This is a genomic window from Arthrobacter sp. 05T45, assembly GCF_056395875.1.
Genome location: NZ_JBFTKI010000004.1, coordinates 1 through 57,671, shown reverse-complemented (window position 1 = coordinate 57,671; position 57,671 = coordinate 1). Strand labels below are relative to the sequence as shown.

The 57,671-nt window shown below is 61.5% G+C and carries 51 protein-coding genes and 1 pseudogene (1 of these 52 running past the window's edge); 22 read left to right on the top strand and 30 right to left on the bottom strand.

Features of this window, described 5'->3' with window-relative positions; all coding sequences use genetic code 11:
- The 8 genes from AC1DGD_RS06400 to AC1DGD_RS06365 all read right to left on the bottom strand — a co-directional run.
- Positions 1–223 carry the 5' portion of a transposase gene (locus AC1DGD_RS06400; protein ID WP_476856273.1) on the bottom strand. The gene continues 137 nt to the left of window position 1, outside the view, so the window shows 223 of its 360 coding nt (coding positions 1–223); it begins with the start codon at positions 221–223; its stop codon lies off the left edge, out of view.
- A gap of 249 nt (positions 224–472) precedes the next feature.
- Complete coding sequence (locus AC1DGD_RS06395) at positions 473–775, bottom strand: helix-turn-helix domain-containing protein (protein ID WP_476856272.1); 303 nt, start codon at positions 773–775, stop codon at positions 473–475.
- Between the two features lie 537 nt (positions 776–1,312).
- Positions 1,313–1,687: a carboxymuconolactone decarboxylase family protein gene (locus AC1DGD_RS06390; RefSeq protein WP_476856271.1), complete on the bottom strand. Its 375-nt coding sequence runs from the start codon at positions 1,685–1,687 to the stop codon at positions 1,313–1,315.
- A gap of 88 nt (positions 1,688–1,775) precedes the next feature.
- Entirely contained in the window at positions 1,776–2,795 is a 1,020-nt protein-coding gene (locus tag AC1DGD_RS06385; RefSeq protein WP_476856270.1) for an ABC transporter permease, read from the bottom strand.
- Positions 2,792–3,694: an ABC transporter permease gene (locus AC1DGD_RS06380; RefSeq protein WP_476856269.1), complete on the bottom strand. Its 903-nt coding sequence runs from the start codon at positions 3,692–3,694 to the stop codon at positions 2,792–2,794. The genes AC1DGD_RS06385 and AC1DGD_RS06380 overlap by 4 nt, the downstream gene beginning before the upstream one ends.
- A gap of 83 nt (positions 3,695–3,777) precedes the next feature.
- Positions 3,778–5,391, bottom strand: a complete 1,614-nt coding sequence (locus tag AC1DGD_RS06375; protein WP_476856268.1) for a sugar ABC transporter ATP-binding protein — start codon at positions 5,389–5,391, stop codon at positions 3,778–3,780.
- Between the two features lie 528 nt (positions 5,392–5,919).
- Positions 5,920–7,083, bottom strand: a complete 1,164-nt coding sequence (locus AC1DGD_RS06370; protein ID WP_476856267.1) for an iron-containing alcohol dehydrogenase — start codon at positions 7,081–7,083, stop codon at positions 5,920–5,922.
- A gap of 94 nt (positions 7,084–7,177) precedes the next feature.
- Entirely contained in the window at positions 7,178–8,713 is a 1,536-nt protein-coding gene (locus AC1DGD_RS06365) for an FAD-binding protein (RefSeq protein ID WP_476856266.1), read from the bottom strand.
- Positions 8,714–9,047: 334 nt separating this feature from the next.
- On the opposite strand from AC1DGD_RS06365, the gene AC1DGD_RS06360 reads away from it, so the two are divergent.
- Complete coding sequence (locus AC1DGD_RS06360; protein WP_476856265.1) at positions 9,048–10,049, top strand: aldo/keto reductase; 1,002 nt, start codon at positions 9,048–9,050, stop codon at positions 10,047–10,049.
- Positions 10,050–10,303: 254 nt separating this feature from the next.
- Positions 10,304–11,017, top strand: a complete 714-nt coding sequence (locus AC1DGD_RS06355; protein WP_476856264.1) for a GntR family transcriptional regulator — start codon at positions 10,304–10,306, stop codon at positions 11,015–11,017.
- 19 nt (positions 11,018–11,036) lie between these two features.
- Here the strand turns inward: AC1DGD_RS06355 and AC1DGD_RS06350 are convergent, their stop codons facing one another.
- The 8 genes from AC1DGD_RS06350 to AC1DGD_RS06315 are packed head-to-tail and all read right to left on the bottom strand — an operon-like array spanning position 11,037 to position 16,647.
- Complete coding sequence (locus tag AC1DGD_RS06350) at positions 11,037–11,981, bottom strand: zinc-binding dehydrogenase (protein ID WP_476856263.1); 945 nt, start codon at positions 11,979–11,981, stop codon at positions 11,037–11,039.
- Between the two features lie 51 nt (positions 11,982–12,032).
- The gene (locus tag AC1DGD_RS06345; RefSeq protein WP_476856262.1) at positions 12,033–12,254 is read right to left on the bottom strand and encodes a hypothetical protein; all 222 of its coding nucleotides are present in this window, start codon (positions 12,252–12,254) and stop codon (positions 12,033–12,035) included.
- Between the two features lie 19 nt (positions 12,255–12,273).
- Positions 12,274–12,588, bottom strand: coding sequence for a putative quinol monooxygenase (locus AC1DGD_RS06340; protein ID WP_476856261.1), 315 nt, complete (start codon positions 12,586–12,588; stop codon positions 12,274–12,276).
- Positions 12,585–13,421 carry an N-acyl homoserine lactonase family protein gene (locus AC1DGD_RS06335; protein WP_476856260.1) on the bottom strand — a complete coding sequence of 279 codons (837 nt, stop codon included), beginning with the start codon at positions 13,419–13,421 and terminating at the stop codon, positions 12,585–12,587. Before AC1DGD_RS06335 ends, AC1DGD_RS06340 begins: the two co-directional genes overlap by 4 nt.
- On the bottom strand, positions 13,408–13,845 hold the full coding sequence (locus tag AC1DGD_RS06330; RefSeq protein ID WP_476856259.1) for a carboxymuconolactone decarboxylase family protein: 438 nt from the start codon (positions 13,843–13,845) through the stop codon (positions 13,408–13,410). The genes AC1DGD_RS06335 and AC1DGD_RS06330 overlap by 14 nt, the downstream gene beginning before the upstream one ends.
- Positions 13,842–14,786 carry an NAD(P)-dependent oxidoreductase gene (locus AC1DGD_RS06325; RefSeq protein ID WP_476856258.1) on the bottom strand — a complete coding sequence of 315 codons (945 nt, stop codon included), beginning with the start codon at positions 14,784–14,786 and terminating at the stop codon, positions 13,842–13,844. The genes AC1DGD_RS06330 and AC1DGD_RS06325 overlap by 4 nt, the downstream gene beginning before the upstream one ends.
- Positions 14,780–15,532, bottom strand: coding sequence for an SDR family oxidoreductase (locus tag AC1DGD_RS06320; RefSeq protein WP_476856257.1), 753 nt, complete (start codon positions 15,530–15,532; stop codon positions 14,780–14,782). Before AC1DGD_RS06320 ends, AC1DGD_RS06325 begins: the two co-directional genes overlap by 7 nt.
- Positions 15,529–16,647, bottom strand: a complete 1,119-nt coding sequence (locus tag AC1DGD_RS06315) for an alcohol dehydrogenase catalytic domain-containing protein (RefSeq protein WP_476856256.1) — start codon at positions 16,645–16,647, stop codon at positions 15,529–15,531. Before AC1DGD_RS06315 ends, AC1DGD_RS06320 begins: the two co-directional genes overlap by 4 nt.
- Positions 16,648–16,798: 151 nt before the next feature.
- On the opposite strand from AC1DGD_RS06315, the gene AC1DGD_RS06310 reads away from it, so the two are divergent.
- The 6 genes from AC1DGD_RS06310 (at position 16,799) to AC1DGD_RS06285 (ending at position 23,314) form a co-directional block, all read left to right on the top strand.
- Positions 16,799–17,476 carry a GntR family transcriptional regulator gene (locus AC1DGD_RS06310; protein ID WP_476856255.1) on the top strand — a complete coding sequence of 226 codons (678 nt, stop codon included), beginning with the start codon at positions 16,799–16,801 and terminating at the stop codon, positions 17,474–17,476.
- Positions 17,477–17,677: 201 nt separating this feature from the next.
- A complete protein-coding gene (locus AC1DGD_RS06305; RefSeq protein ID WP_476856254.1) occupies positions 17,678–19,006 on the top strand; it encodes an MFS transporter in 1,329 nt (442 codons plus the stop codon).
- 62 nt (positions 19,007–19,068) lie between these two features.
- Positions 19,069–19,485: a hypothetical protein gene (locus AC1DGD_RS06300; RefSeq protein WP_476856253.1), complete on the top strand. Its 417-nt coding sequence runs from the start codon at positions 19,069–19,071 to the stop codon at positions 19,483–19,485.
- Complete coding sequence (locus AC1DGD_RS06295) at positions 19,472–20,389, top strand: alpha/beta fold hydrolase (protein ID WP_476856252.1); 918 nt, start codon at positions 19,472–19,474, stop codon at positions 20,387–20,389. Before AC1DGD_RS06300 ends, AC1DGD_RS06295 begins: the two co-directional genes overlap by 14 nt.
- Positions 20,382–21,875 (top strand): NAD-dependent succinate-semialdehyde dehydrogenase, encoded by a 1,494-nt coding sequence (locus tag AC1DGD_RS06290; RefSeq protein ID WP_476856251.1) that lies wholly within the window; start codon positions 20,382–20,384, stop codon positions 21,873–21,875. The genes AC1DGD_RS06295 and AC1DGD_RS06290 overlap by 8 nt, the downstream gene beginning before the upstream one ends.
- 161 nt (positions 21,876–22,036) lie before the next feature.
- The gene (locus AC1DGD_RS06285) at positions 22,037–23,314 is read left to right on the top strand and encodes an MFS transporter (RefSeq protein ID WP_476856250.1); all 1,278 of its coding nucleotides are present in this window, start codon (positions 22,037–22,039) and stop codon (positions 23,312–23,314) included.
- Positions 23,315–23,629: 315 nt separating this feature from the next.
- On the opposite strand, the gene AC1DGD_RS06280 is transcribed toward AC1DGD_RS06285, so the two are convergent.
- The 6 genes from AC1DGD_RS06280 to AC1DGD_RS06255 all read right to left on the bottom strand — a co-directional run bounded on the left by AC1DGD_RS06280 (position 23,630) and on the right by AC1DGD_RS06255 (position 29,551).
- Positions 23,630–24,034: a hypothetical protein gene (locus AC1DGD_RS06280; RefSeq protein ID WP_476856249.1), complete on the bottom strand. Its 405-nt coding sequence runs from the start codon at positions 24,032–24,034 to the stop codon at positions 23,630–23,632.
- Between the two features lie 581 nt (positions 24,035–24,615).
- Positions 24,616–26,076 (bottom strand): NAD-dependent succinate-semialdehyde dehydrogenase, encoded by a 1,461-nt coding sequence (locus AC1DGD_RS06275; protein ID WP_476856248.1) that lies wholly within the window; start codon positions 26,074–26,076, stop codon positions 24,616–24,618.
- A 42-nt stretch (positions 26,077–26,118) separates the two neighbouring features.
- A complete protein-coding gene (locus tag AC1DGD_RS06270) occupies positions 26,119–26,697 on the bottom strand; it encodes a thiamine pyrophosphate-dependent enzyme (RefSeq protein WP_476856247.1) in 579 nt (192 codons plus the stop codon).
- Entirely contained in the window at positions 26,694–27,245 is a 552-nt protein-coding gene (locus tag AC1DGD_RS06265; RefSeq protein ID WP_476856246.1) for a thiamine pyrophosphate-binding protein, read from the bottom strand. The genes AC1DGD_RS06270 and AC1DGD_RS06265 overlap by 4 nt, the downstream gene beginning before the upstream one ends.
- Positions 27,246–27,251: 6 nt before the next feature.
- Positions 27,252–28,469: a pyridoxal phosphate-dependent aminotransferase gene (locus AC1DGD_RS06260; protein WP_476856245.1), complete on the bottom strand. Its 1,218-nt coding sequence runs from the start codon at positions 28,467–28,469 to the stop codon at positions 27,252–27,254.
- Positions 28,470–28,585: 116 nt separating this feature from the next.
- The gene (locus tag AC1DGD_RS06255; protein ID WP_476856244.1) at positions 28,586–29,551 is read right to left on the bottom strand and encodes a D-2-hydroxyacid dehydrogenase; all 966 of its coding nucleotides are present in this window, start codon (positions 29,549–29,551) and stop codon (positions 28,586–28,588) included.
- Between the two features lie 260 nt (positions 29,552–29,811).
- Here AC1DGD_RS06255 and AC1DGD_RS06250 point away from each other — a divergent pair, with 260 nt between their 5' ends.
- From AC1DGD_RS06250 to AC1DGD_RS06230, 5 genes are all read left to right on the top strand, one after another.
- On the top strand, positions 29,812–30,465 hold the full coding sequence (locus tag AC1DGD_RS06250) for a GntR family transcriptional regulator (RefSeq protein ID WP_476856243.1): 654 nt from the start codon (positions 29,812–29,814) through the stop codon (positions 30,463–30,465).
- 378 nt (positions 30,466–30,843) lie between these two features.
- Complete coding sequence (locus AC1DGD_RS06245) at positions 30,844–31,572, top strand: amino acid ABC transporter ATP-binding protein (RefSeq protein ID WP_476856242.1); 729 nt, start codon at positions 30,844–30,846, stop codon at positions 31,570–31,572.
- A 26-nt stretch (positions 31,573–31,598) separates the two neighbouring features.
- Positions 31,599–32,438 (top strand): glutamate ABC transporter substrate-binding protein, encoded by an 840-nt coding sequence (locus tag AC1DGD_RS06240; RefSeq protein WP_476856393.1) that lies wholly within the window; start codon positions 31,599–31,601, stop codon positions 32,436–32,438.
- 35 nt (positions 32,439–32,473) lie between these two features.
- Positions 32,474–33,154 (top strand): amino acid ABC transporter permease, encoded by a 681-nt coding sequence (locus AC1DGD_RS06235; RefSeq protein ID WP_476856241.1) that lies wholly within the window; start codon positions 32,474–32,476, stop codon positions 33,152–33,154.
- A 119-nt stretch (positions 33,155–33,273) separates the two neighbouring features.
- A complete protein-coding gene (locus AC1DGD_RS06230; RefSeq protein WP_476856240.1) occupies positions 33,274–34,026 on the top strand; it encodes an amino acid ABC transporter permease in 753 nt (250 codons plus the stop codon).
- A gap of 72 nt (positions 34,027–34,098) precedes the next feature.
- Here the strand turns inward: AC1DGD_RS06230 and AC1DGD_RS06225 are convergent, their stop codons facing one another.
- On the bottom strand, positions 34,099–34,470 hold the full coding sequence (locus AC1DGD_RS06225) for an ArsR/SmtB family transcription factor (protein ID WP_476856239.1): 372 nt from the start codon (positions 34,468–34,470) through the stop codon (positions 34,099–34,101).
- Between the two features lie 113 nt (positions 34,471–34,583).
- Between AC1DGD_RS06225 and AC1DGD_RS06220 the strand changes: the two genes are divergently transcribed.
- Both AC1DGD_RS06220 and AC1DGD_RS06215 read left to right on the top strand, forming a co-directional pair.
- Entirely contained in the window at positions 34,584–35,255 is a 672-nt protein-coding gene (locus AC1DGD_RS06220) for an NAD(P)H-binding protein (RefSeq protein ID WP_476856238.1), read from the top strand.
- Positions 35,256–35,261: 6 nt separating this feature from the next.
- On the top strand, positions 35,262–35,498 hold the full coding sequence (locus AC1DGD_RS06215; protein ID WP_476856392.1) for a TetR/AcrR family transcriptional regulator: 237 nt from the start codon (positions 35,262–35,264) through the stop codon (positions 35,496–35,498).
- Between the two features lie 1,090 nt (positions 35,499–36,588).
- Here the strand turns inward: AC1DGD_RS06215 and AC1DGD_RS06210 are convergent.
- Complete coding sequence (locus AC1DGD_RS06210; RefSeq protein ID WP_476856391.1) at positions 36,589–37,332, bottom strand: TauD/TfdA family dioxygenase; 744 nt, start codon at positions 37,330–37,332, stop codon at positions 36,589–36,591.
- A 43-nt stretch (positions 37,333–37,375) separates the two neighbouring features.
- A complete protein-coding gene (locus AC1DGD_RS06205; protein ID WP_476856237.1) occupies positions 37,376–38,536 on the bottom strand; it encodes a TauD/TfdA family dioxygenase in 1,161 nt (386 codons plus the stop codon).
- Between the two features lie 861 nt (positions 38,537–39,397).
- Here AC1DGD_RS06205 and AC1DGD_RS06200 point away from each other — a divergent pair.
- Positions 39,398–39,835, top strand: coding sequence for a hypothetical protein (locus AC1DGD_RS06200; protein WP_476856236.1), 438 nt, complete (start codon positions 39,398–39,400; stop codon positions 39,833–39,835).
- Positions 39,836–40,105: 270 nt separating this feature from the next.
- Here AC1DGD_RS06200 and AC1DGD_RS06195 read toward each other — a convergent pair whose 3' ends face one another.
- Complete coding sequence (locus AC1DGD_RS06195) at positions 40,106–43,171, bottom strand: SIR2 family protein (RefSeq protein ID WP_476856235.1); 3,066 nt, start codon at positions 43,169–43,171, stop codon at positions 40,106–40,108.
- A 180-nt stretch (positions 43,172–43,351) separates the two neighbouring features.
- Between AC1DGD_RS06195 and AC1DGD_RS06190 the strand changes: the two are divergent.
- From AC1DGD_RS06190 to AC1DGD_RS06165, 6 genes and pseudogenes are all read left to right on the top strand, one after another.
- Positions 43,352–43,950: pseudogene (locus AC1DGD_RS06190) on the top strand (LLM class flavin-dependent oxidoreductase); the annotation flags it as partial.
- Between the two features lie 198 nt (positions 43,951–44,148).
- Entirely contained in the window at positions 44,149–44,715 is a 567-nt protein-coding gene (locus AC1DGD_RS06185; protein ID WP_476856234.1) for a recombinase family protein, read from the top strand.
- A 518-nt stretch (positions 44,716–45,233) separates the two neighbouring features.
- Positions 45,234–46,508, top strand: a complete 1,275-nt coding sequence (locus tag AC1DGD_RS06180) for an ROK family protein (RefSeq protein WP_476856233.1) — start codon at positions 45,234–45,236, stop codon at positions 46,506–46,508.
- Between the two features lie 83 nt (positions 46,509–46,591).
- The gene (locus AC1DGD_RS06175) at positions 46,592–48,460 is read left to right on the top strand and encodes a glycoside hydrolase family 3 protein (RefSeq protein ID WP_476850994.1); all 1,869 of its coding nucleotides are present in this window, start codon (positions 46,592–46,594) and stop codon (positions 48,458–48,460) included.
- Between the two features lie 447 nt (positions 48,461–48,907).
- Positions 48,908–49,051 carry a hypothetical protein gene (locus tag AC1DGD_RS06170; protein WP_476850993.1) on the top strand — a complete coding sequence of 48 codons (144 nt, stop codon included), beginning with the start codon at positions 48,908–48,910 and terminating at the stop codon, positions 49,049–49,051.
- Positions 49,052–50,001: 950 nt separating this feature from the next.
- Entirely contained in the window at positions 50,002–51,552 is a 1,551-nt protein-coding gene (locus AC1DGD_RS06165; RefSeq protein ID WP_476850992.1) for an MFS transporter, read from the top strand.
- 246 nt (positions 51,553–51,798) lie between these two features.
- Here AC1DGD_RS06165 and AC1DGD_RS06160 read toward each other — a convergent pair whose 3' ends face one another.
- From AC1DGD_RS06160 to AC1DGD_RS06145, 4 genes are all read right to left on the bottom strand, one after another.
- Complete coding sequence (locus AC1DGD_RS06160) at positions 51,799–53,061, bottom strand: ROK family protein (RefSeq protein ID WP_476850991.1); 1,263 nt, start codon at positions 53,059–53,061, stop codon at positions 51,799–51,801.
- A gap of 439 nt (positions 53,062–53,500) precedes the next feature.
- On the bottom strand, positions 53,501–55,030 hold the full coding sequence (locus AC1DGD_RS06155) for a family 43 glycosylhydrolase (RefSeq protein ID WP_476850990.1): 1,530 nt from the start codon (positions 55,028–55,030) through the stop codon (positions 53,501–53,503).
- A 346-nt stretch (positions 55,031–55,376) separates the two neighbouring features.
- Positions 55,377–56,801: a carboxylesterase/lipase family protein gene (locus AC1DGD_RS06150; protein ID WP_476851105.1), complete on the bottom strand. Its 1,425-nt coding sequence runs from the start codon at positions 56,799–56,801 to the stop codon at positions 55,377–55,379.
- Positions 56,802–56,828: 27 nt separating this feature from the next.
- Positions 56,829–57,671 (bottom strand): sugar phosphate isomerase/epimerase family protein (locus AC1DGD_RS06145; protein WP_476856232.1); only part of this gene is annotated, 843 nt, incomplete at its 5' end.

Below are 57,671 nucleotides of genomic sequence, written 5' to 3'. Positions count from 1 at the left end.
GGTGGAAGAATTCTTCCTTGAGGTGGACGGAGAAGATCTCCATCACGGCATGGTCGTAGCAGTTGCCCTTACGTGACATCGATTGGACCGCGCCGGCACCCTCCAGGAGAGTGCGCCACGAGGCGTGATGGTACTGGAAACCCTGGTCCGAATGCACGAGCGGTTTCTGCCGGTCCTGAAGCGTCGTCAAAGCCTGGCGCAGCGAAGCGTTGGTGAGCTCCAAGGTTCGGAGACGAGCCGATGGCGTGGGAGATGATCTGCCGGGCGAAGAGGTCCATGACCGGTGAGAGGTTGAGCTTCCGGTCACCGACGCCGAACTCGGTCACGTCAGTAACCCACTTCTCATTCGGGGCATGGGTGTCGAACTCCCGGTTCAGCAGGTTCGGGGCAATCGTGCCCTGCCCGCCTTGATAGAAAACGTAGCGCTTCTTCCGCCGGACTTTGCATACCAGCCCCAGCGAACGCATCAGCTTCAACACGGTCTTCTTCGCGATCGTCCACCTTGCCTGAGCAGTTCCGACTCTGGCTGCGCCGGGGCCTCGGGATCTATTTTTGGGCGGCCTTTCGGTTTCGGGCGCAGGCCGTCTTCGCCCTCATTCCGATACTGGCGTGCCCACGTCTTGATCAGCTCCGGGTAGGACAGCTGGAACTCCTTGCCAGGGCAACCTTGGTCTCTCCCGCCAGATACCGCAGCCCAACAGCGAGCTTGAACCCAAACGAAAACAGCCGCTTGGTTGGCTTGGTCACTAGCGTCGTACCTCCGCGAACTCTCCACCGGCCATATAACCCGCAGCCCGTGCGCCCACCCCTAGCCTTGCTGCCACGGATTTGGCGCCCCAACAGGGTCTCGAACAACGCTACCCCGGCCTTGCGCGGTTCCTCCGATAACGAACTGCAGCCATACATTAACTCCTCCCCGAGAGCCAGAACTGAATTCTCAGTCCAACTTTCGGGGATCAGTTCAGATCCTGTCCGGGGCTTCCTTTGTGTGAGTGGGATGGCCCCAGTCCTTGCCCGAAGCAACTCCGCTCAGGCGCGCTTACTATAAAGAGGGCCCCATCCGGAGGGCCACAGAGCAGTGGCCAGGTCCCAGACCAGCCCCCAATAAGACCGCACAAGCCCGCCCCTAAAGCAGTCGACCCCTCGTGGCCGCCATCCGCCGCCAAGGCACCTCCGCCAGCCCGGGTTGACCAGGGGACCACGGACTAAGGACATCCGTTTTCCCCGACCCGAACGCCCAAAAGAGCCGCCGTCGCACCTTGCAGGGTACGACGGCGGCTCTTCGGGGTCTGTCGGAATGCCGGCCCGGGCGTCATGCGCCTTGGTCGGGAGCGGCTCCGGCGGCTGCCTCGGTATCCAGCACCTTCTGGACCACGCGCATGGCGGCGAGCCCGGCTGGCGCCCCACAGTAGGCGGTTGCGTGGAGGATCGACTCCACGACTTCGCCACGAGTCAGACCGTTGCGGAGCCCGCCGCGCACATGGACGGCGAGTTCATGGTGCTGGTTGAGGGCTACGAGCATACCGATGTTAAGCAGGCTGCGGCTGCGCCTGTCCAGGCCCGGCCGGTTCCATACTGCTCCCCACACCGTTTCTGTGATGTGCGCCTGGAGCGCCTCGCTTTCCGTGCCCGCCGTGCGTTCGAGGGATTCGGTGACATATGAATCGCCCAGAACCTCCCGTCGCACGGTGATTCCTGCTTGCCACTGTGGGCTCTGCTGTGACGTTTGGGTAGCTGTCGGGTTCGTGTTCACGGTTTTTCCTTTGGTGGGCGCGTTAGATTTGCTGGCGGATGTGTGGATTGCGTGCATAGAAACCGACTAGCGGGACGATGAGCAGGCCAAGCACGAACTGCTGGGCATTGTTGTTCAGCCCGTATCCCACCAGTAGCGAGGTCAGCGCGATGAGCACCAAGACACCCACGACAGTGCTGCCATAACCCCCGCGTCCGCCCAAGAGAGAAGTTCCACCGACTGCCACGGCGGCAACAGTGAGGAACAGATACGGGTCACCCACCCTCACAAATGCCCCGCCCGTGAAGCCCAGCAGGAGAACGCCTGTGACTGCGGAGAACAGTCCACTCATGGCGTAAACCGTTACCCAGCGGCGCGGTTCGGAGATCAGCATCAGCCGTGCTGCCGTCCGGTTTCCACCAAGTGCATAGGTGCTGCGGCCGAACCACGTGTATCGCATCACCAAGACGAGGGCGGCCGCCAGGAGAATCCAGATGACCACGATGGGAGGTACGGGCATCCCGAGAGTCTCACCGTTGAGGGAGGAGATGTTGGCAAGCCATTCAGGAACGACGCCGCTGGTGCCGCCCGCGTTGGACGCACCTGCGCTGGTCAAGACTTGCGTCGCACCCACGGTGGCGAATCCGACACCCAAAGTAACGATGAGTGCCTGGTTCTGAAGGTGCAGGCTGAGGAGACCGTTGAGTATGCCGACTCCAAGGCCAAGAAGGAGAACGATGAGGATGGCCAGGCCGGCCGGCACACCGGCGCTGATCATGTAAAGAGTTCCGATATTGGCGGAACCGATGAGATATGGAATCGACAGGTCCAGGCCGCCAAGCAGTGCACAAAGTGTCTGGCCTACCGATGCCAGACCCAGGAATGCGCCCAGCAGGAGCATTGACCGGAGGTTTGGTCCGGACAGGAACCCCTCGACGGTGGCGGCTCCCACGATCAAGAGGCCGGCCAGCATCACCAGACCGAGGATGATGTTCTTCTGGGCCGAGACCCGTCCTGGCATCGTGCTCTTGCGTTCTGTCGGTGAGCTCTCGACGGTTGTCATGCCTTTGCCTCCTGGCGTTTGCGCCACACTGCGGGGATTATCACGCTGATCAACAGCGCGAGCACCAAGATGAGCCCATACGACAACTGCACGACAAACGAGGCGAGTGTTCCGAGCGAGAAGGTCGTCAGGGTAAAGGAAATCAGGGTGACGGCGATAGCTCCCGGGATGGCTCCCAGGACGCCGCCACGGCCGCCGGCGAGGCTGATGCCGCCCAGGACCAGTGCAGTGATGGCGGCAAGGGTGTAGGTTCCGCCTTGCGTTGGGTTTCCCGAGGCGATCTGCCCGGTGTAGGCCAATCCGCCCGCGCCGATGAGCAGCCCGGAAACACCGTGGGCGACGATCCTGACCGCCACCACGGGAACACCACTGACAAAGGCCGTGCGCTGGTTGGATCCGACCAGCCGAATGCTGGTGAACAGCGGGGAGCGCGAGAACGCCCACCAGCCTGCGATGGCCACCAACAGCAATACGGTCATGGGGGCAAGGATCGAACGTCCCGCGCCCCATTCGGCCAGCCAGCGGGGAGCCTGCCCCTCGGGCTGCGTGAGAATGACCAGATTGATGCCGGACAACGCCAGGAAAGCACTAAGTGTCACGATGACCGGCTCAATCCTGGCTACGGTGATCACTACTGCTTGCAGGACCTGGATGAGTACGCCGATGCCGAGCGCCCATGCGATCACCAGCGCAGGGCTGCCGATCTGGTTGTCGAAAAAGACCCGGACAAGAGTGACATTAACGAAGATCATCAAGGGTCCGGCGGAGAGGTCCACTCCGCTGCCTACGAGGGCGGTCACGGTCAGGCCCATGACGACCAGAACGAGTGGTCCCGCGGACACCAGCAGCCCGCCGATGCCACTGGCAGTAAAGAGGTAGGGCGCGCGAATAGAGCACACGACCAGGAGGACGATAAGTAGGCCCCACGCTGCAAACGCGTACGATGTACGGTTCGTGAGCCGGCCGAATGGGCTTTGAGGCTTCATGACTGTTCCACCATTGCTTTCTCGACGTCAAAATCGGACTCCAGATGACCGAACATGCCAGCAAGGATCCGGTCGGACGTTATCTGCTGACCAACCACCCAACCGAGCAACGCGCCGTCGCGGAACACTGCAACCCTGTCGCATAGACCGATGAGTTCGTCAATTTCGGTGGACAGGTAGATGACGCCGGCTCCGCTGCCCGCTAGTGCGTCCAGCTGGACGTACAGTTCCCGCTTCGTCCTGACATCCACCCCACGAGCAGGGTCGTTCAGGGCGACAACGCGCGGTTGCTGTGCCAACTCGCGCCCGATCAGCACCTTCTGTTGGTTTCCGCCGCTGAGCGAAGTGATGGGGTTCGAGGGTGCTCCGGCCCGCAACTTCAGTGTGTTGGACATGTCTTTGAACTTGGCACTTATCGCTGATCGGTCGATGACCCCGCCGCGTCTGTGTCTGCGGTACAGCGGCATGCCGAAGTTTTCCGCGATGCTTAGGTTGGGGAAGATTCCCTCTTTCCGTCGGTCTCCGGAGATGTAGGAAACCTTGGCGTCCACGGCCCCGGCCAGGGAATTGATGGGGAGGAATTCCCCTTCCGGCCCCAGTGCAGCCACTGTTCCTGCGGGGGTTGGCCGGACGCCCGTCAGTGCCTGAAGGAATTCCGCCTGACCTTGGCCATCCAAACCGGCGAAGCCGACGATCTCGCCACTGCGCAGTTCGAAATCGGACGGCCGAGCGCCCGGAACTGCAACCAGGCCCTGGGCGCGGAGCACGATCTTTTCCTGCGGATGCTTGGAAAGTCGCTGATGATGCTGTGTGCCGGCGGCCAGGCCGCCCTTCGCGGCGACGCCGGTCATCAGCTCGATCAGGCGGCTTTCGGTGATTTCATCGCCGCTGAGCACGCCGACGTCGACTCCGTCCCGCAGCACGGTGGCCCGGTCAGCGAAAGTCGTCAATTCGGCAATGCGGTGCGTGACGATGATGACGCACACGCCGTCAGAGCGCAGCCTTTCCATTTCGGAGTACAGCCTGGCGGCTCCGGGGAGGTCCAGTGCCGCCGTTGATTCATCGAAGATGATGACTTTGGGCGAGCGGATGAGGGCTCGCGCAATGGTGACCCACTGCCGGTCGGCAAGGGAAAGGCTTTCCACCATGGCGGTGGGATCCATGGGATGCCCAATCAAGGATTCGAGCAGTTCGGCGGAGCGCCGGTTCTGCTCCTTTCGGGACACTCTCGAGCGCCACAGCCCTTGTGTTCCTATGAACACGTTGTCAGCGATGCTGGCACCTTCTGCGACCAGCACTTCCTGAAAGACTGTGGCTATTCCGTTGCCCAGCGCCTCTGACGGACTTGTAACCGTGCGGCCGTTGACGCCAACTGTTCCCGCGTCGGGGATGACGATGCCGGACATGACCTTGGCGAGGGTACTTTTGCCGCTGCCGTTCTCGCCCACGATGGCGTGGATCTCGCCTGCCGTGGCGGAAAAATTGACCTCCCGAAGCGCCTTGGTTTCACCGAAGGACTTGGCCACTTTACTGATGGATACCCTGGATTCGCCGTCTCCGGCTTCCGAAGGTGGGTTACGAAGCGGGGACTGTGGCTCAGCGGTGTTCATGTCAGCGCCCCCACTGTTGGCGCGCTTGAACTGCATGACCGCCGGCAGACCGGCATTGCGGCCTGTTCGGCGTGGGCCATTGCAGGATAGTGCCGACGTTCTGGTCCTCTTTGACCATTACTCACTCCTCCGAGATTTACCTTTTTGCGCGGCGACACGCACTGTCCGGGCCGTTGCGTAGGCTTCATCCGGAACACACACGGACTCTTCCTGATTGTCGCAATGACTTTTTGTCATACAATAATGCGTTCGTATGATGAGTATAAGATCCGTCCGGCATGGGGCGCAATAGTCCGATGTGATTCACAGCACGTGACTTCGGATGCGTGGGTAGGCATGCCCTGACCCGACCCCGTCAGGATCCTGCCCCCGCGGGGGCACGAGAACAGAAAGCGCTCGTCCCGGAAACGACCGGGACGAGCGCTCCTGAATCCTGGATTCAAGACAGTGACCCGCTGGCGGTGGGCCCGACATGTCGCCTCCCGCGCTGGTCGAAAAGAACCCGCCGAGGCGTCCTTATGCTGCCTGCTAGTAGGCCTCCTTCAGGATGGATCGCACGTCTTCGGCAGAAACCGGGCGGGGCGCCTGCCGGAGTACGGCTTCCGCCTCACCCATGGTGGCCTCCACAACGTTTTCCAGAACCTCCGGCGATAGGTCAAAATCTCTGATCCCTGTTGACACTCCCAGCTTCGCGAACAACAGCTCCATTTCATCGGCGGCCGGGAGCTTGGTGCTGCTGCCCCTCGCGCTGGCGAGGACTCGCGCCATTACTGCTTGTTGTTTTTCCGTTGCTGGTTCGAAGAACCGCATGACATGGGGCAAGGTGATGCAGGATGTCACACCGTGCGGGACTCCGGCAGCTCCGAGCTGGTGTCCGATGGCATGCGAGAGCCCAACGGGGACGTTGTGCACCCCGATGAGCGACATCCACGCGGCCTGGTGGCAACGTAGGGCTGCTTCGAAATCCTGGGGGTCCTGAGCGGTACGGGGGAGGTCCCTTGCGAGAATTTCCAATGCTGCGGTGCACAACGCTGTTGTATACGGGTGTGCATTGGTCGCGTACGCAATCTCCACGGAGTGATCGATGGCCCGGACCCCGGTGGTAGTCCAAAGCTGCCTTGGGGTCAGCGCGGACAGCGCGGGGTCAAGCACGATGGTGGTGGGCGTCAGTTCGAGGTAGCGCGCAAGCTCCTTGCGACGCGTCGACTTGTCCACGAAGGCGGCGACCCCGTTCCATTCCGCCGCTGACAGAGTCGTCGGAACAGCGATGATGGGCAACGGAGTTCCCGAGAGGGGCGGCAACCCATGTGAAATGCTGTAGCGGAGCAGTTCGTCCGGCTGTTCGATTCCTTCGCTGATGCCGAGGGCGGTCAGCTTTGCGGCATCAATCGCGGATCCACCGCCGATGCCGATGACGACGTCGGCTCCGCTGGACCGTGCCGTCCTGATCAGCTCCGCGATGCCGTCGGTCGGGTTGTGCGCCTCCACCCTGGAGTGGACTGCCACGGCCTTGGGACCGAGATCATCAAGCAACCTGCGGAACGGCTCGCTGGCGCCGATGGTTCTTCCAGTGATGACCAAGGCGTTGTGAAGCCCCCGGCCCTCCATCTCAGCCGGGATTTGGAACAGCGTCCCGGCACCTTCGATAACGCGCTCAATGCGCGGCATCTCGAAGATCCTCATTGTGCTCATGATTGTCCTCCACGGGAAGCGGCGCGTCCCTTGAACAGGTGCTCAAGGAACGCGCCGTCGGCTATTTTCTTCGGAACAATGTGGCGGACTTCCGCTAGCCGCGAGACGCGGCAGCTTCCGCCGCCTTTGAAGCAGCCTCCGAAGGCGGCAGGAGCGCGGAATCCTTGTCTGCTGCTTCCGCGGCCCGGGTCGCGGCCGGAGCCGACGCGTTTCCGGCCTCGGCGGCGTTCAGGTCCTTCACGACATTGGCACCGGCCACGCGGCCGAACGTCATCGACCGCAGCGATGACGTAGCCGGCGGGTACTCGTGGTAGAACAGCCCGGTAATTTCACCGGCGGCATATAGCCCTGGAATCTTGACTCCACCGCTCGAGACCACTCGCGCCTCAGTGTCGACCTTCAGGCCGCCGTAAGTGAAGGTGATCCTTGCCTCCAGCGGGTAGCCGTAGAACGGACCGGATTCGATGCGGTTAGCCCAGTTGGACTTCGGGGGGGTGATGCCCGCAGTACCCAAACCGTCGAGGATTTCAGGCTGGAACGGACCACCAGGCGTTGCCGCGTTGAACTCCTGGACCGTGGATTCCAGGGCGTCCGGATCGAGGCCGAGCTTGCCTGCCAGTTCGGCGAGCGTTGCACCTTCCTCCGGCTCCAGGTCGGTTGTTTCGTAGACCCAGCCTGGACGCATCCGGTCCATGACCGGCTTGTCGGTGATGAAGTAGGCCTTCTGGCGCTGGTTCTTCCACACTTCGTAGGCAAGGAGCTCGAAGTGCGCGAAGAGGTAGTCCTCGCCCTCGTCGAAGAAGCGCTGACCGTCCTGGTTGACGCAGATGCCGTAGTTATGCCCCCAGATCACAGCGTCCGGACGCTGTGTGCGGGAGTCCACCACCTCGGAGTGGAACATGTCGAACTGGCCGGAAGTGTCGGCGCCGATTTCCATGGCCATGCGGATGCCAGCACCCTTGTTCCGGACCAGCCCGGGAACGATGGGCTTGATATCGACTGCGTCGTTGCCCAAATACTGCGTCAGCATTTCCGGGTTGCCCTCGAAGCCGCCACTGGCGACCACCACCGCATTGGAACTCAGCGTGCGGAGCAGGCCGTCCTTACCGCGGACGACAACCCCGTTGACGCGTCCCGCATCGGAGAGGCTCAGCTTGACGGCTTCCGTCTCGTACAGGATCTCGGCGCCATCAAACTTCTCGTAATGGCTCAAGAGATTGTTGACGATCTGCAGACCGCCGCCGACGGGCCACTTGATGCTCTTGTCGGTCTCGTACTCGAGAGCGACGTCCTTCTCCCAGTGCTGGTAGATCTCGATGCCGTGGTCCTCGAGGTACTTCATAGTTCCCGGCGCCTCGCGTTCCAGGGCCAGGCAGTAGTCGAGGTCGGCCAGGCCCTTGGACGTTTCCATGACCTTGTCTTTCCATGCCGCATCGAGGCGATTGTCTTCGTAAACACGCAGCCAGGCCATCGTCCAGCGCGATCCACCGGATCGTTCGCCTTCGGCGCCGACTTCCACAATGGCAACGCGGCCCGACCTGCCATGTTCGGCCGCATTCTCGCAGTAGCTCAATGCTGCGGACGCGCCTGCGAAGCCGCTGCCAATGACTATCAGATCGTACTCGGACATATCCGTCTCCATCCCATCATCGTTGATGTTTGTCGTACAGTAATACTGCCACGCAATATTATCCGAGCGGAAGCGGTGGCGTGTCAACCGTCACACTCTTACGTCAGTCCTCAGGAACATGAACCCCTCAAATCCTTGAAACACGGGCGATCGTGGATTAATCTAAAACTTGAATCGATTTCAGATTAACCGTAATACGCTGGCGGGATCGGTGGCGTGCTGCCGGCGGCGGGAGGGCAGTCCCGCGGACCAGAGAGTAGTCCGTCAACACGAGAGGCTTGAATTGGATTCCCGCAGGCTTGGCAATTCCGATGTCCGCATTACCTCGCTCGGTTTGGGCACTGTCCCACTGGCCGGATTCAGAACCAAGGCCAGCTACCGGGACTTTGAGGCTGTGATCGACGCTTCGTTCCGCGGGGGCGTTCGCCACTTCGACTGCGCGCCCATGTACGGCTTCGGAAAGGCCGAGTACTACCTCGGGCACGCCCTCAGGGAACTGGAGATCCGTGATGACGTAGTGGTCAGCACGAAGGTTGGCCGGGTGCTGAAGCCTGCCAAGCGCACGCGGCCCAAGGAAACGGCGTACGGCATCGAGTGGGTGGACCCACTTCCTTTCCTCGATGAGCACGACTGCACCTACGACGGCATCATGCGGTCGTTCGAAGACAGCCAGCAGCGTCTTGCCGTCGACTACATTGATGTCCTGCTCGTGCACGACGTCGGCAGGGCCTGGCACGGGAACGATGCGGGCATTTATCACGAACAACTGCGCGACAGCGGCTACAAGGCGTTAGAGGAGCTTCGCAGCAGCGGCGCAGTGTCCGCCGTCGGCCTTGGCGTCAACGAAACTGAGTCGGTTGTCCAGGTCGCCCGCGAATTCGACATCGACTGCGCGTTGATCGCCGGGCGCTACACGCTGCTGAACCACGAACCCTTGCATGCGGCCTTCGCAGAGCTTCAGCACCGCAATGTTTCGGTGATCGCAGGTGGAGTCTTCAACTCCGGCATTCTCGCAACCGGAACAAAGAACGGTGAGATGACATACGACTATCAGTCGGTCCCCAGCGACGTCGTCACAACGGTGTCCGCCATCGAAAATGTCTGCGCCAGACACAGCGTGAAGTTGGCCTCCGCTGCCATTGAATTTGTGAGGCTGCATCCGGCCGTGACATCGGTAGTTCTCGGCGCCCAAAACGTAGCCCAGGCCGAGCAGAACATCCGCGCCGCCGCCAGCGAAGCACCGCAGGAGTTCTGGGCCGAGCTCAAGCAGGAAGGACTGGTGCCGGAAAGCGCCCCCACCGATCCCCGCACGGACGCCGACGGCTCTGCCCTCTAGCCCATCTGGACACCCTGCCGTTCGCCCCACCCACACTAAGACAAGGAATCACGAGTGGTGGCGGAGCCGGGCCCGAAGGCATCGGGATCGTCGAGTTCCCACGCATCGCCGGCCGAACCCTTCGGGCAGAACGCGTTTGCCGTGTGGCTGGAACCAGTCCACTGCCGTCCGGAGAATGTCAGACCATCGGTCATTCTGGCGAAACTACAAACGCGGACGGTAGAGTGAGAGTCGACGCACAACGGGAGGCAGCGATGGAAGCACCTAGTGACCTGTGGATACAACGCGAGGACACATCGATACGCAAACGGGCAGAAAATGCCATGCGGGATGCCATTCTCTACGGGTCGCTCCAGCCCGGTCAGAAACTTTCAGAACGGGAGCTTTGCGCCAGGCTGGGTGTCAGCCGAACCCTGCTGAGGGAAGCGCTGCAGCAGTTGCAAGCGGAGGGGCTGATTACGAACATCATTCACAAGGGCCCTTCTGTTGCTGTTATCAGTGAAGAGGACGCCCGCGAGATCTACGATGCCCGGCAGTTGATCGAAGGCCATCTTGCCTACGGCTTCACGGTGAGGGCCACCGAAGATGACATCGACCGGCTTGCCCTGGCTGTTGACGCTCTTCGTGCGCCAGGCATAGAAGCAAGCCCTTCCGACATGCTGCAGGCCAAGAACGGATTCTACAAAGTGCTCTTCGCCGGCTCCGGGAACCAGGTGCTGGCCCAGATGCTGCAGACGCTCAACAATCGGGTGATGATGCTTCGCAGGCAGACACTCTCAACACCTGGCCGTCTTGAGCAGACGCTGGCGGAGCTTGACGGTATCGTTGAGGCGATCCGGCGCAGGGATGCCGCGGCTGCGAGTTCTCTTTGCCGCGCCCATGTCGAACGGGCGGCCAGCATTGCCCTCGCCAGCTTTGCGGCCGAGACGCTCGACGCAGCTGCGAAGAAGGCCACACGCTCCGCCTGACATTAGTAAGCGGCACCACTCACTGGTCGACGGTGAGGATCAGCTTTCCACCGACGGCCCTGTTGTCCAATCGTTCAAGCGCGTGGGCCATATCCGTCCACGGCAGGACATCGACGACGTGCGGGTTGAGTTCCCCGCGGGCCGTCATGCCAAGAAGTACTGCCAGGTCCCGGCCGAACGGAACCGGGTCGAAGAACAGTTCAAAGCCCAGCATCTTCACGAGGGCACCGTTGTAGACGTCCCTGGCGTTGAAGGTGGTTGGCGCATCAGACGTGTTCCCGAACGTGACCAGGCTGCCGCGCGGATCCAGCATGGACAGCGCACGGCCCAGTATTTCGCCGCCCACCGACTCGATGATCACGTCGAATCGCTGGCGAAGTTGCTCGACGTCGGTCACGACATGGTGGGCGCCCAGCGAGCTGATTCGTTCGACATCGCCGACCCCGCTGACGAGTGCGGTCACCTTGGCCCCGGCGTGGACCGCAAGTTGGACCGTGAACTGACCGACGCCTCCGGCGGCACCGGTGATCAGTACGCGGTCACCGATGCCTGCCCCGCCCAGCCGCAGGGTGCGTAATGCAGTCAGCCCGGCGGTTGGCAGGGCTGCGGCCTGAGTGAAAGTCATGCCGTCGGGAATGGGCGCGATCCAGTCTCGCTGGACGGCGACCAACTCGGCCCAGGCACCCTGCTCCACAATCCCGGCGACCCGGGAGCCGGCCTTCAATTGATCGCCGATGTCCTCCAGAAGAACTCCGGCAAAGTCCCACCCGGGGGTGATACCGGCCTCGGCGGTGCGAAGGGCCCGCATCTCACCGCGGTTCAGCGAGATGGCACGAACTTCGACCAGCACTTCACTGTGATTTGCAATCGGCGCCGCGACGTCGAGAACATCGATCCGGCCCGGCGCTGCCGGGCTGACGATCAGCGCACGCATGATCGATTGCGAATGTCGCGTGCTGTTCATGGGAACCTCCTGTGGACAGGTGGGAAACGGCAAAAGAAGGCCGGGTCATCCTCACGATGGTGTGAGGATGACCCCTTCGCGGTAGTCAAACGCCTTGCGCTGGTATCCGCGCTCCGAAACGATCCAGACCACACCGTTGTCCTCGGTGAGGGCATCAATGGCGGCCGGGTAGGGTTCGCCTGCAGGCTCTTGGACCGACACCTGCTGCCCCAGGCGCAATCCGGCCCAGTTCTGGCTCATTCCTTCTTCGGCGAACAACGAATCTGCTTTCATGTGCGCGCCGCTTTCCGGTCTAGGGGGCTTCCTGGGGAACGTTTGTTGTCACGTGTGTTGTGACCGTTCGTGATTCAAGTTCAGGAATGATGTGGACTGCGCCGATGGTGAGGAAGTGCTGGGTTTGGCGGTGCAGGTCGAAGTCCTCGGCGGTGTGGTAGCTCTCGAGAATGACGATCTGCTTGTCGTCCTCGACTCCGCGGAAGAACTCGTATGAGATATTGCCGGGCTCGTTGCGGGTTTCGGCCGCCATCTTCCCCAAATGTTTGAGGACGGTCTCTGTGGTTTCGGGCTTGGTCCGGTACCGGGCCACAACGTTGAAGGTGCTGGTCATGGTGTCTCCTTGTGGGTTGTTTGGGGCCCGCCAATGGCTATTCCGGCCCCGGCGGGAAGTTGTTCACACGCACGGAATCGCGTGAGGACGGCCGGATCGTGGCCTGGAACGACGGTGAGCCCGCGTTCGCGGATTTCGTCCCGGATGATGGCGAATGCCTCATACATCGCGGGCAGGTCGCTGATGGCAGTAAAGGGCATGTCGCGTTCGAGCTCTTCATAGAAGTGCACGGCGTCGGATGCCAACAGCACCTCGCCCTCCGACGTGTGGACATATACGATGGCCTGCCCGGGCGTATGCCCGCCCACCTCAACCAGCCTCAGCCCCGGCGCCGGGGCAGTTTCGCCCGAGAACAGTCTGAGGCGCCCTTCGGCTTCAGCCAGGCGCAGCTGGTCGATTTCGTCCTCTTCTGAGTAGAAGGAGAACTGTACGTGCCCGGCGGTGGGCGAGGTCCAGAACCGGTATTCGGCCTCGGCCATGTGGATCCGCGCGTTGGGGAACAGTCCGAGGTTTCCGATGTGGTCGTAGTGGCCATGCGTGACGATGACGTCATCGATGGCGGCCGGGTCGACTCCGAGCCGGGTTAGGGCTTGGGCGGGGTGCAGCAGCAGGGTCCGGCCACGCTTGCGCCCGGCCTCCTCACCGAATCCCGTATCCACAACAACCGTTCCTTCAGGGCCTTGGAGGATCCAGAAGTAGTAGTCCACCGTGGCTGGTCCGTCCTCTTCCCCGTACAGCCGGTAATTGAGGTAGACGTCGCTGCGTTCGGTGGCCCGGGTGCCGACGCGGACTGCGACGACCCGGTAGCCGCCGTCGTCTTTAGGAGGCGCCATTGCCGCCCTCGTGGGCGGCCACCGTGGGTTCGATGCCGTCAGCTCCAACTACTTCACGCCAGGCATCGAAGCCGGCTTGGAAGGCCACGACGCCTGCTTCAGGGAGCGAGATTTCGATTGCTTCAAGGATCTCCGTAGGGGTGACCCCTAGGTCGAGGGCGACGCGGATGTGGCTCTGGATGTGGCCCTTGGATGCGCGCATTACGGTCAGGCTCACGATGAATATGAGTTCCTTTGTCTTCCGGTCCAGTGTGCGCTGGTCAAGGTAGGCGGCCGAAACGACGTGGTTTGCGGCCTGCAGCACGGGGAAATCGTGCTTGGCCATGACCTTGTGGTAGTCGAGGACATAGCCGCGCTTGCGCGCCATGTCGTCGATGTAGTCCTGGGCTTCGGTGGTCTGCTCGTTCAGGGAATTGATGGTCATGATGAGGGGTCCTTTCGGTCGGTGGCAGGTGAGCCGGCGCGCAGGGGAGTGCCGTTGAGCTTTTCGTAGTACCGGACAAATTCGGTGTGGTCAGGTTGGGTGCTGTCCAGCAGTTCCCGGGCCTTCTCCGCGGTTTCCTGTGCGGTGAGAACGATCGGTGCTTCAGCGGATTGCTGGGAAATGAGGTTCCGGGCGATCTTGAGGTCCTTGAGCATCAGATCCATGGCGAAGCCCGAGTCAAACGTGCCGGTCAGGATATGGCGGGGGTACTTGACCTCGGAGGCCTGGCTTCGGCCAGTGGAGCCGTTGATGACCTCGAGCATCTTCTCCGGGGCAATGCCTGCCGTCGCGGCGACACTCAGGATCTCGGCCGCAGCGGCCAGGTTGGTGGCGGAGAGCAGGTTGTTCAGGGCTTTTGCCGCGTGCCCGGTCCCGGGAGGGCCCACGTGCGTGATGGCCTCGCCAAGGTGGTGCAGGTGCCGTTTGGCGCGTTCAACGGCGGTGCTGTCGCCTCCCACCATGATGGCCAGCTTGCCGGTCTCGGCTTTGGCAACGCCGCCGGAAACTGGCGCGTCGACGTAGTCAATGCCAAGTGCGGCTGCCTCGGCCGCGAGGGAAGCGGTGCTTTCCGGCTCGGAGGAACTCATGTCGATGACGAGCGAACCTGCCGGCAGCCGCTTCAGGAGCCCCGGATTCGTGCGCAGCACGGATTCGATGATCCTGCTGTTGGGAAGCATTAGGATCACGGTCTGGACGTGGGTGGGAATGTTCTCCAGATCGGGCAGGGCCGTACCCTGCGTGGCCGCGGCCACTTCGGCGGCGGCCTCAGGGTTCGTGTCGTAGACGAACAGCTCCCGCCCGGCTGCATAGTTGATGGCCATCGGCCGGCCCATGTTGCCGAGCCCAATGAAAAGGGACGCGTGCGGTTTGGTGACTACCATGCTGATGTTCCTCCATCGATCGTCAGGACAGATCCGGTGGTAAAGCTTGATTCCTTGGCTGCGAGCCAGACGATGGCTTCGGCAATCTCCTCAGGCCGGCCCATGCGGTGCATGGGGGCGCGACCGTTGAGCTCATCCAGGAGGCCCTGCGGGTCAGTCGACTGGTTGATCATCTTGTCGAAGTAAGGCGAGTTCACTGTGCCGGGGGCAACAGCATTGACCCGGATGCCTTGGTCGACATGGTCCAAGGCCATGGCACGAGTCAGCGCCGATACACCGCCCTTCGAAGCAACATAGGCGGCGCGGTCTCGAATACCGACGGCGGCAGTGTAAGAGGATGTGTTCACGATCCTGCCGTCACCGGATTTGGCCAGCTCTGGGATGGCGTACTTGGAGCAGAGGTAAACACCCTTGAGGTTGACGGACATGAGACGATCCCAGTTGTCCTCGTCGATCTGCAGCACATTACCGGGGAAGCCGAAGCCGGCGTTGTTGCAGAGGACGTCAATGCCTCCGAACGCCTGGACGACGGCACTCACCATGGAGCGAACGCTTGCCGAGTCACTGACATCGACGGTCACGGCCAAAGCCTTGCTGCCTGCCTCGCCGGCTACCTCGGCTGCTGCGGCTTCGTTCTTGTCCGCGACGGCGACATTCGCTCCCAGCTCGGCGAACCGGAGTGCCGCCGCCCTGCCGATGCCGCTGCCGGCTCCAGTGACAATGACGGTCTGGTTGGTGAAGTTCACGAAGGCCTTCCCTTGAGGTCGATGATTTGGCGGATGACCTTGCCTTTACGAAGTTCATCCATGGCGTGATTGATGTCGTCCAACGCAATGGTGCCGGAAATGAGCTTTTCCACCGGCAGAACGCCGTCGAGGTACATCTGGGCATACCGTGCGATGTCCTCGGACGGAATGCCGGAGCCCATGTAGGAACCGATGAGCTGCCTTGCCTCGACAACGAGGCTCAGCGGAGAAATCTCCAGCCGCGCCTCGGGGCGCGGGAGGCCGACCGTCACGGTCCGTCCGCCGGGCTTGGTCAGGTTAATGGCTCCCGAGAGAGCGGCGGGGTTGCCCACACACTCAATGACGGCGTCGAACTTCAACCCGGCGGCCACGGCCTCGTCCGGCGTATAAGCGGCGGTAGCGCCAATTTCCAGGGACGTCGCCAGTTTGGCCGGAAGCATGTCAATCGCCGTGATCTCGCTGGCGCCAACGGCCTTGGCCACCAGCGCGGCGGCCAGGCCGACGCCCCCCATGCCGACGATGGCAACAGACTCGCCCGGCCGGACTTTCGCCGCATTAATGACGGCGCCGCCGCCGGTCAGGACAGCGCAGCCCAAAAGGGCTCCGACGTCGGCCGGTACGCCTTCGGGCAGCGGCACCACAGAATGCTTGTCCACGACCGCGTACTCAGCGAACGCCGACACCCCACCGTGGTGGTCGACAGGCTGCCCGTTGATCCGGAGGCGGCGATCTCCGTGCAGCAGTGTTCCGTCGGCGTTGGCCCGAGTACCTTCGAGGCACAGAGCCCAGGCGTTGGACGTGCAAGCGCTGCATTCGCCACAGCGCGGCATGAAGGTCATGGTGACGCGCTGCCCGAGACGCAGGTCCCCGCAGTCCTCTCCTAGCTCCTCGATGATGCCGGAGCCTTCATGGCCGAGAACCATGGGAACGGCGCACTCGCGGACACCGCTGACGCGCGAAAGGTCCGAATGACACACGCCTGCCGCTTCCATCCGCACGAGCAGCTCGCCTGGACCAGGGGGATCGAGGGTCAGCTCGGCCACGTTGATGGGGGAGGTTTCCTGCCAGGGCGTCGGTGCCCCGATCTTCTCCAGAACTGCTCCTCTGAACTTCATCGTCCTTCTCCCGTCTCCGCCTTGTTGGGCGGAATGAATCTTGTGAGCGGTGCTAAGCGTCAATTCAGTAATACAGTAATACTGACGGAAGTGTCCAGTCCCACAGTCGTCAACTTCACGTATGATGGTGAAACCTTCAAGAAGGAGTGCTATGACTATCGATGCCATCCGAAGGACCGCCGCGCCGCTCCGCCAGCAGGTGGTCAGCGCACTTCGCCGCGCTATCGTCACCCAGGAATTCACGCCCGGGGAACGGCTCGTGGAAACCATGCTCTGCGAAAAGTACTCGGTCAGCAGGACCGTGGTGCGCGAAGCCCTCCGCCAGTTGGAATCCGAGGGGCTTGTGAGCATGGTCCCGAACCGGGGACCTGAGGTTGCCACGCTGAGCGTCCATGATGCTGAGAGTCTCTATGAGGTGCGGCGCGCCCTCGAATCCCTGGCAGGCAGCCTGTTTGCAGAGCGGGCTACTGCCGCGCAATGCACTGAACTGGTCGCCCGGCTTGGTGAGATCAAGGCCGCAGTCGCCTCGGGTGACCCGGAAAAGCGGCTTGCGGCCAAGGACAGATACTATGACGTCCTCTTCGATGGAACCGGAAACGCAGAAATTGCCCGGATGCTCCGCAGCGTCAATGCCCGCACGCAGATGCTCCGGGCCCTTTCCCTTGCGGTACCGGGGCGGGAGGGAAGCACTATTGCGGAAATCACCCGCATTACTGCAGCTGCGGCCGTGAACCGGGATCCGGACGAAGCCCGCATTGCCTGCGAGGAGCACGTACGCAACGCAGCAGAAGCCGCCCTGGGGGAGATGCGCAAGCTTCGTAACGCCTAGGCCGGCAACTCACGGCCCTCAGCACAATAGCCCCGTCCCGCCATCTGGCGGGGCGGGGCTATTGCTTTGCACGCCGCCTTGGTGGCCGGCAGTTGACGTGGGGCAGATCACGCCCTAAGCTCATAACACCGTAATACGGTCTTATGATTATTTCGCCGGCCAAGCCGGCCCCCTCCGTTCACTGTTGAAAGGTCTAGCGATATGGGCGCATCATCGGCCGCGACACTGGCGTCGCCGCCTTCACCGGCGAAAGTCGCCATGGCGAGCTTCATCGGCACCACCATCGAGTGGTACGACTACTACATCTTCGGTGCAGCCACCGTCCTGGTGCTGAACAGCCAGTTCTTCCCCACCCTTGATCCATTTGCCGGGACTCTTGCCGCCTTCGCCACCTTTGCCGTGGCTTTTATTGCCCGCCCCTTCGGCGGCGCGTTCTTCGGCCACTTCGGCGACCGGATCGGCCGCAAAAAGATGCTCGTCTGGTCGGTCCTGTGCATGGGCCTCGGGACGCTTGTCGTCGGGTTGCTGCCCAACTACGCCACGATCGGCATCTGGGCCCCCATCCTGCTTGTGGTCTGTCGCTTCCTTCAGGGTTTCGCGGTCGGCGGCGAATGGGGCGGCGCCGTCCTCATGTCTCTGGAGCACGCCCCGGCCAACAAGCGGGCGTTCTACTCCAGCTTCCCGCAGGCCGGCGTGCCCGCAGGCACCGTTCTGTCCAGCGGCACCTTCGCCCTGGTCGCACTGATGCCGCAGGAAGCACTTCTGTCGTGGGGCTGGCGCATCCCGTTTATCGCCTCCGTCGCGCTGGTCATCGTCGGCCTGTGGATCCGCCTCAAAGTCACGGAATCACCGGAGTTCCTGGAAATTCAGGAGAAGGATGAAACTCCCAAGGTTCCGGCCCTGGAGGTGTTCAAGCACCACAAGCGCGCCCTGATGCACGGCATTCTGTGCGGGTTCGCCCCGAACTTCACCTTCTACATCGCGACAGTGTTCCTGATCAGCTACGGCCCCAAGCAACTCGGCATTCCCTCGGGCACGATCTTTGTCGCTCTGATGATCGCAGCCACGCTGCAGGTCTTCACCCTGCCGTTCTTCGCCACTTTCGCGGACAAGTACAGCACCAAGAAGGTGCTGCTGGCCGGCTGCGTCCTGGTGGCTGTTGGAGCGTTCCCGGTCTTCGCCCTCTTCAGCACGGGCACCTTCTGGGGCATCCTCGCCGCCCTGGTCATCGCCCTTCCGATCCTCCATGGCGTCTCCTACAGCGTCATCTCCGGATTTACGGCCGAGCTCTTCCCCACCGAGGTGCGCTACACCGGCGCATCACTGGCGTATCAGCTGGGCGGCATCGTGACTTCCGCTCCCGTGCCGATTATCGCCACCTTGCTCATTCAGCAGTACCACACCAGCGACGCGGTCGTCTGGTATATGGTGATCGCCGCCACGCTTGGGTTCATCGCCATTGCAACGGCACCGCAGCGCCGCCGGAAAGCGGACAACGCCCACGTGCGCATTGACGAATTAACGATCTGAGCGCTCTCCCCGGGACCCCGCCGTCCCTATGAGTCCGCCGTCCAAACGCAGAAAGTTTGTTCATGACTTCATCACATCCACACCACCCCGGCCCGGCCATCTCCACATCGTGGTTCACCCAGTTGGGCAACGCGGGGCAAGATGATCGCGAACTTCAGGTCATCGGCAAGTACAGCGATTTCTGGATTGACGCCGTCTCGCCCGGCAACTGGAGGGCGGTGTTGAACTTCCGCGCAGGCACCTTGGGTGCCGTCCCCGCGGAGGAACTGCCCAAGGAGCACATTCTCATCTCGGCCACGCAGGCCGGATGGGGGCAGGTGTTCGACCCGCAGCCGACACCCCAGCTGCACGACTTGCTCGCCCTCGCCAAAAACAGCCCCGACGTCACGATGGGCGGTTCGGACGTCGAGCTTGTCCGTAACCTCAGGGTCCTCGCGCGACTCGTGGACCTCGGAAAGGCCCTTCATGCCCAGCACTGAGACCCCGGAGGCCGTCATTGAGAATGTCGTTGGCCGCTACGTGCACCTTCGCTCATCCGGCCGCGACCACCGCATCTATTTCGAGGAAGCCGGCACCGGTCCGGTCCTGCTGTGCCTGCACACTGCGGGAGCGGACTCCCGGCAATACCGTCATCTGCTCAATGATCCGGAGATCACCAGCCGATTCCGGGTTGTCGCGTTCGACCTCCCCTGGCACGGCAGGTCCCTGCCGCCTGAAGGCTGGTGGGAAGAAGAATATCTGCTGACCACCGATGCCTACGTAGCGATCGTCCGTGACTTCGCCGCGGCACTGGACCTCAACCGGCCCACCGTCATCGGCTGTTCCATGGCCGGTTCGCTGGTGCTGGAGCTGGCCCGCCGGCACGCCGACGAAATCGGCGGAGTCATCGGCTTGTCCGGAGCACTCAAAGTCAACGGACGGTTCCAGGACTGGTCCCTGCGGCCCGACGTCAACGCCCAGCAATCCGTACCGACCTGGACATCGAGCCTGATGGCCCCCCAAAGCCCCGAGTCATCCCGCCGGGAAGTGTGGTGGATTTACAGCCAGGGCGGCCCCGGCATCTACAGGGGAGACACCTACTTCTATTCCCAGGACCTTGACCTGCGGGGGAGGGGGCATGAGATCGACACCACGGTTTGTCCTGTCTACCTGCTCACCGGTGAATACGACCACGCCTGCACCCCTGCCGACACGGCGGACGCGATCGCCGAAATCCCGGGGGCCAAAGGTGGCCCCATGCAGGCCATCGGGCACTTCCCGATGGCCGAAAACTATCCCCTCTTCAAGACCTACTTGCTGCCCATTCTCGACGAGCTCCACCCGATGGAAACCAACGGCCGGGAAGTCGACTCACCTGCCCTGGAAGGAACCCGAAATGCCTGAAACGGCTACTGTCACACCCGAACTCGAGAGACTTGTGCTCTCGACCATTCCCACCGGCCTGTTCATCAATGGTCAGTGGCGGGATGCCAGCGGCGGCGGAACGTTCGCCGTCGAAGATCCCGCGACGGGCAAGACACTGCTGGAGATCGCGGACGCTACCAGCGCCGATGCGGTGGCCGCGTTGGACGCCGCCGATGCCGTTCAGGCATCGTGGGCACGGACGGCCCCGCGGGAACGCGCAGAGATCCTGCGCCGCGCTTTCGAGTTGGTGACCGAGCGGGCCGAAGACTTCGCGCTGCTCATGACGTTGGAGATGGGCAAGCCCTTGGCCGAGGCCCGAGGCGAGGTCACCTACGGGGCGGAGTTCCTGCGCTGGTTCTCCGAAGAGACAGTCCGCGATTACGGCCGCTACCTCACCTCTCCGGAGGGGAAGAGCCGGATCCTGGTCCAGCGCAAGCCAGTAGGTCCGTGCCTGTTGATCACTCCGTGGAACTTCCCGTTGGCGATGGCCACCCGCAAGGTCGCCCCCGCCGTCGCGGCCGGTTGCACAATGGTGCTCAAGCCCGCCAAGCTCACTCCCTTAACGTCGCTGTTGTTCGCCCAGGTCATGCAGGAAGCGGGGCTGCCGGCCGGTGTGTTGAACGTCGTCGCCTCCTCGAACGCATCGGCGATTTCCGGCCCGTTGATGAAAGACTCGCGGTTGCGGAAGGTCTCCTTCACGGGATCGACTCCGGTGGGCAGGCGCCTGCTGGCGGACGCGTCCGAGAACGTCCTGCGTACCTCGATGGAGTTGGGCGGCAATGCCCCGTTCATCGTGTTTGACGACGCTGACCTGGACAAGGCAGTGCAGGGCGCGATGGCGGCGAAGATGCGCAACATGGGGGAGGCCTGCACCGCGGCCAACCGGTTCCTGGTCCATGAGTCCGTCGCCGAGGAGTTCACAGCGAAGTTCGCCGCCGCAATGGGCGCGCTGACCTTGGGCCGCGGCACGGACCCTGGCTCCGCCGTCGGCCCCGTGATCGATGGTCGTGCCCGCAAGGACATTCACGCACTGGTCACCGAAGCCGTGGCGCAAGGCGCAACGGTCACCACCGGCGGCGCTCCGGTCGACGGCGCGGGCTACTTCTATGCCCCCACCGTGCTCGCGAACGTACCCAACGACGCGTCGATTCTGGGCAGCGAGATCTTTGGTCCGGTTGCCCCGGTGACCAGCTTCTCCACCGAAGAGGAAGCAATCCGCCTCGCCAATGCCACCGAGTACGGGTTGGCGTCGTATCTCTTTACCCGCGATCACGCCCGGATGCTCCGGGTTGCCGAGCAGATTGAATTCGGCATGGTCGGATTCAACGCCGGTGTCATCTCCAACGCCGCAGCCCCCTTTGGCGGAGTCAAGCAGTCCGGCCTCGGCAGAGAAGGCGGCGCCGAAGGACTCGCCGAGTACACCACCACGCAGTACATCGGCATTCCCGACCCGTACGCGGACTAAACCGATGGGCCGCGCATTGCCGGGCGCGGCCCATCGCTCCACCACTTGGCCTCCGCTCCTTGCCCGCAACGGGGGCGGGGGCCATTCCACGCCCGAAACTGACGTCAACAGAGAGGTTCGTCTTGATCCACAGCGCAACAACCCTCCCAAGCAGCACAGAATTGTCGCCGGCGACGCGCCGGAAGACCGCCCTCGCGGTGGGAATCGGCAATTTCATGGAGTGGTTCGACTTCGCCGTTTATGGATTCTTCGCCAGCACCATCGGCAAGCTCTTCTTCCCGGAAAGCACCCCGACACTGGCCCTGCTGAGCGCGTTCGCGGTCTTTGCAGTGGGCTTCATCATGCGCCCACTGGGCGCATTCATTCTGGGTCCCATCGGCGACAAGCACGGCCGGAAGGCGGCACTGGTCTGGTCCGTGCTGCTCATGGGCGGCGCCACCACGGTGATGGGACTCCTGCCGACGTACGCCGTCGCCGGCCTCCTCGCGCCGATCCTGCTTGTCCTCCTGCGCTGTGTGCAGGGCATCGCAGCGGGCGGGGAGTGGAGCGGCTCCGCGGCCTACCTGGTGGAAAGCGCCCCCAACAACAAGCGGGGCCTGTACGCCAGTCTCATCTCCGGAACCGCCGCACTTGCATTCATCGTTGGCAGCTTCGTTGCCCTGGGACTCAGCTCTGCTTTGTCCCCGGAGGACCTGTCGGGCTGGGGCTGGCGGCTGCCGTTCCTCCTCGCCGCGCCGATGTCCCTCGCCGGCCTCTACATCCGCATGAAGCTCGGGGACACGCCTGTTTTTGAAAGCCTGAAGTCGGAAGAGCGGGTGGCGGCCTCGCCCCTGACCAAGGCCGGCACCAAGGGACTCAAACCAATCCTGATTACCTTTGCTTTCTCCAGCGTCTCGGGCCTGGGCATCTACTACCTTGCGACCTATATGAACAACCACCTCACCACCTCGCTTGGCCTGGATCGCGGCGCGGCCCTGGCGCTCAGCGGCGCAGGCCTGTTCGTGTACCTGCTGATGTGTCCCCTGGCCGGAATCCTGTCCGACCGCCACGGCCGGCGCAGCCTGAACCTTCTCGGCACCGCGGGCTTCGTGGTGCTGTCCATCCCGGCGTTCCTGCTCATCGGAACCGGGAACGGCTTTGCCATCGTGGCTGGCCTGATCCTCTTCGGAGCCTGCCAGGCACTGTGCAGCGTCACGAACGTTGTTCTGTTGGTGGAGTTGTTCCCGGCTTCCACGCGGTCCAGTGGCAGTGCCCTCGGCTACAACCTGGGGCTGGCCCTCATCGCCGGTCCGGGGCCGTTGATCGCAGCCGCCCTCGCCAATGCCACAGGAACCTCGACGGCGGCGGCATGGTACATGGCGGTTGTTGCCCTGATCGCCGCGCCGATCCTGTTCAAGTGGCTCCCCGAGACGTTCAAACGGGACATCCACGCAGGCTAGCCTGACCGACCCTATACAGGGGCACCTGCAAGGCGCCGTCGAATGCGGCCTGACCAGGTGCTCCTGTTCTTGGTTTCAAATGAGCGGCCACTGATTCGATCTGCTCGCGACGCTTTGCGCGAGCGGGCCAGCAGGAACGGGGCTCTCGGTTGATTGATACGTGCCCTGCCTAGCTGCAAGTATCGAACCTTCCTTCGTTGGTCGGACGGCTCTTTCATTCTCCAGTCACGCTGGAAAAGGAGTCAAGCGTTTGAACCAGGCAGTCATTTCTTGCGCGAAGGCTTCTATTTCCTTTGAAGCATAATGGGCCGGGTCTCAAGCGGCGAAGAAGTGGACGACGAGCGGTTTTCCTTGATGGACGACAAAGGCGTGCTTCAGGTCGTAGGCTGCCGGCTCAATGACTACTGCATTGCCGCGGCCAGCTGCAGCCATGGCCTGGGCGATTTTGGGGTCGGCAGTCGTCGTTGCCAAGGAGAGTTCGAGGCCTGCCCGATCGGCCGTGAGTCGAACCTGGCTTTCGACCGCCCTGCCGTAACCCGGTAGCAAGACCGGATATTGCACGACGTCGGTCAACTCTGCACGTCCGTTGATCACATCAAACTGCGGAGCCCCGGAGTGCTGGACCTGGATCAATGTTGAGCTCAGGGTATGTGAGGCCAAGTAGGGCGGTGGCTCGGACGTGTTGATTGCCAGATCCGCGCCCTTCCTGAGTTCCTTCATAGACGTCCCGGCCCTTTGCGGGGGCTATCGTGCTGTTGCTCATACAGGTTTGGCTGGATCCATTGGTTTTGCTGACCCGGAAACCGGAGTCTCGTTCGCGAATCATACGCAGGGTCCATTATTGGCGGCACCCCGAAACCCAGGAACTGCTCGACTTCAGTGGCGAGCAAGGGATCGGCTCGGACATCGAGATCATGCCTGCCGGGCAAATCAACGAAGCCTTCGAACGAGCGCTGGTCTTCGACATGTGGGAGTGGAAACGGTTCTCGAGGACAGATACGACTCAGCCGCAATTTGGGTGTCGGTGACCCAGACCGCTCGGTTGTCCTGCGTCATTGCGTCGATGACCGCCCGGTCGGGCTCTCCAATGTTTGCAGCGACGGTTACGTGCTGGCCGGCGGACGAGCCGGACCAGTTTTGGCTGATGGTCACCTGGGTGATGGGTGGTGCTGCTTTCATCTCAGCTCATCGTGGGGCGTCCTGGCTGGTGCGGCTCCAACACAATGCAGAGGGCTCCTGGCGCAACCACGGTGCGCCGGGAGCCCTCTGGCTGTGGACCCTTCCGGACCGGTATCTGGCTCTTAGAGTTGGATGCCGGTGTATTTGGTTTCCTGATAGGCGTCGAGGCCCTCGGTGCCGCCTTCGCGGTGGAGTCCGGATTGGTTGGTGCCGCCGAAGGGGGCAGAGGGGTTGGAGACCAGTCCGCGGTTGATGCCGGTCATGCCGGCGTCGATGGCGTCTGCGGTGCGCAGGGCCCTGGACAGGTTCTCGGTAAAGACGTAGGAGGCCAGCCCGTAGGGGGTGTTGTTGGCATCGGCGATGGCTTCGTCTTCGGTGTCGAAGGTGTAGATCGCTGCGACGGGGCCGAAGATTTCCTCGGTCCGGATGTCCGCGTCTGCCGGGATATTGATGAGAACGGTGGGTTCGTAGAAGTAGCCCGGCCCGCCGGTGGCGCGGCCGCCGGTGAGGCAGGTGGCGCCCTTGTTGACGGCGTCCGTGACGAGCTGGTGGACAGTAGTCCGCTGCTTGTCATCGATGAGGGGGCCGAGTCCGGTGGCGGGGTCGTGGCCGTGACCGGTGGTGGTGGCGGCCATGCGTTCGGTGAAGCGCTGGATGAACTGTTCGGCGACGCCGGACTGTACGTAGATGCGGTTGGCGGCGACGCAGGACTGGCCGCCGTTGCGCAGCTTCGCGGTCATCGCCCCTTCCACCGCAACGTCCAGGTCGGCGTCATTAAACACGATGAGGGGAGCGTTGCCGCCCAGTTCCATGGAGGTGTTCATGACGTTCTCCGCCGCCTGGGACAGCAGGATCTTCCCGACCTGGGTGGAGCCGGTGAAGGAAACTTTGCGCACGCGCGGGTCCGCCATGATTCCCGCGACCACGTCGCGGGAATTGCCGGTGACGACGACGTTCACGACGCCGGCAGGGACTCCTGCCGCCTCGAGGACCTGCGCGAGGAGCAGGGATGTCAACGGGGTCTGCACGGCGGGTTTGAGGATGGTGGTGCACCCTGCGGCCAGGGCGGGGGCGATCTTCCGGGCACCCATCGCGAGCGGGAAGTTCCACGGTGTGATCAGCAGAGACGGTCCGACCGGTCGTTTGGAGACGGCGATCCGGTAGTTACCGCCGGGCTCGACGCCGTACTGGCCCTCGGTGTGAAGCCGGCCGGCGGATTCGGCGAACCAGCGGAAGAACCCGGCGCCGTAGTCCACCTCGGCCTGAGCTTCGGTCCAGGGTTTGCCCATCTCGTCGACGATGAGTCGGGCGAATTCGTCCCGCCGGTCAATGATTCCCTGGTAGGTGCGGGCCAGGATGTCGGCCCGGTCCCGGGCCGGGGTCGCTGCCCAGGCGTCCTGGGCGGCGCAGGCGGCGTCGAGGGCAGCCAGGCCGTCCTCGACCGAGGCGTCTGCCACGGCCGCGAACGCCTCGCCCGTGGCGGGGTTAATAACGGGAACTGTGCGGCCAGTGCTGGCCGGCACCCACTCTCCGCCGATGAGAAGCCGGTCCTCATGCTGGAGGACGGGAGTTTCAATGCTCAATGGACTTCCTTTGCAGTCAGGGTGTGCACGCTACCGGCACGCCTAAGCGGTGGCGCGTGGGGTGAGCCAGCGGCGGAAGCGGTCGCCGTGGGTGACCGGGTCAATGAGCAGCAGGGGGGTGCCGGGTTCGTTGCCGGGTTCGGTGCGGGCGTGGATGAACCAGGGCCCGTCCGCGGCCATGCTCTGCTTCAGGGCCAGGGTGAGCTCCTCGGGGGTTTCGGCGCGGAGGACTTTCAGGTCCACAGATTCCGCGAACCGGCCCAGATCGATGCTGACGGCCTGGGTGGGGATGGAGGCCGTGGAGGCGTAGACGCCGTTATCCAGAAGCACGATGACGAGGTTTTCCGCGGCGAGATAGCCTGCGGTGATCGCAGCTCCCGGGTTCATCAACAGGGACCCGTCACCTTCGATGACCACGGCGCGGGTGACGGGGGTGTTCTTGATGGCCTGGGCGATGCCGGTCCCGACGGAGATGGCCAGGCCCATGGCGTCCAGGAGGTAGAGGTGGTTCTCGCGGTCCTCGACGGAGGCCAGTTCGCGGCTGGTCGCGGCGCAGGTGGCCACCACGGGCAGGTCAGCGGTGGTGTCGACGATGGCCCGGAGTGCTTCGATGCGTTTCATGCTTTTGCCTTTGCGTCTTTGGGGTCGAAGAACTCCATGAGTACGACGACGGGTCGGAAGGTCATGCGGGCGTGGTTGCCGGCCTCACGCACGGTGGCGCCCCAGTCCTCGGCGCTGTTGCGGCGGTCCACCCGGAAGACCGGGATGTTGGTGGAGGCCAGCAGGGCCGGGACGGGTTCGGAAATGCTGTGGATCATGGAGTTGTACTCGCCCAGCCCGCCGCGGGTGTTCGCCACGATCAGCAGCGGCAGGTGATAGGACACGGCGAAGGTGGTCAGCGCGGTCAGGGCGTTGCCGAAACCGTTGTCCTGCATCAGGATCACACCGAACTTGCCCGCGAACGGGTACGCGCCCACGACGCCAACCGCTTCCTCTTCCCGGGACACCGGATAAACCAGCGGCAGCTCCCCGCGGGTCTGCGCGTCAAGGACACCATTGATGATCGGGGCAATGCTGGCGCTGGGCACATACGCGACACCGTCAGGGGCAAGCCCGACAATCGCGCCCACCACCTCAGCATGCCGGTCCTGCGTAATAGTCGTAGTCATGAGTGGTCAGGCTCCCTTAGGGGTTGTGGTGGTCAGAGCCTGGACGATACGTCGCAGGCCCTCGGTGAGGTCCTCGATGTGGCAGGCGTAGGAGATGCGGATGGAGTGGGTTCCGCCGTGGGGGTCGAACGCGGTGCCAGGGACGACGGCGACGTTGTGTTCGTCGAGCAGGCGCAGGGCCAGTTGTTCGGCCGGTTCGGCGACGTCGGGGGAGTAGGAGAGGTAGAAGTAGAACGCCCCGTCGGGCCGGCTGACCTGAACGCCGGGGATATTCTCCAGAAGGGCCAGGCCGGCCGCCCGGCGTTCTTCGAACTCGCCGCGCATCATCTCGGCGTTGGGTCCCGCATGGTTCAGTGCCGCGGCAGCTCCGGGCTGGAGGAAGGTCGGTGGGCAGACGGTGGTGTATTGGCGTACGCGCAGCGCCGGTGTGATGAGTTCGCGGGGGCCCGCCAGCCAACCCAGACGCCAGCCGTCCATGGCGAAGGCTTTGGCAAAGCCGCCGATCACGAGTGTCCGCTCGCGCAGGGATCCCACTGCGGCTGGGGATTCGTGCTGGACATCGCCGTAGACCAGGTCGGCGTAGATTTCATCGGACATCAGGAGTGCGTCCGTCGGCTCTAGGGCCGCGGCCAGCTCTTCGATTTCATGCCGGGTGGCTACGCCGCCGGTGGGATTGTTCGGTGTGCAGAGGATGACCATCCGGGTGGCGGGGGAAATCGCGGCAGAGATGGCGTTGATGTCCAGCCGGAAGTCGTTTGCCGCGTCCAGACGGACGGGGACCGGCGTCGCCCCGGCCAAGCGGATGCATGATTCGTAGTGCGCCCAGGCGGGGACAGGGACGATCACTTCATCGCCGGGGCCGCAGAAAGCCATGAGCGCGAGGAACACGGCTTCGTTGGCTCCGATCGTGACGATCACTTCCGAGCCGGGGTCGTAGGTGGTTCCGCGTCGGTCGGTTAGGTAGTCACAGATTGCTTGGCGAAGATCGAGGGTGCCTGCGTTCGGCCCGTAGTGGACTTCTCCGCGTTCCAGTGCGGCGGCCGTGGCGTCCTTGACTACCTGGGGGGTGTCAAAATCCGGACGGCCAATCTCAAAGTGAAAGACCTTCTCGCCGGAGGCCTCCAAGGCAGCAGCACGATCAAAGATCGCCCGGATCGGTGAAGGCTTGATCTCTGCCAGCCGTTCTGCCGATCGGCTGAATCTGGTAGCTGTAACGGTGTTCATGTAGTTGATACTCCAATTTCCGGGGGATGCGGATGGCAGCTTGCCCTGATGCGGCGGGCGCAAACGGGTTCTGCTCGGGGTTACTCAGGTGTCTGTGGGCCGAAATGCGGCGCGTTTCAGGCCCTTCTGGATACTTCGCCGGATGCCGGGTATCCACGTTGCTTGTCGACCGGGGCGGGAAGGGTCCCGTGCTGCTTCCACTGGTCGAACAGGAGCACAAACTGCTGCTCTAGTGCGCCCAGCCATCCTTGGGTCCGGCTGGCCATATGGGGGGAGACCAGGACGTTGTCCATAGTCCACAGGGGGTTGTCCGCTGGCAGAGGCTCCACCTCAAAGCAGTCAATGGCCGCACCGCCAAGGTGATGGCCGAGCGCTTCTTGAAGGGCGGATTGATCTACGGTTTGGCCCCGGCCAACGTTGATGAACACCGCGCCGGGCTTCATGGCGCGGAGCACCGCGCCATCAATGAGTTGGGACGTGGCGGAGGTCAGCGGAAGTGCGGCCACGACGTAGTCGAAAGATCCAACGCTTTCTGTAAGGCAGGCAGAATCGATGATCCTCTCAAAGTCAGGGTCATCAGCAACGGGGCGACGGCCAGCGCCGGTAACCGTCATGCCCACGGAAGTGAGGAGCCGGCTTGTGGCACGGCCGATTCCTCCAGTGCCGATGATCAGCACCTTCGAGCCAAAGAGGTTCCTGGTGATTCGCGTGTCCCAGACCTTCTGCTCCTGCAGGGCACGGGACAGATGGATTTCCTTACTGAAGTAGCCGATACATGCCAGCACATACTCAGCGATTGGCCGATCGAAGACACCCCTGGCATTGGTGATAGTTACGGGGGATGCGGCCAGTTCCGGAAAGAGGAGTTTGTCGACACCGGTCGCCGCCACGTGAACCCAGCGCAGTTTGTGGGCTTTGGACCAGCTCTGCTGCAGCGCATTTGAAAAGAAGTCCCACAGGAGCAGCACTTCCACATCGCCTATGACGTCCGGCAGTTCGTCGGCGGAGATAAACCGGACATCAGCCTTCTTGCGCACTTCGGTCAGTGCAGGGACGCCCAGGCTTCCGACCACAACGGCCATGGAGGTCTTCGGGTCATGATGTTTCATCTGGCTTCCTCGGGGCGTGAACAACTGGGGATTGAAGTGGATGCGGCTGGCTGTGGCATGCGGATCCGACAACCATGGGAGCCGGACTGCCGACCCGGAGCTATAGGGTTGGGATAATGTTGGAGTGACCTGACTAACGAGCTTCCAACTGCAAGAATGTTAACATTATGAAATCTGACACCAGTACAAATGTCAAGAGCGGGACTCTTCGTGCGCCCCTAAAACGTCGAGGCATGGCGCAGGATGTCGCCGATCGGATCAGGGACGCCATTCTGGCGGGGGAGATTGCACCCGGAGCCAGGCTGAACGAAGTGGAAATGGCTTCCACGCTGTCCGTTAGTCGCGGACCGGTGCGTGACGCCATCATCTTGTTGCGACAGGAGGGCCTGCTCCAAGGCGACTGGCACCGAGGCTCGCGCGTGACGGTCTTCACGCACAAGGATCTCGAGGAGATCTACTCGCTGCGGTACTCCATCGAGCTCTTAGCAGTCCAGCGGCTCATCGAAGGTCGCACGGATGGCGACCTCGAGATTCTGCAGGCTCGCGCAGAGGACATAGAGCGGACTGCGGCCGAGGGTGATCGACGCGAAATGCTCCAATCCGACATAGCGTTCCACGATGCGATCTATGCGTGCGCCGGCCACGACAGATTGGAACAGGTCTGGCTGGGTCTCCGCTCACAGATCGCGCTCCTCCTGCTGAATCGGCAACAAGGCCACGATGATTACAGGACGCGCATAGGTCCGGAGCACTGGGAGATGTATCGGGTCATCAGGGACCGGGACGCCGCGAAAGCCGAAGAGTTGGTACAGGACCACATCCAAACCGCCTTCGAGCGGATCAAGGCTGACATGGACAGCCAGGAAAGGGCCGAAGACGCGAGCTGAGGGCCCGGCCCCTGACTGCGGCGGAGACTTGCCGCAACCGAAGCGACTCAGCGATCAGCCACGCCTAAGCGCCCTTCCCGTCTTGGACATATTGATGGAGAACTTGCCCAATCCTGCGACTTCTAGTACAAATGTTAACATTCGTATTTTCGTAACTTAGATCACAGTGACGCGTTGGGTTGGGTGCAGACCACTCCCAGCGGAATCGCAACCGTCTACATCCACCGACAGGCCAATCGCCCCTTTGAGGCGTGGCGCGGGGCCTAGCAACTTCGAGTCCCGCTGGCCGGTCTGTCCTCTCTAGAACGAATGGCAACTATGGAACTGCAAAAGGCAGTTGACAGCGCTCCAGAAGCAGCTGCCAACGAGAAGAACGCGATGATTTCAGTTCGCGGAGTCAATAAGCACTTCGGACCCCTGCACGTCCTTCGCGAGGTAAACCTTGAGGTGGCCCAAGGTCAGGTCGTCGTCGTGCTCGGTCCCTCCGGTTCGGGTAAGTCGACACTGTGCCGCACCATCAACAGGCTGGAGACAATCGGATCCGGGACCATCGCCGTCGATGGTAAGCCCCTGCCCCAGGAAGGCAAGGCGCTCACGCAATACCGGGCCGACGTCGGAATGGTCTTTCAGTCTTTCAATCTGTTCGCCCACAAAACCATCCTCGAAAACGTCATGCTTGCACCGCTGAAGGTGCGCAGGGTGTCCAAGGCCGAGGCCAAGGACAGGGCCATGGCTCTGCTGGAACGTGTGGGCATTGCGAACCAGGCGCATAAACTTCCCGCACAGCTTTCAGGTGGCCAGCAGCAGCGTGTTGCCATTGCACGGGCGCTGGCCATGGAACCCAAGGTGATGCTTTTTGATGAGCCCACCTCGGCGCTCGACCCGGAGATGGTCACCGAGGTCCTTGAGGTGATGGCGTCCCTGGCCAAGGGCGGCATGACCATGCTTGTCGTCACCCATGAGATGGGATTCGCGCGCCGCGCTGCCGACCGTGTGGTCTTCATGGCGGACGGCCAAATCCTTGAGGACACCACTCCGGACCAGTTCTTCGCGAGCCCGTCCACTGCGCGTGCCAGGGACTTCCTGGGCAAGATCCTCAGCCACTAACCTCCCCAAACTCTAGAAAGTAGTTCATTGTGAAGCTCAAGTTCCTCGCCGCCCCTGCGGTCGCGCTAATTCTTGCCGGCTCGGTGGCCGGTTGTTCCGGAGCGACCGACAAGGCCAAGACTGTTGAGGCAAGTGCCCAAAGCGGTCACCTGACGATCGGGATCTCCTTTGATCGTCCCGGTCTCGGCATCAAAAGTCCGGATGGCAGCTTCAAGGGTTTTGATGTTGATGTCGCCAAGTACGTGGCCAGCAAACTGGGTGTCCAGGAATCTTCCATTACGTGGAAGGAAGCCACCCCTGCGCAGCGGGAAAGCCTGATCCAGAACGGACAGGTGGACTACGTCGTCAACACCTACAGCATCAATGACGCACGAAAGGAGAAAGTGGCTTTCGCGGGGCCGTATTTTCTTGCGGGCCAGTCTCTCCTTGTGCGGGCCGACAACACGGACATCACGGGACCGGAGTCTCTTAACGGGGGAAAGAAGCTGTGCTCGGTGACTGGGTCGACCCCTGCCCAGAACATCAAGAAGAACTACAGCAAGGATGCCCAGTTGCAGGAGTACGACACGCCCTCAGCGTGCGTCGAAGCGCTGAAGAGTGGAGCCGTGGACGCGATGACGACCGACGACATTCAGCTCGCCGGCTACGCGGCGGTAAACCAGGGGAAGCTGAAGCTCGTAGGCAAAACTTTCAGCAAAGAGAACTACGGCATCGGTCTGAAGAAGGATGATACCGCCGGTCGGGCCAAAATCAACGATGCCATCCAGTCGATGATCGATGACGGCTCCTGGGCCAAGGCTTTCGAAAGCAACGTCGGTCCATCCGGCTACGCGTTGCCCGCCACGCCCGTCATTGAACGCTACTAGCACCTGCAGCTGCCAGATAAGACTGGACATAGAACATGGACATCCTCAATGAATACGGGGACCAGCTTCTCGCCGCATTTGTGATCACGCTTGAATTGACGGCGCTCTCGGCGTTGGGTTCACTGCTGTTGGGTACGGCTCTCACTGCCATGCGTGTATCTCCGGTCTGGGCGCTGCGGACCGTTGCCACCGGATATGTGAACCTCGTTAGGAACACACCGCTGACCCTCGTGGTGCTCTTCGCGTCGTTCGGCTTGGCGCAGCAACTTGGGATCACCCTGGCGGATCCGAAGTCGCCCACGTCGATTACGGACAGCTCCTTCAGGCTTGCTGTTCTTGCCTTCAGCCTCTACACCGCAACATTTGTGTCCGAAGCGCTCAGGGCAGGGATCAACACCGTCCCTCTCGGCCAGTCGGAGGCCGCTCGTTCGTTGGGCCTGGGCTTCATGCAAGGTCTGCGCTACGTCGTCCTTCCGCAAGCGTTCCGTGCCGTCATCGCCCCTCTGGGAAGCATTCTCATTGCATTGACGAAGAACACAACCGTTGCCTCTGTCATTGGCGTGGCGGAGGCCTCGCTGCTCATGAAGGAAATGATCGAAAACACGTCTGCCCTCATCATCGTTGGACTGATCTTTGGAGTCGGCTTCATGTGCCTGACCATTCCGACAGGGGCGGCTTTCGGATACCTGAGTAAGAAGTTTGAGGTGAAACGATGAACGGCTCCGGAACGACCATGAGGAACCTTTACGATGTCCCCGGCCCCAGAGGTAGGGCGCTGAACATAGCCGTCAGTATCCTGTGTGCGCTTGTCCTGGTGGCTGCCGGATGGTTGGTCTTGGCTGCCCTTGCCGAAAAGGGGCAATTGGCGGCGGAAAAGTGGATGCCCTTCCTGACGCCGGAGATGTGGCAGACGTATCTCCTGCCAGGAATTTTGGGAACACTTCAGGCCGCGGGATTCGCCATTGTCCTGGCCATCATCCTGGGCATACTCCTGGGTGTAGGGCGCCTGTCGGAGAAGCGGTTTGTACGCTACGGCTGTGGAGCTGTGGTGGAGTTCTTCCGTGCTATTCCGCTTCTGATACTGATGATCTTTTGCTTCCAGTTGTTCGCTGACTATGCGTTGTTTCCCTCGACCGAGCTCGCCGTGGCAGCGGTGGTCACGGGGCTTGCCCTGAGCAATGGTGCGGTGATCGCGGAAATCGTACGGGCAGGGATCAAAGCAATCCCCAGGGGACAGGGCGAAGCTGCGATAGCTCTGGGGCTGGGCAACGGGCAAACCCTTCGAATGGTTCTCTTGCCGCAGGCGATCACGGCGATGTTGCCGGCAATCGTCGCCCAGCTTGTTGTGGCACTGAAGGACACCGCACTCGGTTACCAAATCACGTACGTCGAGGCAGTGCGGCAAGGCATCCAGGCGGGCTCGGCCTATTCAAACTACGTTCCTGCTTTGGTCGTCATTGCGCTAGTGATGATTGCCATCAACCTTGGGCTTTCCCGACTTGCAACCTACTTCGAAAACCGCCTTCGCAGCGGGCGCAAGCCTGCTACCAAGCCGGCAGTCGAGAAGGTTCTCACCCCGGTAACTTAGAGCCGAAGTGGCATCCTGGCAGCGCGCGGAACGTGGCTGCCCGCGAGCTGCCAGGGCCCACATCGCATACGACTACCGTCCGGAGCCTGGCGAGGAAACGCCAGTCCCTACCTCGCGGAGACTTGTCTTTCGCTCCACCGCGCGTTCAGCGTGGATAACGGCGTCAAGTAGTCCCGGAAACAGCCCGTCGAGGACCTCGGACCTGAGTGTGTTCAGGATTGCCGTGCCTCGATAGTGCTGCTCGATGACGCCTGCTTCACGAAGGACACGGAAATGGTGGGTTGACGTGGACTTGCTGACCGGAAGGTCGAACGCGATGCAGGCTTGGTCGTCATGGCCGTCGGCCAACTGGTTCACAATGCGCCGACGAATCGGATCGGCCAGCGCCGACAGGACAGCGTCGATCTGAATCTCATGGGGCGTGGGGTGGTCCAGGGTGCGCATGCTTCGATTATCCAAGAAGTTCTTCCGCGGAGCGATTAGGTAGTACGACATTAATCGTACTACCGTGATTCACGAACTTTGCAATTTCCACTACTGACGAACGGAAGACGAACATGAGGGTATTCCAGATAGGCGCTGCCGGTGGTGTTGGTCGCCGCCTGGCACAGCTGCTGGTTGAGCGGGGCGAGGAAGTGACGGGCATGTTCCGGAACCCTGCCCAGGCCGACACCGTAGCCGCAGCGGGCGCGACGCCCGTCGTCGGCGATCTCATCGCTGATTCGGTCGAAGTCCTCGCGGACAAGCTCAAGGGACATGACGCCGTCGTATTTTCTGCTGGCGCGCATGGAACGGGTGTTGACCAGACCACGCTGATTGACGGCAAGGGCCTGGAAAAGGCGGCCGAGGCTGCCGCATTGGCAGGGGTATCGCGGTTCGTCCTGGTGTCGGCATTCCCTGATTCAGGGCGTGGCGGGCCGGTCAGCGAGACGTTTGAGCACTACATGCGCGTCAAGAAGACGGCCGACGTGCACCTGACCGGGACCGACCTCGACTGGCTGATTGTCCGTCCCGGGCTTCTTCGCGACGAACCGGGCGACGGTCGTGTCACAGCCGGGCTCGCAATCGAGTACGGCGACGTGCACCGCGACAATGTTGCCAGCTTCATCGATGCCGCACTGCACAGCCCCGAACTGAACCGCACCATTGTGGAATTGACCGATGGTCCCACCCCTGCCGCCGAAGCTGTTGCCCAGCTGGTCGGGAGAATAGGGCCTCGCTCGAGTTAGGAACCAATCCGTGGGCAATCGCGGGGTCGTCGACAACCCTCCCGGGGTCGGCCACCCGGCTTTGACCGCGACTCCGCGCTGAGCATCGCCCTCGATCTGTTCTGGCAGAAAGGGTACGAGGCCACCCCGGTCAGCGAAGTCTGCACGGCAATGTCGATCCGTCCGCCCAGCCTGTACCCCGCATTCGGTAACAAAGCGGGGCCATTTTTCGCCGCTGTTGACCGCTACGAGCGAAACTACTGAGACCCGGTGTGGGCGAGTCTCCACGCGGAGTCCGATGCGCACCGTGCCTTCCCAGCACTCTTTGATGCCTCAGCCGAATCATGTCGGCACACGATGGGCGACAGGGCTGCCTGGTCACGCTCTCCTCCATAAGCATGGCGCCTGACTCCATGGCTGTGGCTCGCGTTCTCGACGAAGTGCGGGCCTCGGCAGGCGAACACATACTGCGGGCTTCGCTCCGGCGTCGAGGCCGGACAGCTTCCCGCCGACTTAGATCTTCCGGCGCTGGCAGACGCCCTTAGCGCAGTTCTAGATGGACTTGCCATTCGCGCCAGAGACGGCCTCGGCGTTGAACACCTGCGGCGCATCGGACGCGCGGCCGGGCGGATGATCCCCCGGATCCCCGCCGCGTAGTGGCGGAGAGCGTCCGCAACGCTGCGTGCGCTCCGTTGCATGGCCGACTTTCATCGGACAGTCGTCACTGTTAATGCCAGCAGTGAAAGCACTGACGTCCTAGCTCTAGCTAGACGTATTCACGGGTATCGGCATCGCTCCGACATCTACAGAGTCTGAGAGTAACAGAGTCAATTTCCAGCAGCCAGCCCTCCAGAGGCGTCCAGATCGCGTAGCCGCCTTCACCACCAAAGCTGTTTCCGGCGCTCAGGCGGCCACTAGGTTGGGGAACTGGCGGACAATGAATTTCGCCCCAGGATCAGCCCTCCCGGCTGATTATGAACCGCCGATAATCGACGTTATGTAAGGTTGTCAGTATGTAAGGACAAATACTCACCTACTCAATGATAGCCACTGTGGCTGCCCTCGCGCCACTGAGCCGCCTTTCCCGGCTGGCCGAATATGAAGTCCGCAGTAGCCAACGGGGGGGGCACCGTTCTTTTGCTGCTGTGACCTTCGCGGTCATTCCACGGCACTTGCCCTCGCAAGGGTAAACGCATGGGGCCATGGCTGAGTCGCGTGATCAAGATTCCCCGTCGTCCTACTGCTGGCGCCGCCCTCACTTTCGCAGGGCGAAGCTTCGGTCAACAATGCCTTCGACCGAAGTTTCGACTCGATGTGCCGACGTCCGAAGACGACTCAGGGAAGGCTTTTCGATCTAGGCGAGCGTGAGGCTCCAGAGTTCGCGAGGGTTAATATTCCAGCCACCACCTTCAATGGGCAGTTGACCGATAACACTTTCACGGCCGTGACCCCAGCGGTTGTTGTCGACGACGACAAGGTCCCCCGCCCCGAGTTGGACGCCGCGGGCAGTCCGCTGAGCAGCCTCGGCCAAGGCCGCAACCACTTTCGTTATCTGCTCATCTGGCGAATTTTCCTCCAGGTGCTTCAGCAAGTCGCTTTTGAGCCGGACGCCGTAGTCGTACTCGTGTTGTTTGCGTTCTATCGGGTATACAACTGAGCGCGTGATGCCGTCAGGGTATGAGATACCCGATAGGAGCGCTTTAAGCATCCCTGCGAAGTCTGTGGGATGAGCCTCAGATAGGCTCCGTAAGGCATCCGCCCAAGGCACGAGCAGTGACCTTCCGTTCATTCCTCCTTGCTGGTCCTGCCAACCTGGATTAGCCATCAGCATGCAAAAGTACCGCGGTCTAGGCTCCAGAAGTGACTGCGAGGAATGCAAGGCCAGCGGCCCATCGATAGCGTGCGCTTCTCCACGCCCCGCTCCCGCGCGATCGTAACTGACCCGCCAGATCGCGTCATGATCCGGGTGCGTGCCAGTGTCCCCTCCGTAGTAGCTCAGCGGCGTACCCAAGTTCTTCAAAAGGTGGATGAGTTGGACGGCCGAAGCCGGAAAGTTGGTGACCCTGACGATGCCGCACTTTCCTAGCACGACATCCATGTCCCTTGTTAGAAGCTCTAGGGAGGTTGAGTCGAATTCAACATTAGTCAGCCATGCCGGGCTCATCGGTCCCCTCCCCCGTCTGGTTGAGTTCTGTATCCATATGGACAGCGGGCTGAGCTATACGATCCACTGACTGATAGGGGACGATTTGCATTGACGCCCCCGCGCGTCCCCATGCCCTGGCCAGTTCAAGGTCAGGGCGATCATGAAATCCCTTTGCAGAAACCGTGCCCAATGAAAAGCCAGGCGAATGAGCGCCGACCATCATGCGGCGTAACCAACGATCACGACCATCAAAGTTCGCCATAAATGGCGAGCGAGAGTGAACCGCCTTTCGGTTGTCGATAAGCAGCATCCCACCCGCTTCAAGCTTGCCTGAAACCGCAACAGCCTCCGCCGCCTTGTCCGCAGCTTCCATAGCCTGCAGGGCCTCCTGTCCTAGGGCGGTGGTGAGTTCCGGTTCAAATCGGAGCTGGACGCCGACACCGTGTTCATCGATCACTGGGATGACCGGTCGCGGATCATCGTGCCGAATAGGCCGGCCTTCATGTTTGTAGGTGCCATGCAGTCGGGCTAGATCCATGGCAAACATCGGAGCCGTCAGAGCGTCGATTTCCCACGTTGTGAGTCGACTCTTGATGTCATCCAAGGATGCAATACTGGTCGCCGCCTTGCCGGCAGGATCTGCACGTAGACAATGCAGGATCAAAAAGTCGGGCGGTGTGGGATGGAAAAACATCTCGGTGTGGAACCCGAGGGACACTGAGGAGCTTTGGCTTGATACCTGTTTCGCGTTCTTCCTGGTCGGATACACGTCGTGCATAAGGCTCCCGGACCGCTGGTCTCGAAAGGAGATGGGAAACCCAAGAGCGAGTGAGAACGTCACCATGAGGAACTCACCCAAAGGGTTAGTCACCACATCCGTCGTTTGGCCGCCGAGCGGCGTGGGAGGCAGATCAGGATCGACAGGAAGATTGGTGATATAAACCTCAGGACGAGGAGACATTCCTCGGGCGAACCGCTCGATCTTGGTCCTGGTGCAATAACTAAGTGCAGCCCAACCGTCTTTGGCCTCCTCCCGGAAGCTGGCAGGGTCCACACGTGGACAGCTGGTGACCTGCTGTGCTGCATCGGCGAGCCTTGCCGACTCGTCGTCGTTCAGTATGATGGTCTCCCATTCCTGACTGAGGTTGGTAGTCATCTTTGTAGCCGCCTTAATTTCGGTTCCGGATGAGTAGCTGAAAATATGAAGCCGTTGTGCGGCCAAGATACGGGGGTGTTCTCACCGCTGTGAGAAAGGTGCGGGCCGAATATGCGGCCCGCACCTTTTTCATTTAGCAGGCGTAACCGAAGTACCCCTGCGATTCCCAGGGATAAATGGACAGCCGGAACCCGGAGCACCAACCCCTGTTCGCATACTGCTGCGCGAACCAGCGATGTCCGTAAGCCAGCGCGTAGTAGGCGGTTCGGATCTGAACCGGCGCCGATGCCGGAGGCGCCGGAATGCGACCGTTGCCAAACTCGCGGGTTTCTGCCTTGCTGAGGTAAATCGTGCAGCGTCCGCCACCGCAGTACCCTACGGCCGCATCCGCGGGATGAGGAGCAAGAATTGCTCCTCCTGTAGAAACGGCTGCGGCCAGCGCCAGCGCGGCTGCAGTGTTACGTATCTTCGTCCTAATCATCGAATCTGCCCTCTCTCTTATCCCGATCCGCCTAATCGGTGATAGGAATATCGTCACCGGCGACTCGGCAAGTTAGAGGCTGAGGGACGTTTTTGAGACACCTGGGACGGAAGAGGGAAAGCATGCATGGGAAACGCCCTGGCCCTGTCGCAGTGGACGCGCATGAGCTCGCATTCGCACTGAGGAAATTCCGCGGACGAGTGGGTCTAAGGACTTACGAGGAAACTCAGGAACAATGGGCGCGGGCGGCCCGTCAGGCTGGCTCAGCCTCCCCTGTCATCTCCCGCTCACAGCTATCAAGGTACGAGCACGCCAACCTCCCGCCCTTGAAACATGCCGATCACTTAGACAGGCTGTATGAAGGGGGAGGATGGATAGCTATGTCGATCAAGTCACTATGGCGCAGTCGTTGGGATCCGTGGAGCGGAGACTCGGAAGAATGGGCGGGAAAAAATCACTTTGGTCGCTGGCCGGCCGACTACGCCGGAATGGTTTGGATCAAGATCAAACCCAAACCAACCGAAGTAGACACGACCGTCGAGGTCGACTTGGAGTGGGGTCCTTGGGGAAAGACGATCTCTATCTGTCTACCAAAGGACGGCGTCACGCTCGCCACGGGGAAAGCCCGTGACATCGATGGGGTCAGCCGCACGTGTAACGTACGAGTGAATCGACACGTATTCACGTTGTTTGGCGCCGGGGAAGACCTCGGTGATGAAAATGTCCTCGACATAAGGCAAGGATGGGACAACCGGCATCCCGAGCGTGCGGTAAATGAAAAGCATAATTTTTCAGCAGAGCCAAACCCCTTAGGGTGAAAAATTACTCACCCGTGCAAGGACGAGGCGCATACTCCCGCACTGCGAACGACCATAGCCCTTGACCCGACGTAGTCCTGCCGCGAGTTAGGTCGGGAATCCCGGAACTTGCGTCGCCCTTGAGCGAATCCGCCCGGATTCAATACGCAGAGGCGCCGGTAGTACTCTGCGTACCCATTTGGTGAATCACGCAACTGCTCTCCTCCGGCCGCTCCAGACTACGCATCCGCCGAGCCGGCCCGCTGCGCAGTTCGAGGACTATATATCTGCTCAGCTCTCTAACTCCAAGGGCGTTCCCGAAGGTGAAGCGTCCGCGGAATCCACGTTCCCTGCTCGCGCCGAATTGATCTTGAGCTGTTGGAGCTTCTGAGTCTTGAGCGATTGCTCGATCCGAGTTATGTTTTGGTTCTTGAGCCTGGGGTCTGAAAACTTATATCCAGCAACGGACAGCTCGGAGATGTAATGCAGTAGAGCAGCTTCATCCTCCCTGTTGATCGAGGCTGAGAAGTACAAGTATGTGCAGAAACTCCTGAAAAATGTCGCGATGATTTCAAGCCTGTTATGCTCGGCAGTCACTCCGCTGAGTTTGCTCGCCCAGCCCGACTCTTGTATGTCGGTTAGCATGAATGCGGCCGCAATGGCGCTTTCTGCTTCCTCAATGAAATGTCGGTCATCTATCGCCTTGTCAAGAGCCTTGAGAAGCTTCCGCGACGAAAGTGAAGCTGAAATTCCAGACATGGTCATTAGGGACGGGAAAATATCGACTGTGCGATCGATGAATTCCTCTCGCTTGGCATCCGGGATCCCCACTGCCTGGGCCGTGATCTCGGCGACGTGTTTGAAGGCTTCCTTCAGAATTGGATCTGACGTGACGAGCCCAAGGTATCGTCCCCAGCCAGCCAGTACTTTCCGCAGCAACTGCGCTTTCAATTCGGGATCGGGCACTTGATCGCAGTCTCGCAGGGCAGTTGAAACGACATCGAGCACGATTGAGTACCTAAACGCCGCCGGCAAATCCTCAGGGATGGACAGCGGGAAAGCCTCAGGCTCTTCGTACGGGAGCAAGCCGTCCTCTGGATGATGGTCAGGTTCAACAAGCTTCTGAGAACCATCTGGCTGGCTACTTCCAGTGAACTCGATATCTATTGTGAGGTCAGACGGCGCGTCCACGACTTCAACTTGTCGAAGAGTCACTCGATCAGCCGCAAGATGTTGCGATTCGTTGAGATACTTTTCCAGACGGGCGAGCAGCTCTGCGTCCTGGCGTTTTAGGGAAGCGTAGTGACGAATGATAGGGGCGAAGAGTGTGGGATCGCCCAGTATCACTTCTCGGAACGAAGTATTCTCGGCTGCAGCCTTTGCCGCGAAAAGATAGAGGTAGCTGTGGTGGCTAAATCGAACGAGATTTCTGCTGCTTCGCACGACTCGTTGTGCTCGAAAATACTCGAGCAATTCGACGGCGGACTCTGAGATATCCCGTTTCTCGAAATAGGTTTCGATGCGGGCGATCACGGCTGACCCGGGAAGCGAACCAACGCGCTCCTCCACGAATAGCATTGCCAGGTCCGCCAACACGGCTTCTCGCAGACCAGCATCAACTGACCACCGGGCATCCTCGTCGACGTTGCCCCGCCCCAAAAGCTGGCTCAGATATTGGTCAAGCAGCGACGTATGCGAACTGTTCGCTGAAATGGAGTTTCCTGCGAGGAGGATCGATGCCAGCAATGCCACAATGAACGGCGTTCGAGGAAGGTTCTGCTGGGACAGAACGGACAGCACTCGCTGGGCAACTGATTCGGGCCGGCTTGCAGACGCTAGGCTGACAAGCTTGATGACGTCTTGCCGGCCAAAGCGTCCTATATAGCGCACCTCAGGGGCAAGGCCGGCAGCGACAAGTCTTTCGACGAGCTCCGCTTCGTTCTCAAGGCGGCAGCCGACGAAAACCTGACGGGGGTTGATCTTGATCAAATCTTGGATCATCTGCTCGCATAAGCGCCCAGCGTAAGGGGTCACGTTGTCGATTCCCACTACGACGTCAGCAGTGATCTCTGCGCCAGACGGTAGGAGATTCAAGGCCCGGGCCTCCGCCCGCAGTTGAACGACCAGAGGTTGGCCACCCTTGGTGAACTTGTTGAAATCCACAAGAACGGGTGGCGTGCCGGAACTGCTCGCGGCTTGGTCGAGTAACCACTGTAGGGCCGTTGTGAGTCCTGTGTTCTCTTCCCCGACAATGACAGTCACTCCGTTGAGCCGACTTATTTCGTAGGGATCTGACCTTTTGATCTTTTTGGTGTCAGCGATGTGTTCAGCGGCTTGAATGCGATCGCTGGAAACAGGGAAGAGCACAGGAGGGACGAGTAAGTCCTCAACCCGTCTGGAATCACGATCCGTGGCATTTTCACACATGATCGACTGCATCCTGACCTGATCGGCAAGAGCCTCGATTGCAAGTTGGGTCGGGTCGAGCACCTGCCCGGAAGGTGAGATGACGGCTTGATTGTCCGAGTTCGGGACCAAAGACTGGAGAAATGCCGGCAGATCTGAAAAGTCGCTGCCGTAGGCGACAGGATGGATGTGGTCTGACCTGTGCCCCACCATTAGCGCATCGACTTCGGAGGCTCGGCAGAGTCGATAGTGTCGATGCCCTGACGTACCAAAGGAGCTCCGGTGCCAGTCAATGAGACGGGAGAAGTTGGGGTCTGTTAAGCCAGCCCCCACTCCAACGTAGACAATGGATTTGAGTACGGAGGCGGCCTTCTGCAGTTCCTGGGCGCTACCGCTGTTCAGCAGGCGAGTGTAATCACCCTGACTGAGAACGACTGACGCCGGTTCTTCCCAGAAGCCGTGAAGATGTCCGACCTTGGTCGAGTTGTTGACTAGGATCTTCTGCATTTCCGAGCTGCTTTGCCATGTTGTCGACTGCCGTCCAGTGGCCTGCTCGATCAGAGAATCGTAGTTGGTGGTGAGAATTGGGCACCCGACCTTGTCCAGAGCCTCCGCCCATGAAGAATCCGTTGGAGTCAGGGCACCGATAGTGCCCTGAAGCCAATTGCTGACTGCTGTTTCCCCAGATTCGGAAACCTTGGTCTGAACCATCCCCGCCACCGAGATCAAGGCGTCCGTATCATTATTGTTGACGGCGTATTTCAGCGTCTGCTGGATCATGTCGTGCCAACCTTGCTGAGCCATGCTCCGCGCTGCAATATGCTTCAGGGTGCTCTCGATGAAGCCCACCCAGCTCGCGCAGTCGGCGTTATCTGTGCTCGATATGGACAACCCTGTTCCAACGACGAAGATGACCCGGCCTCTCGCGATGGCATCGCGCAATTCTTGCATTGGACTCCCCCTGGGATGTTGGACAGATCGAGACGATTCCTAGTCGGCCAGCCTATTCTGTCAGGTTCGGTAAGTCCGTATTGGTCTTGCTCCGCAGCGGTCTCGGGTTCGGCCCATTCCAGCGTTGCGACGATGTGTCCTTCGTTGGGAAGTGCTTCTTGTTCGGCGGGGAAGTTTGTCGTAGGCGTGGGAGAACCGATGCACTACGACACGGTGAAGCACGAGCTGTACCCGGATTCCTCGGAGCTGGAGGACTTCAGCTACGCCTGCGCAGATCGGCTTGCGCGTCTGATCGCCGGGGAACGGTACGGGACTTTTCCGGCCGGTATCGTGTGGTCGAGGAATTCTCCAACCGCGTCGAGCCGCGCTCCCCCGGTCTTCGGGGCCGCCTTTGGTACGGGGCGGCCAGCAGGAAGTCGGCGACTGTGCCTTCCGTGAGGCCGCCGCAACGTCATCACAAGCGCATGGATCGGCCCGTGTTTCGCAGGGCTTGGTGGTGATCCCAACCGATTCGGCGTCACCGGGTCAGCGGAAGAAGTACCAGCGGTACGTCGATGAGCGCACTCCCCGCACCCGGGCCCCGCAGGGGCCAAACGGCATGCTGTTCGCCCCGGATCTCATCGGCAGCAGCGGTGAAATCGCCGAGCAGCGACGCACACTCAGGATTCCAGGAAGTCGACGAGGTGGCCTTCGCGCTGCCCTTCAGCTTTGACCAAGAAGACATCCAGATCCTTACCGACATCGCCGACAGATTGGGTCCCGTCCTGGGATGGAATCCGGCCTACAGCCTTTGTGGGCGGGGTCAGAGACGCATTCTTCTCTGCCCCGGCACCGGAAGTGCCGGAGAATCTAGTCCACTGGTCAAGAGTTCCGTCCAGTTGGAGCACACCCCAAACTGACGTCGGGCTTGTTTGTCTTGACTTCCTTCCGGAACGGGCCTAGAACTCAACCTGACAGGATGAGGGTCGGAGGCGCCGGTGACGGGACAGCGGATCGGGTACGTGCGGGTGAGCACGCTGGACCAGAACGAGAAACGCCAGCTCGAAGGCCAGGTTCTGGACCGGGTTTTCACGGACAAGGCCTCCGGCAGGGACACAGTCCGGCCACAACTCACGGAACTGTTGCGGTTCGCCCGCGATGGGGACATCGTGGTTGTGCACAGCATGGACCGTCTCGCCCGGAACCTCGATGACTTACGTGCCCTGGTCCAGGGCCTGACCCGCAAAGGGGTGCGGGTGGAGTTCGTCAAAGAGAGCCTGGTCTTCACCGGGGAGGACTCCCCCATGGCGAACCTCATGCTTTCCGTGATGGGGGCCTTCGCTGAATTCGAACGCTCACTCATCAGGGAACGCCAACGGGAAGGCATCGCCCTGGCCCAGCAGCGCGGCGCCTACAAAGGGCGGAAAAAGACCCTCACACCGGAACGGGCAGCCGAGCTGGTCCAGCGCGCCGGCAGCGGTGTCCCCAAGTCCGTCCTCGCGCGCGACTACGGCATCAGCCGGGAGACCGTCTACCAGTACCTGCGCCAAGCCAGACCTTCATGAAGCTCTCCCCCGCCGACACATCGTTCCGCCATTGCGGCAACCTCGCCAGGTTGACGGAATCTTCATTATCGGCTCTTAAACCACGGGAGTAGATGTAGCTGCGAGACCCCCGTTCCTTGACGAAATCGGGCGTTTCCTCAGGTGAGGCAGCTGTTGCGGCGATGACGACGGAACCATCCGGCGTGCGTGCAGACGCAGGTCGGTCACTCGTACTCTTCGACCATCGGCCTCCACGCATCGGTATCGTCGGACTTCAAGCAGAAACAGTGCGGCAGATGATCACATGCCGCGTCGCCACCCTAGAAGACCCAGATGCCTGAACACCGCCGGATCGGCTACCGCTGGAACCTGCGTGCCCTCATGGCAACACTCCCTAGGGCCTGTTTTCCATGATGACACTTTTGTTCTCAACGCGCATTAGTATTCCTGATACGCATATCTCTCTCCACTGATGCCTGACATACGCTTGTGCTGCCTACGCGCACCTCCCCCAAAAGACTTCCAAGAGCAGAGGATCCATGCAGAACCCTTTGAGTCAGGACACGGCCGTACTGTGGCCTGCCGATCCGGACGTTTCCCACAGTGCCATGCTGCTGGACCTGATCCGGCGCGGTGCGTCCAAAACGCGTCCGCAGCTGGTGGCAGACAGCGGACTGGGCCGGAAGGCCGTTACGCAGCGCGTGGCGCAACTGCTGGAGGTTGGCCTTCTTGAAGAAACGGGACTGGCTCCGTCGGGTGGGGGCCGACAGCCCCAAACGCTTTCGGTAAACCCGAGGGCTGGTACCGTACTGGCCGCATTAATCGGTTCGACCGAACTGACCGTGGCCTCCGTTGATGCGGCAGGGGCGATAACGGGTACCGAGCAGGAGGCGTGGCGACTCGAAAAAGGACCTGAGCAAACCATGCAGCGCCTCGCGTCCCTGATGCGCCGTCGAATTCGCTCTTCTTCACATCGGCCATGGGCGGTGGCCATTGGAGTGCCCGGACCGGTGGAATTCAGCACCGGGCGGATCATAGCTCCGTCAGTAATGCCGGGGTGGGACGGGTTCAATCCCCGAATGTGGCTGCGAAGCATTATCGACGCACCCGTGTGGGTCGATAACCACGTGCACCTCATGGCATTGGCCGAGTGGAACGCAGGCGGTGGTTCCCGGCGGGACATGCTCTTCGTGGAGGTTGGAGTGGATGTAGGAGCGGGTGTCATTTCAGGCGGGCGCGTGCTCCGCGGTGACCGTGGAGGGGCGGGCGCAATCGGGCACATCCGAGTAACGGAGGACCCCGGCGCGCAGTGCCGGTGCGGCCTTACCGGATGCCTGGAAGCCGTTGCCGGAGGATGGGCCGTCCTAGCACGCGTCGCCGCGGCAGATTCGGTGGCGCCGCCGGGCTCATCTAAAAACCCGATAACTCCAACGCTGGAGGAACTTGGCCTGCGGGCGCGCGCCGGTGACGAAACAGTCCTGAAGGTCCTTCGCGATGCCTCCAACTCGCTGGGAGGCGTCATCGCCGACCTGGTCAACTTCGTGAACCCCGGCGAAGTCGTCCTCGGAGGGGGCATTCTTCGCACAGGAGGGCAGATTCTTGAGGAGTTCACCGCCATGATCAAACGGCGCGGGACTCCGCTGTCCACCGAACAGCTCACGGTGCGTGCCTCTGCCCTGCCATACGACTACGGGCTCTCAGGTGCAGGCAGGCTTGCCCTCGATGGCGTGCTGCAACCCGAAGCCTTGGCGCGGTGGCTTCCGGCTGGAAGCCCGGGGGCCCGTGCCGCCGAGTTGCAAGCTCTTCTAGCTTAGGCATTTGTGCTTCGCGCACATAAGTCCTGCTAAGCTGATGTGGAGATCGCAGATAGGCGATTCATGATCTGACAGGACTTCCTATGCGCACCCCCAACCTCCTTTCCCCCGACGGAACGCCGTACCGCGACCTGAACGGCAACGGGGTAATGGATCCCTATGAGGATCCGCGGCTTCCGGTTGAAAAGCGCGTCTCTGACCTGCTGGGGCGATTGAGCCTTGACGAGAAGATTGGGCTGCTGTTCCACACGGTGATTCATGTCGGGGAGCCAGGGGATCACGACGACCCAGGGCATGTGGGAACAGGCTCTGCCCGTGATTTGGTCCACGGCAAGTTCATGAATCACTTCAATGTGACCCACCTGAGGTCGGCACGCGACACTGCGCGCTGGCACAACGCGCTGCAGGAACTGGCCGAGCAAACCCCGCACGGAATCCCGGTGACCATTTCCAGTGATCCGCGCCACGGGTTCTCCCAAACGGAGGGAATGGCACAAGCGGCCGGAGACCTGTCACAATGGCCCGAAACCCTCGGCCTTGCCGCCATCGGCGACCCGGGCCTGTTCGAACACCTTGGAGAAATCGTCCGGCGCGAGTACCGCGCAATCGGTATATCCACCGCAATCCATCCCCAGATCGATCTGGCAACCGACCCCCGGTGGTCACGTCAGCTGCAGACGTTCGGGCAGGACCCGCAACAGGTCAGCGCATTCGTTCAAGCCTTCCTGCGCGGATTGCAGGGAGAGAAACTGGGCCCGCACAGCGTTGCCGCCATCGCCAAACATTTCCCCGGCGGAGGTCCCCAAAAAGACGGCGAGGACCCGCACTTCCCCTACGGCCGCGAGCAGGTCTACCCGGGCGGCAGATTCGACGACCACCTCCAACCCTTTGTCGCAGCAATTGAGTCAGGCGTATGCTCCATCATGCCCTACTACGGGATGCCCATAGCCCTTACATGGGAGGGCATCCCGGTCGAAGAAGTGGCCTTCGGCTTCAATCGCACCATGATCACCACACTCCTACGCGAACGACTGAAATTCGACGGAGTCGTGGTCACAGACTGGGCGATCCTCACCGATATCGAAGTCGGCGGACTGCCCTGGCCAGCAAAGGCGTGGGGCGTCGAACACCTCGACCGCGCAGAGCGCGCCGAGCTCGCCCTCCATGCCGGAGTCGACCAGTTCGGCGGGGAAACTGCCGTGGAGGTGCTCCAGTCACTCGTTAAAGCGGGACGACTGACCGAAGCGCGCATCGACGAATCGGCCCGTCGCATCCTGGACGTCAAATTCCAGCTAGGGCTCTTTGATGACCCCTATGTCGACGAAGAGAACGTGGCGCTGGCCGTCGGCGCTGCAGATGCCATCGCCGCCGGGCATCAAGCGCAGGCCCGATCGGTCACAGTACTTGCCAATGACGCTTCCCTGCCCCTGCTCCCAGGCACGAGAACGTTCCTTGACGGTGTCGGCGTGACCGCCGCAGCTGACGCCGGACTTGTCGCGGTAAGCGCACCGGAAGAAGCCGACGTTGCCCTCGTAAGGGTCAACACGCCATACGAGCCACGTTCAACTTACTTCCTCGAAGCCGGCGCCCATCAAGGCAGCCTCGACTTCCCGGCCGAAACGGTCACCCGCATCGCAGAACTAGCCGCAAAAGTACCCGTCATCCTCATCGTTCATTTGGAACGTGCCGCGATTCTTACACCGCTCGTAGACCACTGCGCAGCGATCGTCGGTGAATACGGTGCCTCCGATAAAGCAGTTCTGGATGCTCTGACCGGCCGCATCGAACCGGTGGGACGACTTCCGTTCGAGCTGCCCAGCTCAATGGAAGAAGTAAGAGCGAGCCATCCCGACGTAGGATCCGACACTGCAAACCCCCTGTTTCCCGTCGGCGCCGGGCTTTCGCTGAAACCTCAACCGACCACCGTTCAATCCAGTGAGTCCATGGCTTAGAACTTCCGGAGCACGCCCGGCTGGTGGATCACACCCCAGATTGACGCCCCTCGGCCGGCCGTGGAACTCCTTGCAGGACCAGCGCTAGCAATCAACGCTATGTGCGGTCGGGTGGAAGCTTCCGCTGTACCAGACGAGAACTGTAAGCAGGCCGTGGGATCTGGCAGAAACCACGTAAACGGCAATTCCGTGCGTACTCGCCGGTCAACCTATTGAAGGAGGACTTGTGTCCTGCAATTTGTATGAAGCGGAAGCCAGCGCTTCCTTCCCGCTAACGGGCGGCGGCCTGTTCCCACGCGCGGAGCTTCCTCTTTCCCTTGAAGTCATCGCTTTGGAGGAGCCCCAGAGCGGAGACGAGTGCCTAACCGTGCCATCAGCAGACTCATACCCCCTAAGTCGGGACGAGTAGGTACCCGATGCCCCGCCCGAGCGCGACACCCGCCAGTAGTGACCCGTGAGGGTAAGAACCTGCGCGGACGGTTTCTGGAAGTCGTTCTCGGAACCATCGGCAAGAGCGTCCTCGTGAAGGCGTTCCACCACACCGTGAAGGAGATCGAGGCCCGCGCTAAGTCCCACAAGGAGGCCGCGTAAGCGGCGGCCCGAACCATCCGCTTCGACATGGATGAAACGCCGACACAACCAGACAGAGCACCCCCTTTACACCTGCCTGATACCGCTGCCACCCTCATCACTCCCCGGCCCGAAGCCTGGCGCCTACCCGGGCTTCAGCGGGAAAACGAGAGGCCTGAACTCCTTCTCGATGGGCGCCTCATCCCGTCTTATGACCTCAGTATTCAATTCCTAAGAGTCACCTACGAACCCGGGACCGAGTCCTGCCCAACCAACATGACGCATAACGCCCGAATGCTTGCGCGGACAGCGCATAGGACTCGAAGGGGTACCGTCAGCGGCACACTTCGGCTGTCGCAGCTGGACATCAGGACAGAGATGGAACAGGCCGGGCGCGACATCGCAGAAGGGAACACGGTCAGCGGCGATGACTGCCGCCGAGGTGACCGAGGAATCATCCAACGACCAAGAGCCATGGAAAGTCGACGTCACCACCCCTGCAGTACCTCCGCCAGGTCACACAGGCCTGAACCTCTCCCCCGCCAGGCAGGCCGCTCACGCTGCAGCTGAAACCCGCCAGCTTTACGAAATCGCTGCGATAGCAGCGATTATGACAAGCGGAGGATCCTATTGCAGAATCTGCAGATTAGATCCGTTGATACGCATCCCCCGGTTTCGGCTGCCTGGACGCTGAAGTCCGCGCCGTTACGGGGATCCGGGCCTGTTCGGCGCCGCGCCGGGCAACAGCACGGCCCGTGGAATGGTCGACGGGTCTGAGGTACCCCCTAGGCGGATAATTCCGCGGATTTCCGGGCCCGCTGACTTGCCCGCCAGCGTTCTCTTCGCATAGTATTCCTGACATTCGTCTTGGCCGACCCTCTGTCGGCGCGGTTGTGCCGCCTCCCGTGGTTCGGTGGCACGATCCGGGCTGGAAACCCAAGGACCTTTCTGAACTCTCGAAAGGACCCGTCATGTCCGCTTCCACTCCATCACCTGGCCGTTCGCTCGCGCTGGGCCCCGGCACACCGCCCCTCTCTTCCACCCGCCTACGGCTGCTGATCGCGGCGCTGCTAGCTGTATCATTCCTCGGTGCACTCGACCACACCATCGTTTCGACATCGCTTGCTACTGTCGCCGGTGAACTAGGAGCCCTTGAGCGAATGAGCTGGGTCGTCGTGGGCTACACGCTCGCCAGCACGGTGCTTGTGCCCATCCTCGGCGGGCTGGGTGACCGAACCGGACCGCGACGAGTGTTCCTCATTGCCCTTGCCGCCTTTGTCGTATCTTCATTTGCGTGCGGCCTCGCACACGACATGATGCAACTCGTAAGTGCGCGAGTCCTCCAAGGGATGAGCGCTGCTGGCCTGCAACTCATGTCTCAAACGATTGTTGCGGAAGTCACGACCGCACGACAACGCCCGCGATATCTTTCTCTCATTGGCTCCGCGTTCCCCGTCGCAATCCTCATCGGGCCGCTTCTGGGGGGCCTGATCACGGACCACTGGGGCTGGCAGTGGGTGTTCTGGATTAACGTCCCCGCGGGGCTCGCCGCACTCCTCCTGGCAGTGATCGCCGTCCCCCACATTCAACCGGTCGGGGGGCGGCCATTCGATCTGATCGGCGCTCTACTGCTCACGGTCGTCCTAGTGTCGGTCGTTGTCGCCGTAGCATGGTTCAGCACAGCAGAGCTATCAGCTTGGATCGCCATCGGAGTGGGCGCCGTTGCGCTGGGCGGGCTCGTCGTCGTAGAGCGTGGCCAGGGAACGCCCATCATCCCTGTGCACATGTTTCACGATCGCACCTTCGCTGCAGGGGTAGGCCTGTCGGCGGTCATGGGGGCGGGCCTCATCTCCGCCACAGCCTACCTACCCACCTATTTTCAAATGGCGTACGGCGTAAGCGCGACGCTCTCAGGTCTGGTACCCATCGCCACCGTTTTTGGAATGCTGGTGAGTAACCTCCTGACAGGGTGGATCGTGTCCCGGACAGGTCGGTACCGCGCCTTTCCCATCGTTGGCACAGCCATGGGAGCGCTGGGACTTGGGACAATGTCCGTTCTCCCGGAGGGCGCACCGCTGTGGTTGCCAGCGGCAATCATGGCTTTTGTTGGACTTGGCACCGGGGCATTCATGAGCTTGGCGGTCGCAATTGTGCAAAGCGCTGCGCCTCGCAGTGAACTCGGTGCTTCGACCGCAATCGCGGGCCTTAGCGGCCAGATCGGCTCGACCATCGGGTCAGCCGTCGTCGGCGGCGTCGTCGGATTTGGCGTCGCGGCGCTCCTTCCAGACGGACTTGACGCCCGTACCCTTACACCAGCATCAGTTCACGCTGCCGATTTTGCCGTGCAGTCCGCGATCGCGACCATATATCACAACGTTTTCTCGCCGGTCTTCCTCGCGTTGGCGGGAGTTTATGTCCTAGGGTTGGTTGCAGCGTTGATGCTGCCCAATGGAAGCCTTTCCGACGAACCTGTGGCCACTGGCATCGAACCTGCCGATGTGGCAATGCAAGCAAAGGTCTGAAATGCCTGGCGGATTGCCCGTGTTTTCGCACGGCGTTCCTTCGGTGGACGCTATTGATGATTCTCATGCCACCACCTAATTTGCGCACGGCTGCAACCTTTCGGTCTAATCTGCTAACTACGCAGCCAGCGCTTCACTGCGCTAAAGCCGTAAAATTCTCGCCCTCAGAGTTGATACGGCGCATGCCAGGAAAGTCTGCTGCACAGCCCGTGATTGAAGACAAGAGATGCGCTGATCGATGCAGGACTAAGCTGTGGCTTTTACTCCTTCTGGGGACGGCCGGCCGTGGGCGAACCAGCGTGGGAAGGTTACGTCGAAGAGTTGCTCGCGGGCCAGTTCGACTCCGCCCCGTAAAGGTTCTCGTTCGTCATTGGCGGACTGGAGGACGATGAGGTCGCGCGTGGCCAGCGGAAGAGATAGTTCGTAGATTCTCTGCCGGACTTCAGAAAGGAAGACTTCCCCAGCAGAGGCCATCACGCCGCCTATGACGATGACTCCGGGGTTGAACATATTCACCAGGGTCGATATGGCTTCTCCTGCCACCTGTGCCGATTTCCGGATGAGGGCGATTGCCAGCGGGTCCCCTTCTGCCGCGGCCAAGGTAATGTCCTCAGGTATCAAGGGCGCTTTTCCGGCCCTGCTGGCCAGTGGGCCTTGTGCTCCATGCCCGATCGCCGACTCTGCGTCGCGCACCAACGCCCATCCGCCGGCAACCGCTTCCAGGCAGCCGATCTTCCCGCAGCGGCATTGGGCATCAGAGCCTGCGACTCTGACATGCCCGATGTCGCCGGCAGCACCGTTTGCCCCGCGATGCATTCGTCCCTCGGACAACAGTCCGGCGCCCATACCCAACCCGATTTTGCAGTAGATCAAGTCCGTAGGCACCTCCCGGCGGCGGGCGCCTTCACCCAGCGCCAGGAGATTCACGTCATTGTCCACCCAAACGGGTGCATCGTATCGCTCCTCGAAGGGTGTGCGGACGTCGAAATCGTTCCATCCTGGCATGATGGCCGGTGCCACAGGCCGTCCGGTGGAGAAGTCCACGGGTCCGGGAAGCCCCACCACAACGCTCCACACGGGTTGTTTGTTCCCCTTCTCCAGCAGGTCGTCCACCATCGACATCACGATGTCAATGGTTTCCCCTGGCCCACGGGAAATGTCCCAGTTACGGTGCATGTGCTCCAGGATGTCGCCGTCCAGCCCGGCAATGCCCACCCTGACGTGCAGGGCTCCCAGAGCACAAACGACAATAAGTCCCTGTTCAGCGCGAAATCGGAGCTTCCGAGGTTGGCGGCCACCGGAAGAGGCTCCGAATTCACCGTCGGCCAAGAGGCCCATCTTGATTGCCTGATCCACACGCTGGGAAACCACGCCGCGGCCAAGGCCAGTCACTTTGCCGATTTCCGGACGGGTGGTCGCCTCACCAGTGCGGACCATGTTGACGATCCGCAGCAGGCTCGTCACTTCATCCGTTTGGGCTCCGAAGCGGAGCGTGGACTCTGTCGTCATGCTTGAACACTCTTCCACAGCAGCGAGGACCAAGTAGGGGAACCTGTGATGTCGGGACCCACCCCATTCATGAATGGTCGAAAAAATAATGCCATAGTGAACAAATGCCTTCCGCCGGATTTGCAAACACAAAAAATGGATCAAAGCAGTGAGTGAGGCGAGCAAGGAGATCTTCGGGTGGGACTAGGAAAAGCCCCAAAAGCTTCCGTGGGTGCCGAAGCAATCACGGCGTGTTGCCGTGCAGAGATCCCTACCCGCTGCCGAGGAAGCCTAAAAGGGAACGATGGATAGGCTCTACGACGTAGCTACCGGCGCCGGGCGACACCGCGTTTGGATTGGAGCGCAATATCGTTGCTACGGACGTGCGCCGCACTTATTGTCCTGACCGCCGCCTGGTTCGGTCGACCTGCCAGCGCTACTCGCCCTAATATAGCTCAGCCTAAAAGGCACGGTAGGTGAAGTTCCTGAACCTCACCGCTCCCGCGCCGGTTGCGAACAGCGCTGGGCGCAGGCTGAGGAGCTCGTCGGCGGTGTTGGTGTTGTAGCCGGCAACGTTGAAACGCAGCCCATGTCTGGTCCACTCGGTCCCGTCGGTGCTGTAGTACTGGGTGACGATGTGATTGTCGTTGACTATGCGCAGGTGCACCGTTTGAGAAGCCGGCGCTGGTTCCCGCCAGTACGGGATAGCCCTTCCGGCCCGGAAGCTGGTCATGTGGGTACCGTCGTGGCCCATTCCGCAGAAGAGGCGGTCGCTGTAGTACAGCAACAGCCCGCCTTGGGCGCCGTCCCGAAGTTCCATCTCCACGCTGATCTCGTAGCTCCGGTCGCCCACGATGCAGGTCAGCGGTGAGCTGTCCGATGGGCTCGCTCCCCGCGCTTGCAGAACCAGCCCCTCATCAAAGGACACACGGAGATACTCGTCCTTGGCCGGGGCGTGGAACGACCACTGGACACCAAAACGCTCTGTGGAAAAATCGTCGGACAACGGCGAGCCGTGGGTCCGATCGGTTGCCAGGGCTGCGGGGGGGAGGGGCGCGGGCAGAGCGGTCGAGAGGTCTCCTCCGGCTGCTCGGGGCCACCCGTCGTCCTCCCACTCAATGGGTTCCAGCAGCGTCTGCCGGCCCAGCGTCGCAAACCCGTTTTCGTAGCCATGATAAATGCTCCACCATTGACCGTTCGGACCCTCGAACAAGGTGGCATGGCCCTTGCTCCACCATGGCTCATCCGCGTCCCAGGTCCTGATGATGGGGTTGCGGGGGCAATCCTCCCACGGCCCGTTCACGGAGCGGGAGCGGGCGACTGTGACCATGTGCCCGGTGGGTGGACCCGAGGTGCCGCCCACCGCCGTCGTAAGGTAGAACCATTCCCCACGACGGGTCAACTTGGGCCCTTCCAGCGCGTAGGCCTCCGTGACCCACTCGTCGGGGTAGCGCCAGCCGTCGTAGACGTGCTCCACCGGTCCGTTTGTGGCTAGTCCGTCGGCAGTGAGCCGTACGCGGCTGACGCCGCTGAGGAACAGGTAGCGGTTGCCGTCCTCTCCGATAACGTGCCCCGGATCGATATGCCCTTCGATGCCCAAGCTGACGGGCTCGCTCCATGGTCCTGCCATGTTCTCGGCATGGATTACGTAGATCAGCACAGGGGCAGTGGGATCCGGCGATACGGCGGTGGGAATGATCGGTATGTAGATGAAGAACCTGTCACCGACCTTGCACATGTCAACCGCGAAGACGTTGCCAATCGGCGTAGGCAGGGCCGACCCAAGGGGTTGCCAGTTCAGCAGGTCCCGCGAGTGCCAGATGATGAGCCCTGGGGTGGATTCGAAGGATGAGAAGGTCACATAGTAGTCATCCCCATCGCGCAGGATTGCGGGGTCCGGGTGGTCTCCCGCGAAGACCGGATTGAGGTAGGTTCCGTCTCCGAGGTCCGCGCGGCGCTGACCTTCCAGTCCCCCTGCGCGTGCTGCCAAGACCTTCCCTCCTGGCATGTGGGCGGTTGGGTTTTCCATAGAATAATCCCTTCGTTGTTGCCGGACTTCCGGACGATTTAGAATTCCGCGGCCATGTCCGTCCAACCCATCGCGCAGGATGGGCTCCGGGCGGATGGTCTCAGATGAAAACGCGGGCTGTTGTATAAGGGTTTACGGTGGTAACGCCGGATGTTCGGTCAAAGATCGTGATTGGTCCGGTGACGGATTTTTGGAGGCCAGCCTAATGACTCCACACGGTGACCGATGTGCGGGCCCACTGTCAGGTTCTTGGTGACTAGGCGCAATCAGCCGGGCTGAAGTGGGTCTTACCGTGGCCTCTACTCGGTCAAATGAAGACGCGGGCCGTTTCATACGGGTCTTCGAGCGTGACCCCGGATTCGCGGTCAAAGATCATGACTGGGCCGGTCCCTGTGATGGGGTTCCACCCGGGGTTGCCCGTCGCACAAAACGTGGCAATGCAGGAGTGCATACATGCGGCAAGCTCCGCGGGAGGCTCGTTCCCAAGTACCTCTCGAACTCCAATGGATTCCAATCTGTTGAAGGCGAACGGCAGGTCGATGCAATGTCCGGCGAATCCTGTAGGTGCTTCCCACTGAAATTGGTATGCCCAGACCGGTGACTTGGATTGTGCCGCCATCCGCGGTATGACGTGACGAAACAGTGAGTCGTTCAAATATGCTTCTGCCAACCAGGAGACAGACGGTGCATTTGATGCTTCCAAGTACGCGTCGGTGATGGCTGGTTTGGCTCCAAGCTTGTCAAGCGCTGTCTGGGGCTTCATAAGGTTCACATCCGCGGCCACGCCTCTGATAAAGCCGGAAAATTCGTCCCGAGTAGCGCCAATCAGCGTGGGAACGTCGTTAGGGACCGATTTGTCCAGCCCCTCTTCAACGGGTCCGTACTCACGTGAATTCGCGATGAAACTTGCTACCGCCATGGCTCGCTCCACAGGGGTTCCGTCCCCGGCGGGTAGTGGACTTAGCTGGGCATCGAGCAGTGCCTCTTCAGAAACCGAAGCGAACCCGCGTTTTGACACCCCAATACCCAGCCTCTCAGCAACCCGGTCAGTTGTTTCCATTGCCGATTCCGGACTCACTGACATAGACGAGCCCGACATGATTAGCGCCTGTGAGAACAGCCCCACGGCATCATGTCTTTTCATGAGTGCCAGTACTGCTCCACCGCCTGCGGATTGACCTCCAACGGTGACGCGGCGCGGGTCTCCCCCGAATGCCGTGATGTTGCTTTGCACCCATTGCAGCGCCGCGATGCAGTCAAGCATGCCCCGGTTGAGTGGTGCATCCGGCAACCAGCCAAAACCTTCGAAACCCAGCCGGTAGGAGATAGTCACGACTATGACTCCACTGCGGTTGAAGGCTGCGCCGTCGTACCAAGGACTAGCGGGGCTGCCCGCGATGAAGCCGCCTCCGTGAATCCATACCAGGACGGGAAGTCCTGACCCCGGGCCGGCCACCTCAAAAGGACCTGGCGCGAATACATTGAGGTTGAGGATGTCTGGGCCAAGGATCGATGGTTCAGGAATTGTTGTCACCGGGCCCAGCCCGCGCCGCTGAGGTGTTGGTCCGTACTCCAATGCGTCACGTACTCCACCCCAAGCCGTCGGAGGCACAGGTGCCTCAAAGCGCAAGTCGTTCACTGGCGGCTGAGCATATGGAATATTAAGGAAAGCCGCAGAACCCGCGCGCCAACGTCCGCGGACCCTTCCTTCGGCTGTCTGAACAATGGGCATATCGGATATCACGATCTGGTTCCTGTCTTAGCTGCCGAAAGCGGCGTCAAAGCTGGTCTGGGACGCGGGGAAGTCAAACTTCTTGAGGTTGGCGAGGGCTTCGGGGGCGCCGTGGAGCCGGTCCATGCCGGCGTCTTCCCATTCGATCGAGAGGGGGCCGTCGTAGCCGATGGCTGCCAGTGCGCGGAATGAGGATTCCCAGGGCACGTCGCCGCGGCCGGCAGAGACGAAGTCCCAGCCGCGGCGCGGGTCGCCCCAGGGCAGGTGCGAGCCCAACACGGTGTTCCGGCCGGTGGGGCGCAGCTTCGTGTCCTTGCAGTCCACGTGGTAGATCCTGTCCTTGAAGTCCCAGATGAAGGAGACGGGGTCGATGCCCTGCCACATGAAGTGCGACGGGTCCCAGTTCAGGCCGAAGGCCTCCCGGTGCCCGATCGCCTCGAGGGTGCGGACGGTGGTCCAGTAGTCGTAGGCGATCTCGGAGGGGTGGACCTCGTGCGCGAAGCGGACACCGCACTGGTCGAAGACGTCCAGGATGGGGTTCCAGCGGTCGGCGAAGTCCTGGTAGCCGGCCTCGATGACCTTCTCCGGCACGGGCGGGAACATCGCGACGTACTGCCAGATCGAGGACCCGGTGAACCCGACCACGGTGTCGACGCCGAGGGCCTTGGCGAGCCGGGCGGTGTGTTTCATTTCCTCGGCCGCGCGTTGGCGGACGCCTTCGGGCTCGCCGTCGCCCCAGACCCTGGCCCCGACGATCGCCTCGTGCCGGAAGTCGATCGGGTCATCGCACACCGCCTGGCCCTTGAGGTGGTTGGAGATGGCCCAGACCTTGAGGTTGTACTTCTCCAGCACGGCCAGCTTGGACTCGAC

What these genes read in the sequence shown, in the direction of transcription:
- AC1DGD_RS06385 (WP_476856270.1), bottom strand. Translation starts at nt 2,795, where the DNA reads ATGACAACCGTCGAGAGCTCACCGACAGAACGCAAGAGCACGATGCCA.
- AC1DGD_RS06375 (WP_476856268.1), bottom strand. Translation starts at nt 5,391, where the DNA reads ATGAACACCGCTGAGCCACAGTCCCCGCTTCGTAACCCACCTTCGGAA.
- AC1DGD_RS06370 (WP_476856267.1), bottom strand. Translation starts at nt 7,083, where the DNA reads ATGAGCACAATGAGGATCTTCGAGATGCCGCGCATTGAGCGCGTTATC.
- AC1DGD_RS06365 (WP_476856266.1), bottom strand. Translation starts at nt 8,713, where the DNA reads ATGTCCGAGTACGATCTGATAGTCATTGGCAGCGGCTTCGCAGGCGCG.
- AC1DGD_RS06355 (WP_476856264.1), top strand. Translation starts at nt 10,304, where the DNA reads ATGGAAGCACCTAGTGACCTGTGGATACAACGCGAGGACACATCGATA.
- AC1DGD_RS06350 (WP_476856263.1), bottom strand. Translation starts at nt 11,981, where the DNA reads ATGAACAGCACGCGACATTCGCAATCGATCATGCGTGCGCTGATCGTC.
- AC1DGD_RS06345 (WP_476856262.1), bottom strand. Translation starts at nt 12,254, where the DNA reads ATGAAAGCAGATTCGTTGTTCGCCGAAGAAGGAATGAGCCAGAACTGG.
- AC1DGD_RS06340 (WP_476856261.1), bottom strand. Translation starts at nt 12,588, where the DNA reads ATGACCAGCACCTTCAACGTTGTGGCCCGGTACCGGACCAAGCCCGAA.
- AC1DGD_RS06335 (WP_476856260.1), bottom strand. Translation starts at nt 13,421, where the DNA reads ATGGCGCCTCCTAAAGACGACGGCGGCTACCGGGTCGTCGCAGTCCGC.
- AC1DGD_RS06330 (WP_476856259.1), bottom strand. Translation starts at nt 13,845, where the DNA reads ATGACCATCAATTCCCTGAACGAGCAGACCACCGAAGCCCAGGACTAC.
- AC1DGD_RS06325 (WP_476856258.1), bottom strand. Translation starts at nt 14,786, where the DNA reads ATGGTAGTCACCAAACCGCACGCGTCCCTTTTCATTGGGCTCGGCAAC.
- AC1DGD_RS06315 (WP_476856256.1), bottom strand. Translation starts at nt 16,647, where the DNA reads ATGAAGTTCAGAGGAGCAGTTCTGGAGAAGATCGGGGCACCGACGCCC.
- AC1DGD_RS06310 (WP_476856255.1), top strand. Translation starts at nt 16,799, where the DNA reads ATGACTATCGATGCCATCCGAAGGACCGCCGCGCCGCTCCGCCAGCAG.
- AC1DGD_RS06305 (WP_476856254.1), top strand. Translation starts at nt 17,678, where the DNA reads ATGGGCGCATCATCGGCCGCGACACTGGCGTCGCCGCCTTCACCGGCG.
- AC1DGD_RS06300 (WP_476856253.1), top strand. Translation starts at nt 19,069, where the DNA reads ATGACTTCATCACATCCACACCACCCCGGCCCGGCCATCTCCACATCG.
- AC1DGD_RS06295 (WP_476856252.1), top strand. Translation starts at nt 19,472, where the DNA reads ATGCCCAGCACTGAGACCCCGGAGGCCGTCATTGAGAATGTCGTTGGC.
- AC1DGD_RS06290 (WP_476856251.1), top strand. Translation starts at nt 20,382, where the DNA reads ATGCCTGAAACGGCTACTGTCACACCCGAACTCGAGAGACTTGTGCTC.
- AC1DGD_RS06280 (WP_476856249.1), bottom strand. Translation starts at nt 24,034, where the DNA reads ATGAAGGAACTCAGGAAGGGCGCGGATCTGGCAATCAACACGTCCGAG.
- AC1DGD_RS06270 (WP_476856247.1), bottom strand. Translation starts at nt 26,697, where the DNA reads ATGAAACGCATCGAAGCACTCCGGGCCATCGTCGACACCACCGCTGAC.
- AC1DGD_RS06265 (WP_476856246.1), bottom strand. Translation starts at nt 27,245, where the DNA reads ATGACTACGACTATTACGCAGGACCGGCATGCTGAGGTGGTGGGCGCG.
- AC1DGD_RS06260 (WP_476856245.1), bottom strand. Translation starts at nt 28,469, where the DNA reads ATGAACACCGTTACAGCTACCAGATTCAGCCGATCGGCAGAACGGCTG.
- AC1DGD_RS06255 (WP_476856244.1), bottom strand. Translation starts at nt 29,551, where the DNA reads ATGGCCGTTGTGGTCGGAAGCCTGGGCGTCCCTGCACTGACCGAAGTG.
- AC1DGD_RS06250 (WP_476856243.1), top strand. Translation starts at nt 29,812, where the DNA reads ATGGCGCAGGATGTCGCCGATCGGATCAGGGACGCCATTCTGGCGGGG.
- AC1DGD_RS06245 (WP_476856242.1), top strand. Translation starts at nt 30,844, where the DNA reads ATGATTTCAGTTCGCGGAGTCAATAAGCACTTCGGACCCCTGCACGTC.
- AC1DGD_RS06235 (WP_476856241.1), top strand. Translation starts at nt 32,474, where the DNA reads ATGGACATCCTCAATGAATACGGGGACCAGCTTCTCGCCGCATTTGTG.
- AC1DGD_RS06225 (WP_476856239.1), bottom strand. Translation starts at nt 34,470, where the DNA reads ATGCGCACCCTGGACCACCCCACGCCCCATGAGATTCAGATCGACGCT.
- AC1DGD_RS06220 (WP_476856238.1), top strand. Translation starts at nt 34,584, where the DNA reads ATGAGGGTATTCCAGATAGGCGCTGCCGGTGGTGTTGGTCGCCGCCTG.
- AC1DGD_RS06210 (WP_476856391.1), bottom strand. Translation starts at nt 37,332, where the DNA reads ATGGATGTCGTGCTAGGAAAGTGCGGCATCGTCAGGGTCACCAACTTT.
- AC1DGD_RS06205 (WP_476856237.1), bottom strand. Translation starts at nt 38,536, where the DNA reads ATGACTACCAACCTCAGTCAGGAATGGGAGACCATCATACTGAACGAC.
- AC1DGD_RS06200 (WP_476856236.1), top strand. Translation starts at nt 39,398, where the DNA reads ATGTCGATCAAGTCACTATGGCGCAGTCGTTGGGATCCGTGGAGCGGA.
- AC1DGD_RS06195 (WP_476856235.1), bottom strand. Translation starts at nt 43,171, where the DNA reads ATGCAAGAATTGCGCGATGCCATCGCGAGAGGCCGGGTCATCTTCGTC.
- AC1DGD_RS06180 (WP_476856233.1), top strand. Translation starts at nt 45,234, where the DNA reads ATGCAGAACCCTTTGAGTCAGGACACGGCCGTACTGTGGCCTGCCGAT.
- AC1DGD_RS06175 (WP_476850994.1), top strand. Translation starts at nt 46,592, where the DNA reads ATGCGCACCCCCAACCTCCTTTCCCCCGACGGAACGCCGTACCGCGAC.
- AC1DGD_RS06165 (WP_476850992.1), top strand. Translation starts at nt 50,002, where the DNA reads ATGTCCGCTTCCACTCCATCACCTGGCCGTTCGCTCGCGCTGGGCCCC.
- AC1DGD_RS06160 (WP_476850991.1), bottom strand. Translation starts at nt 53,061, where the DNA reads ATGACGACAGAGTCCACGCTCCGCTTCGGAGCCCAAACGGATGAAGTG.
- AC1DGD_RS06150 (WP_476851105.1), bottom strand. Translation starts at nt 56,801, where the DNA reads ATGCCCATTGTTCAGACAGCCGAAGGAAGGGTCCGCGGACGTTGGCGC.